Source organism: Variovorax sp. Varisp41 (assembly GCF_047325085.1).
Taxonomy (GTDB): domain Bacteria; phylum Pseudomonadota; class Gammaproteobacteria; order Burkholderiales; family Burkholderiaceae_C; genus Variovorax.
The window spans coordinates 5,186,291-5,241,231 of record NZ_CP168540.1 but is presented as its reverse complement, the minus strand read 5'-3'; the positions used below and the strand labels follow the sequence as shown (position 1 = coordinate 5,241,231).

Below are 54,941 nucleotides of genomic sequence, written 5' to 3'. Positions count from 1 at the left end.
GGCGTACAACGCGGCTTGCCTTCTTTTCCTTTTCAGCGAAAGCCCTCCGATGCCCTCATCCCGCCTGTCCGCGCCCCCGTCCCCCACCGCGCGCCGTGCGCTCTGCACGGCAGCCCTGCTCGGCCTCGCCACCTTGCCGGGCCTGTCCCTCGCACAGCAGGCTTCGGCCACGCAACCGGTGGTGCGGGTGCGCGGCACGCTGGTCTACGCCGACGCGAAGAAGCTCGTCGTCAAGGACCGCGACGGCGAGGTCGTGAGCCTCGCGCGGCCCGCGGACATGCCGCTGTCGGAGGTCTACCGCATCAAGCTGTCCGACATCAGGAAGGGCAGCTTCGTCGGCACCGCCGCGATGCCGCAGCCCGACGGCACCCAGAAGGCGCTCGAGGTGCTGGTGTTCCCCGAGGCCGCGCGCGGCAGCGGCGAGGGCCACTATCCGTGGGACCTGCAGCCGCGGAGCACCATGACCAACGCGACCGTGGCCGACCTCGCGGCCGCGCCGCGCTCGGTGCGCGGCGGACAGCAGCTGCGCCTGACCTACAAGGGCGGCGAGAAGACCGTGATCGTGCCGCGCGACGTGCCGGTCGTGACCTTCCGCCCCGGCACCGAGGCGCTGCTGGTGCCGGGCGCCAGGGTGCTGGTCAATGCGCAGGAGCGCAATGGCACGCCGACCGCGCTGCGCGTGGTGGCCGGGCGCGACGGCTTCACGCCGCCGATGTAAGCCGTTGCCGCTACCCGGCGACACCGCATCGATCGCCGGCGCCGCGGCGCACACCATCCCTTCGGGAAATCCCCCAGGCAAATCCGCGGCCGCGACCGCCGCGGCAGGGTCGCCGCGGCGTATCGTGGCGGCGGACCGCACGCGTGCGCGGCCGGTCCCGCCACCATCTTGTCCAACGTCCTCAGGAGATTCCGCACCATGGCCACTGCCAAGAAAGCCGCCGCCAAGAAGACCACTGCCAGCAGCAGCGGAAGCGCCGCGAAAAAGGCGGCCCCGAGCGCGGCCGACATGCTCAACCCGCTCAAGGGCATGGCCGAGCGGCTGCAGAACCTCAACATGACCGACGGCGCGAGCAAGCTGCTCGACAGCGGCCGCAAGGACCTGCAGGCGCTGATGCAGGCCAACGAGAAATCGTTCCAGGGCCTGCAGACCGTGGTGCAGCGCCAGACCGAGATGATCAAGAGCGCGATCACCGACTGGCAGGCCGCCGCCAAGGACATCCCCGGCAAGGACCCGAAGGAAAGCCTCGCCAAGCTCGACGCGCTCGGCCGCCAGTCGTTCCAGCGCGCGGTCGACGACATCAAGGAACTCGCCAACCTCGCGGCCAAGTCGCAGGCCGATGCCTTCGAGGTGGTGCGCCAGCGCATCCAGTCGAACGTCGACGAGGTCACGAAGATGCTGCAGCGCAAGTAGCGCGCGGCCCAGGCGCCGCGCCGGCGCACGGCGCGGCCTTCCGACGACGAACCTCGGTGTGCGGCCATGACCCAGTCCTCCTCTCCCCTCGACCCCATGGCGATCTGGCGCGAGCTCAGCGCGCAATGGGAAAAGAGCACCAATGCGTTCGCCAACGAGGCCATGGCCTCCGATCCGTTCCGGCAGGGCATGCACGGCGGCATGAATGCCTCGCTGGGCGCGCAGAAGGCGCTGGCCGACCTGATGGCGCGGCTGCTCACGATGCTGAACCTGCCCACGCGCGCCGACCTGCAGGCGCTGTCCGAGCAGCTGCAGCACATCGACGACCATCTGGCGCGGATCGCGCGACAGCTCGAGGAGGGCGGTACGGCGCCGCAACCGCGGCCCGCGGCACCGCGGCGCACGAAACAGCCACCCTCGATGGCGGCCGCGCCGCCAGCACCCGCGAAGAAGGCCCCGGCCCGCACCCGCCGCCCGCGCCCATGAGCACGCCCGCCGCCGAGCTGCCGGTGCTGCCCGACCTGCGCGCCGAGATCGAGCGCACCATCCAGCGCAACATCAAGGGCCTGGAGTTCCTGACCAGCGCCACGCCCGCGGTCGGGCTCACGCCCAAGGACGAGATCCACCGCCGCGGCACGCTGAGCCTCTACCACTACCGGCCGATGGTCGACGAGATCTACCGCGTGCCGGTGCTGATCGTGATGGCCACCACCAACAAGGGCTACATCCTCGACCTCGCGCCGGGCCAGAGCATGGTCGAGCACCTGCTCAAGCAGGGCTACGACGTCTACATGATGGACTGGAACGCGCCGCGGCCGCAGGAGAAGCGGCTGCGCATCGAGGACTACGTGCTCGACTTCATTCCCGACTCGATCCGCCGCGTGCAGCAACGCTCGGGCGAGGAGGACGTGAGCATCGTCGGCTACTGCATGGGCGGCGTACTCTCCACGCTCTATGCCGCGCTGCATCCCGGCGGGCCGCTGAAGAACCTCGCGCTGTTCACCACGCCGATCGACTTCAGCCGCATGACGATGTTCCATGCCTGGTCCGACCAGCGCTACTTCGACGTCGACCGGCTGGTCGACAGCGTGGGAAACGTGCCGCCCGAGATGCTGTTCGCCTCCTTCGACATGCTGCGCCCCGCGGGCCGCGGCGCGGGCCTGGTGCAGCTGTGGGACAACATGGCGAACGACGAGTTCGTCAAGTCCTACCGCATGTTCGACCGCTGGGGCGCCGAGATGCTGCCGCTGGCGGGCGAGTACTTCCGCCAGACCGTGAAGGAACTGATGTGGGGCAACAAGCTGCTGAAAGGCGAGCTCTCGATCGGCGGGCGGCCGGTACGCCTCGCCGACATCGAGGTGCCGGTGCTGCATGCGCTCGCGCAGCACGACCACATCGTTCCCTATGAGGCGGGCGCGCCGCTGATCGCGGGCATCGGATCGGCGGACAAGGAGGAAGTGGTGCTCAAGGGCGGCCATGTGAGCCTGGCCGCGGGACCGAACGCGGTGCGCCGGCTGTGGCCGAAGCTCGACGAATGGCTGGGAGTGCGATCCACATGACGAATACCGCAGACACCCCGACGAACCCGGGTTCGACCCGGCTCTATCCGCGCACGCTGCCGCATGCCGACGGCGAGATCGCGCTGCGCCGCATGGACGCCGCCGATGCCGGCGCGGTGCTGGCCTTCGCGCAGGCGCTGCCCACGCACGACCTGCTGTTCCTGCCGCGCGACATCACGCAGCCCAAGGTGATGGACGCCTGGGTGCGCGCCATCGCGCGCGGCGACATCGACAGCGTGCTCGCGGTGCGCGACGACAAGGTGCTGGGCTGCGCGGCGGTGATCCGCGATCCGCATTCGTGGTCGCGCCATGTGGCCGAGCTGCGCGTGCTGGTCGAGCCTGCCCTGCGCGGCAGCGGCCTGGGCCAGCAGCTCGCGCAGGAGGGCTGCGCGCTCGCGATGGAACAGGGCCACGAGAAGGTGGTGGCGCAGATGACCGTGGACCAGCGCGGCGCGATCGCGGTGTTCCAGGCGCTGGGCTTCCGGCCCGAGGCGCTGCTGAGCAAGCACGTGAAGGATCGCGAGGGCCGCGCGCACGATCTCGTGGTGCTGTGCCAGGACGTCGCGCAGGTCGAGGCGCAGATGCGGGCCTACGGGGTGACCGAGGCGTTCTGAACGGGTGGGTCGAAGCGGCCTCGTGCCGCGAAGGCATCGAGCGCGCGCGCCATGCGTTGCGCCATCGCGGGATGGAAGGGATCGTGGCCCGCGCCGGGCACGGTTTCGAAGCGGCTCGCGGGCAGCAGGCGCTGTACGGCTCGAGCGGCGGCCGGGCGACAGGTCCGGTCGAGTTCACCGTGCAGGAACAGCACCGGGTGGTCGCGCAGCGCGTCGAGCGCGCCCCACCTCACCGCGTCGCCGTCCGCGAGCCAGCAGCGGTGTGCGAGGTAGTGCGCCATCACCATGTAGCGATCGATCGCGCGTTGCAGCGCATCGCCCTGCGGCTCGGGCGCGGCGCCGGACTGGCCGCCCTGCGCATGCTCCCAGGCCAGCCAGGCGAGCGTCGCGCGCGATTGCGTTGCGAGGTCGTCGCCCGCGAACACGCGACACAACGCGGGCAGCAACGGCGCGCCCCCGGCCAGCGAGACCGCGCCGGCCAGCCGCGACCCTGCTTCGGCATGGGTCGCGCGCGCGCCCTCGAAGCTCCAATGCAACTCCGATGCGCTCGGCACGAACAGTCCGCGCAGCAGCAGCCCGTCGACCGCTTCGGGATGGCGCGCCGCATAGGCCAGCGCCAGCGTCGCGCCCCACGAACCGCCGACCACCAGCCAGCGCTCGATGCCCAGGTGGTGCCGCAGTGCCTCGATGTCGGCGATCAGCAACTCGGTGCGGTTGTGGCGCGTCTCGCCGCGCGGCGTGCTGCGTCCCGCGCCGCGCTGGTCGAAGGCGACCACGCGATAGCGCTGTGGATCGAAGCCGCGCGCGAGTGCGGGCGAACCGCCCGAGCCCGGCCCGCCATGCAGCACGAGCGCGGCGCGACCCTCGACGGCACCGGTGGTCTCCCAGTGCAGCCGATGGCCCTCGCCCACGTCGAGCCGGCCCGTGCCATCGCCTGTAGAACCAAGTGCCTCCAGCATGCGGCCGATGCTACGCCGTCGGACCGCGCCCACGCCGCGACGGGTACTGCAACCACGCTGCGCGCCCCCCTCAAACTGGGTATGCTGTCCGCGGAGCGCGCTTTCGCCGCTTCCGAAGGCGCCCATCGGCCTTCGCCTGCGAATGGAATTCCTCAAGGAGACTTCATGACCTGGACCACCCCTCAAGCCACCGACTTCCGCTTCGGCTTCGAGATCACGATGTACGTGGCGGCGCGCTGAGCGCCACGCCCTTTCCGGCACGGCCCGCTTCGGCGGTCCGTGCCGGTTTCGCTTTCCCCTCCCCCTTCTCTCGCGCCGCCGCGCGGCGCCGCACCGCATGCACATCCGCGTCCTGGGCGCCGCCGCCGGTGGCGGCTTTCCGCAGTGGAACTGCAATTGCGCGAACTGCGCCGGCCTGCGCGCGGGCACCGTGCGCGCCCGCGCGCGCACGCAGTCCTCGATCTGCGCCAAGGGCGACACGGGCGACGACTGGGTGCTGGTCAACGCCTCGCCCGACATCCTCGAACAGATCAAGGCCACGCCCGCGCTGCAGCCCGGACGCGGCCCGCGCGACACCGGCATCGCGGGCGTGGTGCTGGTCGACGGGCAGGTCGACCATTCGACCGGCCTCTACATGCTGCGCGAGCGCGGCGCGCCGCTGCCGCTGTGGTGCACCGGGCCGGTGTACGAAGACCTCACGCAGGGCAACCCGATCCTGCGCGTGCTCTCGCATTTCTGCGGCGTCGCGCACCACGAGCTGCCGCTCGACGGCCGCGGCTTCGAGGTGCCGGGCGTGAGCGGCCTGGCGCTGCGCGCGCTCGCGCTGGTCGGCAAGGCCGCGCCCTACTCGCCGCACCGCGAGCATCCCGTGCCCGGCGACAACATCGGCCTCACGCTGACCGACACCGCGAGCGGCCGCAGCGCCTTCTATGCGCCGGGCCTCGGCGCGCACAGCCCCGAGGTCGATGCCGCGATGCGCGCGGCCGACTGCGTGATGGTCGACGGCACCTTCTGGCGCGACGACGAGATGATCGCGCTGGGCTTCAGCCGCAAGACCGGCCGCAGCATCGGCCACCTGCCGCAGTCGGGACCGGGCGGCATGCTCGAATGGCTGGCCGACCTGCCCGCGCGCACGCGCAAGGTGCTGATCCACATCAACAACACCAACCCGATCCTCGACGAGGACTCGCCCGAGCGCGCCGAGCTCGACCGGCGCGGCATCGAGGTCGCCTTCGACGGCATGGAGGTCGTGCTCTGAGCACGCAGCACCCAGGAGCCCATCATCGCCCTCATCGACATCTCCCTCGCGCCGCCGCGCACGCCCAGCGGCGAGCCAGCCTGGAGCCACGCCGAGTTCGAGGCGCAGCTGCGCGCCAGGGGCAAGGCCTATCACATCCACCATCCGTTCAACCGCATGCTCAACGAGGGCCGCGCCACGCCCGCGCAGGTGCGCGGCTGGGCCGCGAACCGCTTCTACTACCAGATCGCGATTCCGGTGAAGGACGCGGCGATCCTCTCCAACTGCCCCGAGCGCGAGGTGCGGCGCGGCTGGGTGCAGCGCATCGTGGACCACGACGGCAGCGGCGACGATCCCGGCGGCATCGAGGCCTGGATCGGCCTCGGCGTCGCGACCGGCCTCGCGCGCGAGGAGATCGTCGACCTGCGCCACGTGACGCCCGCGATGCGCTTCGCGGTCGATGCCTACGTGAACTTCGCACGCCGCGCGCCCTGGCAGGAGGCCGTGTGCTCCTCGCTGACCGAGCTGTTCGCGCCCGAGATCCACAAGCAGCGGCTGGCCGGCTGGCCCGAGCACTATCCGTGGATCGAGCCCGGCGGCCTCGCCTACTTCCGCAACCGCGTGAGCCAGGCGCGGCGCGACGTCGAGCAAGGCCTGGCGCTCACGCTCGAGCACTTCGCCACGCGCGCGCAGCAGGAGCGCGCGCTCGACATCCTGCAGTTCAAGCTCGACATCCTCTGGGCCATGAACGATGCGATGGCGCTGGCCTACGGCGTGACGCCGGCCGCCGAGGGAGGTGCGACATGAGCGCGCCCACGCTCGACAGCCGGCCCGGCATCGCCGAGGGCTTTAGGCTGCAGTGGGAGCCCGCGCAGGACTGCCATGTGCTGCTCTACCCCGAGGGCATGGTCAAGCTCAACCAGAGCGCGGGCGAGATCCTCCAGCGCTGCGACGGCCGAAGCGACGTGCGCGCGATCGTGCTCGAGCTCGAGGAATGCTTCGACACCACCGGCCTCGGCAAGGAGGTGCTGGCCTTCCTCGAGATCGCGCTCGCGCAGCGCTGGGTGGTGCTGAAGTGAGCGCGACGGCGGCACCGCCGGGTCCGCCGCTGTGGCTGCTGGCCGAGCTCACCTACCGCTGCCCGCTGCACTGCGCCTTCTGCTACAACCCGGTCGACTTCGCCGGCCATGCCGACGAGCTGCCCACCGAGGACTGGCTGCGCGTGCTGCGCGAGGCGCGCGAACTGGGCGCGGTGCAGTGCGGCTTCTCGGGCGGCGAGCCGCTGCTGCGCGACGACCTCGAGCTGCTGGTGGCCGAGGCCCGGCGCCTGGGCTACTACACCAACCTGCTGACCTCGGGCGTGGGCCTGAGCGAGGCGCGCGCGGCGGCGCTCAAGGCCGCGGGCCTCGACCACGTGCAGCTCTCGTTCCAGGATTCCACGCGCGAGATGAACGACTTCCTCTCGCACACGAAGACCTTCGATCTCAAGCGCAAGGTGGCCGGCCTGATCAAGGCCAATGGCTGGCCGATGGTGCTCAACGTGGTGATCCACCGCCTCAACATCGACCACATCGACCGCATCGTGGAGATGGCCGAGGCCATGGGCGCCGAGTACCTCGAGCTCGCCAATACCCAGTACTACGCCTGGGCGCGCGAGAACCGCGCCCACCTGCTGCCCACGCGCGAGCAGATGCAAAGGGCCGAGGCCGCCACCGAGGCCTGGCGCCGCAAGCTCGACGGCCGCATGCGGATCTTCTTCGTGGCGCCCGACTACCACGAGGCCGCGCCCAAGAAATGCGTGAACGGCTGGGGCAGCATGTTCATGACGGTCGCGCCCGACGGCACCGCCCTGCCCTGCCACACGGCGCGCATGCTGCCGGGCCTCGCGTTCCCGAACCTGCGCGAGACCAGCGTGCGCAGCGCCTGGCGCGACTCGGAAGGCTTCAACCGCTACCGCGGCACCGGCTGGATGAAGGAGCCCTGCAGCAGCTGCGAGCACAAGGAGCGCGACCTCGGCGGCTGCCGCTGCCAGGCCTACATGCTGGCGCACGACGCCGCGGCGGCCGACCCGGTGTGCGCCAAGAGCCCCGCGCACGGCGAAGTGCTGGAGGCCGTGCGCCGCGCCGACGCGGGCGAGCTGCCGGCGCAGCCGCTGGTGTTTCGCGATCCGAAGGCCTCGCGGCGCTTCGTCGCGGCCGACGACGCGCTGTCGCTGCCCCACGGGCACAACTGAGGGACAGGGGTGCGGTCCGCGGGGTGACCTGCGACAATCGCCGGTTCGCCCGACCGACCCCTTCTACCTGGCCCTACCGTGTCTTTCGCCTCCGAAACCCGCCGCCGCCGCACCTTCGCGATCATTTCCCACCCCGACGCCGGCAAGACCACGCTGACCGAGAAGCTGCTGCTGTTCTCCGGCGCGATCCAGATCGCCGGCTCGGTGAAGGCGCGCAAGGCCTCGCGCCACGCGACCTCCGACTGGATGGAGATCGAGAAGCAGCGCGGCATCTCGGTGGCCTCGTCGGTGATGCAGATGCTGTACCGCGACCACGTGATCAACCTGCTCGACACGCCCGGCCACAAGGACTTCTCGGAAGACACCTACCGCGTGCTCACGGCGGTCGACTCGGCGCTGATGGTGATCGACGCGGCCAACGGCGTGGAAGCGCAGACGCGGCGGCTGATCGAGGTCTGCCGCCAGCGCGACACGCCGATCATCACCTTCGTCAACAAGATGGACCGCGAGGTGCGCGAGCCGCTCGACATCCTCGACGAGGTGGAGCGCGAGCTCGGCATGCCCTGCGTGCCGATGACCTGGCCCGTGGGCCAGGGCAAGAGCTTCCGCGGGATCATGAACCTGCGCACGCAGGCCATGACGGTGTTCGAGTCGGGCAGCGAACGCCTGCCGCAGGACTTCGAGACCATCCCCTTGAGCGAGCGCGACACCCTCGCCAAGCGCTTCGGCGCCGACTTCGAGACCGCGATGGAGAGCATGGAGCTCGCCACCGGCGCCTCGCCCACCTGGGACCGAGAGGCCTTCCTCGCGGGCAAACAGACGCCGGTGTTCTTCGGCTCGGGCGTGAACAACTTCGGCGTGATGGAGGTGCTCGACGCGCTGGTCGACCTCGCGCCCTCGCCGCAGTCGCGCACCAGCACCACGCTGGTCAACCGCCAGCCGGTGACCAAGGAGATCCAGCCCGAGGACAAGGACTTCGCGGGCGTGGTCTTCAAGGTGCAGGCCAACATGGACGCCAACCACCGCGACCGCATCGCCTTCGTGCGCATGGCCTCGGGCAAGTACACGCCGGGCATGAAGCTCAAGGTGCAGCGCACCGCCAAGGAACTGCGCCCCACCAGCGTCGTGACCTTCATGAGCCAGCGCCGCGAGGCGGTCGAGGAAGCCTACGCGGGCGACATCGTGGGCTTCACCACCCATGGCGGCGTGCAGCTCGGCGACACCATCACCGACGGCGCGAGCCTGCAGTTCACCGGCCTGCCCTTCTTCGCGCCCGAGCTGTTCATGACCGTGATCCTCAAGAACCCGCTGCGCACCAAGCAGCTGCAGCAGGGCCTGGCCCAGCTCGGCGAGGAGGGCGCGATCCAGGTGTTCCGTCCCGAGATCGGCGGCCCGATGCTGCTGGGCGCGGTCGGCCAGCTGCAGTTCGAAGTGGTGCAGCACCGGCTGAAGGCCGAGTACGACGCCGACGTGCGGCTCGAGGGCTGCCAGTACACCGGCGCGCGCTGGATCACGGCCGACACGCCGGCCGAGCTGCGCGAGTTCGTCAACGCCTATCCGCAGCGCATGGCCAAGGACGCGGCCGACACGCTGGCCTTCCTGTGCACCTCGCCGTACGACGTGCGGCTGGCGCAGGAGCGCTTCCCGAAGATCCATTTCCACCCGCTGCGCGAACACGCGGGGCTGGCGCTGCAGAGCGCGGGCTGAGCAGGCAGGCTGCCGGGGTTCGCGCGCCAACCAGGAGAACCCGATGGACACCTACATCGAAGTCGCCGGCCAGGGCGACATCGCCGAGACCGTGGTCGAGCAGCGCGCCGCGCTCACGCTCACCGTGAAGGCCTCGAAGGCGGAAGCGGCCTTCGAGGAGGCGACCCGGCTGCGCAACGACACCATCCGCGCGCTCAAGGCCGCGGGCCTCGGCTCCGACGAGATCAGCGAGGGCGGCCGCGACACCTGGCAGCCGTGGTACCGCCGCAAGAGCGCGGGGCAGGAGGTCTCGCACCGCGTGCTGCTGCGCTGCCGCGACACGCAGCGCCTGTACCTCGCGATCGATGCGCTGCAGCCGCTGTTCGAGAACGCGCGCCATTCGCTCTCGGTCGACATGCTGCAGCCGCGCTTCGACGCCTCGGCCGAGGCCGAATCGGCGGCGCGCGCGGCCGCGATCCAGCAGGCGCGCGCCCGGGCGCAGGTGATCGCGCGCGAGGCCGGCGTGTCGCTCGGCTCGGTGGCGCAGGTCGAGGAACTCGGCGCCGACGCCGAACGCACGGGCTCCTATGGCGACTACGGCTTCGCGATGGCCGCGGCCGCGCCGCTGGCCGCCTCCGCGGCCGACGACTTCGAAGCGATCGACGGTGCCTCGCGCGTGCGCCGGCTGCGCTTTCGCGTGCGTTTCCTGATCAGCTAGCTGCCCGTCGAGGCGTAGTGCCTCAAGCCGAGCCCCCAGACGCGGAACGCCAGCGCGAGGAACACGAAGCCCGCCAGCGGCGACACCCAGCCCACCCAGTGCGGAGCACCGAGCGGATCGGGCCGCCCGAGGATCAGCAGCGCGGGGTAATAAGCCACGCAGGCCAGCGGCACCGCGAAGGTAAGCAGGCGCCGGAACCAGCGCGCGTAGAGCGCGAGCGGGTACTGCGCCGCCTGCACGCCGCCGTAGGTCAGCACGTTGGCGATCTCCAGGCTCTCGACGGTCCAGAAGGCCAGCGTGCCCTGCAGCACCAGGATGCCGAGGAACAGCGCCACGCCGCCGGCCAGCGCGAACAGCGCGACGGCCACGGCCTCGGGCGTCCAGGCGATGCCGGCCTGCGCGGTCGCGAAGCCGATCACCGCCAGCCCCTGCAGCAGCCGACCCATGCGGCTGATGCGGAAGTCGTGGCCCATGAGCTGCAGCGCGAGCGGACGCGGGCGCAGCAGCAGGCGGTCGAAGGCGCCGCTGCGCAGGAACTCGGTACCCAGCACGTCGAAGCCGCGGCCCAGGGCATCGGCCAGCGCGAACATGCAGTTGACCAGGCCATAGAACAGCGCGACTTCGCCGAGGGTCCAGCCGCGCACCTCGCCGAAGCGGTGGAACATGGCCCAGACCGCGACCACCTCGATGCCGGTGACGAGGAACTGGCCCACCGTGAGCATCAGCGCCGAGGCCGGGTAGCGCGCCTGCGCGCCGACCGAGGCCTTCACCAGCCGCAGGAACATCGTCATCGAACCCGGGGAACCGCTCATGCCGCGCTCACCCACCTTGCACCTGCAGCCGGCGCATGGTGCGCACCAGCAGCCAGCGCCCGACCGTCATCAGCAGCGCGATCCAGAAGCACTGCAGCGCCAGGCCCAGCAACGCATCGACGCCGCGCAGTTGGCCGAAGTACAGCCGCGCGGGAATGTCCATGAGACCGGCCAACGGCTGCACCAGCAGCGCCGTCTGCCAGGCATCGGGCAGCAGCGCGAGCGGCAGCAGGTTGCCCGACAGCACGATCACCAGCGGCGCCGACAGCGCGTTGATGCCGCGCTCGTTGAGCGCCGACAAGGTCGCGACGTTGAGCAGCATCACCATCGCAGTCGACAGCGCCAGGCCCAGCCCCATCGACAGCGCGAAGGCCAGCGCGGCCGCCACGCCCACCGGCGGCTGCCAGGCCCAGGCGCCGAGCCCCAGCAGCGGCAGCGCGACGGCGGCGAAGCCCAGCATCAGCGCCGCGCGCGGCAGCAGGCGCGCGGCGATCCAGCCCGCGCTGCGCGCATACCAGAGCGCATAGGCGTCGACCGGCCGCAGCCGGTCGTAAGCCACCGAGCCGGTGCGCACCGACTGCGCCACCTCGGGATCGACCAGCCAGGGCATCAGCACCAGCAGGCCCTGCGCGAGCCAGGTGTAGGTGATGGCGTGCTCGAGCGTCATCGGCGCCTGCGCGGCGGCCGAGGCACCGCCGTAGAAGGCCGCGAACACCATCACCTTGATGCCGCCCCACCAGCACTGCGTGCCGAAGCCCGCGAGCGCGGCGGTGCGGTACTGCAGCATCTGCAGGAAGCGCGAGGCGAAGGCCGCGGTGTAGGGGCGCGCGACCTCGCGCCATCCGGCCTTCATGCGTCGGCCGCTCCATGCATCGCATAGAAGCGCGCGATCACGGCCTCGATCGCCAGCCCCTCGAGCCGGATGTCCTCCACCGCATGCTCGGCCGCGATGCGCGCGATCAAGGCCGGCGCGGAGACGGCCGCGGGATCGAAGTCGAGCACCAGCGTGCGGCCGTCGCGCGCGTTCACGCGCACGCCGGGCCAATGGGTGCCGAGGTCGTCGGGCAATTGCGCTTCCTGCGCGAAATCGACCACCAGCCGGCGCTCGGCCAGCACCTGCGCGCGCAGCGCCTCGACCGGGCTGTCGGCCAGCACGCGGCCATGGCCGATCACGATCACGCGCCGCGCGAGCGCCTCGATGTCGTGCGTGGTCAGGAGCACCGTGGTGCCGCGCTCGCGGTTGGCGCGGCGCACGAAGTCGCGCACCGCGAGCTTCGAGGGCGCGTCGAGGCCGATGGTGGGTTCGTCGAGGAACAGGATCTCGGGCTCGTGCAGCAGCGCGGCCGCGATCTCGGCGCGCATGCGCTGGCCCAGCGAGAGCTGGCGCACCGGCTGGTCGAGCACGCGCTCGAGGCTCAGCAGCGCGACCAGCTCGTCGCGCGTGCGGCGGTAGCGTTCGCGGTCGACGCGGTAGATGTCGCGCAGCAGGTCGAAGCCCTCGCCCACCGGCAGGTCCCACCACAGTTGCGTGCGCTGGCCGAACACCACGCCGATGCGGCCCACGTGGTGCTCGCGGTCGGCGAAGGGATCGCGCCCGTCGATGCGCACGCTGCCGCCGTCGGGCCGCAGGATGCCCGAGAGGATCTTGATGGTGGTGGACTTGCCCGCGCCGTTGGGACCGATGAAGCCCAGCAGCTCGCCGCGCTCGAGCGCGAAGGACACGCCCGCGAGCGCCTCGACCGTGCGATGGCGGCGGTGCAGCAGGCCGCGCACGGCACCGAGCACGCCGGGGTCGCGTTCGGCGATGCGGTAGGTCTTGAGGAGGCGGTCGACGACGATCTGGGACATGTGCGGGCCGCGCCGGGGCGGTCTGCGCGACCGGCCGGCGGGGGCGGGATGCTACACGAAAGCGCGGCGCGCGCGGCCACCGGTACGATCCGCGCTCCTGCCGTGCCGTCCGCCATGTCCTCCTTCACCGCGTCTTCTTCCCTCCCCGCCTCGCCCGACCGCCTGCTGCCGCTGGGCCAGTGGCCCGCCACCGCGCGCGCCACGCTCGCGGGCGTGTTCACCGACATCGACGACACGCTGACCACCGAGGGCGCGATCACCGCCGATGCACTCGCCGCGCTCGGCGCGTTGCGCGCGGCGGGGCTGCACGTGGTGGCGATCACCGGCCGGCCCGTGGGCTGGAGCGAACCCTTCGTCAACGCCTGGCCGGTCGATGCGATCGTGGCCGAGAACGGCGCGGTGGCGCTGCTGCCGCTGCCCGGCGGCGGCATCGCCAGGCGCTACCAGCAGGACGCGCCCACGCGTGCCGCCAACTATCAACGCATGCAGGCGGTGCTCGCGCGCATCGAGGCGGAGATTCCAGGCGCCGGCCGCGCCACCGACTCGCCGGGCCGCGAGACCGACATCGCGATCGACCACAGCGAGTTCGTACGGCTCGACGAGGCCACCATCGCGCGCGTGGTGGCGCTGATGCGCGGCGAGGGCATGCATGCCACCGTGAGCAGCATCCACGTCAACGGCTGGTACGGCGGCAACGACAAGCTCGAGGGCGCGCGCTGGATCGTGCGCGAACTCTGGGGCCGCCGGCTCGACGACGAGATGGCGCGCTGGGCCTACGTGGGCGACTCGACCAACGACCAGCTGATGTTCCGCAGCTTCGCGCACAGCATCGGCGTGGCGAACGTCGCGCGCTTCGTGCCGCAGCTCGAGTTCCTGCCGCACTACGTGACGCGCAGCGAGCGTGGCGCGGGTTTCGGCGAGGCGGTGGCAGCGATCCTCGCGGCGCGACCGAACTAGGGCGCGGCACGCCGGCGCAGCGGCGCCCATTGGTTCCAGGTGCCCACGGCCGCGACCAGCAGCAGCACGCCCGCGTAGCCCTCCACCGTCGCCAGCAGGCCCAGCGGCGCGACCAGGAAGCCCGCGAGCATCGCCGGCAGGCTGAAGGCCAGGTAGCTCACCACGAAGATCGCCGCGAACAGCTCGCCGCGCTCGTGCGACTGGGCCAGCGGCGCAAGCGTCTGCACCAGCGCCGAGAAGGCGCCGCCGAAGCCGATGCCGGCCACCGCCGTGCCGACGAAGAACAGCGCCAGCGAACGCGTGGCGAGCGCCGCCAGCAGCAGCACCAGCCCGAGCGCCAGGCTGGCCATGCCGAGGATCGCCGGGCGCGGCGCCGCGAAGCGGCCCAGCAGCGTGGGCGCCGCGGCACCCACGCCCGACAGCACCGCGATCGTGAGGCCGTTGACCACGCCGCTGTCGATGTCGAACACGTGGTGCATCAGCGAAGGCGCGAGCGACAGGAACAAGCCGCCGAGCGCCCACACCGCGACGAACACCGGCAGCCCGCGCGCGAACTCGGCGCGTGCCCGCACCGGTATCGACACCCGCGGCACCAGCGAGGCCAGCGCGCCGGCACGCGGCGTCACCGTCTCGGGCATCCACAGCACCAGCGCCGCGCCGAACGCGAACACCAGCGCCAGCACGCCGAACACCCACGTCACCGGCTGCCCGGTCCAGCGCACCGCCATGCCCGTGAGCAGCGCGCCCAGCGCCAGCCCCGCGAGCGGCGACACGCTGGTGATCAACGCCCCCAGCCGCTTCTTCGCGGCCGGCGCCGCCTCGACCACGGCCGCGCTCAATGCGCCGCTCGCGATGCCGGTTGCCACGCCCTGCACCACGCGCGCGAGGATCAGCCCGCCGATGTCGCCCGCCAGCAGGAACAACCCCATCGCCACCGCCTGCAGCACCAGCGCCGCGAGCACCACCGGGCGGCGGCCGATGTGGTCGGACAGCGAGCCGGCCACCAGCAGCGAGATCAGGAGCGCGATGGCGTAGATCGCGAACGCCACCGTCAGCATCGAGGACGAGAAGCCCCAGGCGTGCTGGAACACCACGAACAGCGGCGAGGGCGCGGCCGCCGCGAAGAAGAAGGCGAACAGCACCGCCGCCAGCAGCGGGAAGGCCAGGGCCGCGGGCATGCGCCGCGGCGCCGCGCGGACAGGGGCGGCGGCGGTACCGGGGCGGCTTGCGAGGTCGGGGCATTGGGACACGGTGAACTCCTTGGCGCGAAACGGCTCTTAACGCACAAATCTTTGCGTTTGCGATTCTAGGCCTCTCCCGCTGTTAAAGCAAATATCTTTGCGTTAAATTCGATTCACCATGAACACCGCCGTCCCGTCCGCCATTCCTTCTTCTTCCGCCAGGCGCCCCGGCGGGCGCAGCGCGCAGGTGCAGGCGCAGGTGCGGGCCGCGCTCGAGGCACTGGTCGCCGAACAGGGCCGGGAGCGCGTCACCGTACCGGCCGTGGCCGAACGCGCGGGCGTCAGCGCCTCCAGCATCTACCGCCGCTGGGGCGATCTTTCCGGCCTGCTGGCCGAGACCGCCACCCACCGCCTCGACCCCGACCGCCCGCTGCCGGACACCGGCACGCTGCGCGCCGACCTCGAGGCCTGGGCGCGCGAACTCATCGAGCACCTGGCCAAGCCGTGCAACACCTCGCTCTTGAAGGCCGCGGCCGCGCTGGCCAACGGCGACGAGGACACCGACTGCCTGCGCAACCGCCGCCGCGAGGCCCTGGCCCTGGTCGAACAGGCCCGCGCGCGCGGCGAGACCACGCCGACGGCCGAACAGGTGATCGATCACCTGATCGCGCCGATCGTGTTCCGGCTGGTGTTCGGGGGGGAGCCGGTGCGCGCGGAGTTGGGGGAGCGGCTGGTGGGGGAGTTGTTCGCGATCAGGCAGTGAGCGCCGTGTCCATGCCGATCATGTTTAAAAATTCATCAAAAATCGACACGGTTTCGCGATATGTCGATGACATCGACATGTCTCACGCCACGAGTTCGTCGAAAAGCGCGTCGTTGACGTAGTACTTCTCGCGGCCGTGGCGGCTTTCGCGCAGCACGCCCAGCTTGGCCAGCACCTGGAGATAGCCCGATGCCGTCTGCCGCTTGGCGATACCGGCGTCGACCACGAACTGGATCTTGGTGTACGGGTGACGGAAGATCACCTCGACCAGATCCTTGCTGTAGACGTTCGGCGCCTCCCGCTGCACCCGCTCCCGGACCCGCTCCATCAGCGCTCGGATGCGCATCACCTGATCGAAGGTCTGCTGGGCCGTGCTCTCCACCGCCCGCAACATGAAGAGCAACCAGTTCTCCCAGTCCCGCGATTCGGTCACCCGGCGCAAGCCATCGTAGTAGCCGACCCGGTTCGCAATGAAGTAGCGCGACAGGAAGAGTACTGGGCTGTCCAGCAATCCCTTGTCGACCAGGAACAGCAGATTCAGGATGCGCCCCGTTCGGCCGTTGCCGTCCGCGAAGGGATGGATGGCCTCGAACTGGTAGTGCATCACCGCCATCTTCAGCAAGGGGTCGAGATCGTCGTCGCCATGGATGAAGCCCTCCAGGTTCGCGAGCTTTTCCCGGATCAAGGCTTCGCCGACCGGCGGCGTGTAGATCACTTCACCCACGTTGTTCTTCAACGCGGTGCCGGAAATGGCGCGCACGCCGAACTCGATCTGCTTGATCCGCTGCGCGATCTCGATGAAGAGATTGGTAGCCAGCGGGCGCGTCTTCAGGGCCTCGAGCCCCAGGTACAGCGCCTCGCGATAGCGCAGGACTTCCTTGGTGTGCGCATCGGCCTTGCCATCGGCATCGGCGTCCGCGCGATACAGCTCATCGTTGGTGGTGACGATGTTCTCGATCTCGGACGAGAGTCGGGCCTCCTGCAGGACGATGCTGCTGATCAGGACGTCCTGGTTCGGAATCTGCGCGGCAAGTCCTCGAAGATTGGCAAGGACCCGGTTGGCGGAGATCGCCTGCTTGAGCACCACCTTGCTTTCGAGCTCGATCGCAGGCGGCAGCAAGGGCAGCGCATTGAAGGGTTGCAGGCGATCGAATTCCATTCGGAAGGCCGGATGTGTACAGGAAACCGCCAATTCTTATGCATGTCCGCCTTGTCATGTTTAAAAATCTCTAGTTTTTAAACATGTTTGGCAAAGAAGCAGGGCGCCCGCCTCACTTCTCCTTCGCCAACCCCAGCTTCTCGATCAGCACCTTCTCCCGCGCCACCGTGTCCTGCGCAAACTTCGTGTACTGCGCCGAGCTCATGTAGTCGGGCAGCATGTCGTAGCGACCCAGCGCGGCGACATAGCTCGGCTCCTCCATCGCCTGCTTGAAGGCGTCGTGCAGCTTCTTCACCACCTCGGGCGGCGTGCCCTTGGGGGCACCGATGCCGAAGGGCGAGTTCTGCACGATGTCGTAGCCCAGCTCCTTGAGCGTGGGCGCGTCGGGGAACTTGGCCAGGCGCTTCTCGCCCCAGGTGTTGAGCACGCGCAGCTTGCCGGCCTCGACCTGCGGCGCGAAGCCGGTGCTGTCGGCCGCCGCCATGAGCTGGCCGCTCACCACGGCGAGCATCAGGTCGGCGCTGCCCTTGTAGGGCACGTGCTGCAGCTCGATGCCGGCCTTCTGCGCGACCAGCTCGGTGGTCAGGTGCGGGCTGGTCAGGGTGCCGGTGGAGCCGTAGGTCAGCTTGCCGGGATTGGCCTTGGCATAGGCGACGAAGTCGGCCCAGGTCTTGAACGGGCTGTTCGCGGGCACGACGATGCCGAAGGCATAGCCGGTCACGTTGATGACGTAGTTGATGTCCTTGAGCGGATCCCAGTTGATCTTGGTGGTGTAGCCGAGGCGGAACACGCCGAGCGGGATCTGGGCGATGGTGTAGCCGTCGGCCTGCGAAGTCTGCAGCGCCTGCGCGGGCAGGGTGCCGCCGGCGCCGGGCTTGTTGTCGACGATCACGGGCTGGCCGAGGATGCGGCTTGCGTTGTCGGCGAGCTGGCGCATGGTGATGTCGGTGGGGCCGCCCGCGGGGAAGGCGATCACCAGCTTGACCGGCTTGGCCGGAAAGGCCTGCTGCGCGAAGGCGGCCAGGGGCGCGGCGAAACCGCAGGCGGCGAGCGCGGCGGCGCGGAGGAAGGTGTGGCGGCGGAGCATGGCGGCGGGGGTCCCGGCTGAATTTGAAAGAGCGCGATTGGGCCCCGCCGATCGGCACGAGACAACCGGGGCAGCCCTGATTTCCTCAAGGCCGCAAGGACATTCAGGCCTGCTCGAAGCCCTCGAGCACGTTCACCGCGTTGACGCCCACCTCGGCCACCGCATAGCCGCCCTCGAACACGAACACCGTCGGCAGGCCCGCGCGCGCGAGGTCCTCGCCCATGCGCAGGTAGTCGTCGCCGCGCAGCCTGAAGCCCGAGATCGGATCGCCCTCGAAGGTGTCGACGCCGAGCGAGACCACGAGCGCGCCGGCCTTCACCTCGGCGATGCGCGCGAGCGCGCTCGTCAGCGCCGCGCGCCAGAGCGCGAAGTCGGTGCCACGCGGCAGCGGCAGGTTGTGGTTGAAGCCCAGCCCCGCGCCGGCGCCGCGCTCGTCGGCATGGCCGAGGTAGTAGGGATAGTCGGTGACGGGATCGGCATGCAGGCTCGCGAAATGCACGTCGTCGCGCGCGTAGAAGATGGCCTGGGTGCCGTTGCCGTGGTGGTAGTCGACGTCGAGCACGGCCACGCGTTCGATGCCCGCGTCGCGCAGCGCCTGCGCGGCCACGGCGGCGTTGTTGAGGAAGCAGTAGCCGCCGAAGAAATCGGCGCCCGCATGATGGCCCGGCGGCCGGGTCAGCGCGAAGGCGGCGCGCTCGCCGCCGATGACGCGCTGCGCGGCCGTGAAGGCGCTGGCCGCGCCATGGCGCGCGGCGGCCCAGCTGCCGGCCGTCAGCGGCGTGCCGGCATCGAAGCCGAACAGTCCCAGGCGCGCTGGGAAGCTCGCGGGCAGCACGTCGGTGCGCATGCCGCGCGTGGGCCAGTACGAGGGCAGCGCGTCGCGCCCGGCATTGGCGGGATCGAGCGCCACCCATTCGTCCCAGGCGCCGGCGATGAAGTCGAGGTAGCGCGGCGCATGCACCTTGGCGAGCAGTGCGTCGGGCAGCGCATCGGGTGCGAGCAGCGGGCCGAGCGCGCGGCGCTCGATCTCGGCCTTCACGTGGTCGGCGCGTGCCGGCACCTCGAAGCACGGCACGAGCTCGCCGCGGAACATCTCGACTTTGCCCTGGTGCAGTGAGTGCCGGTCGTTGTAGATGGTGAGCATGGAACGGGGTCGGCGGCGGGCGCCGTGGCTGGACAGCCGCCCATCATGCCGCACGCCGCAGCACGGCCCGGCGCCGGCCCGCGGCCGTGAGCCCGAACAGGTCCTTGGGATCGTCGAGCTCGGGCACCAGCGCGATCTGCCGGCCCACGCCGCGCTCGATGGCGAGCTGGTGGATGTAGCGCAGCGCGGTGTAGTCCTCGAGCGCGAAGCCGACCGAATCGAACACCGTGACCTGGTCCGGCCGCTCGCGGCCCGGCACCTCGCCGAGCAGCACCTTCCAGAGCTCGTGCACCGGAAAGTCGGCCGCCAGTTGCTGGATCTCGCCCTCGACGCGGGTCTGCGGCTCGTACTCCACGAACACGCGCGCGCCGCGCAGCACGCCGGGGTCGAGCTCGGTCTTGCCGGGCGAATCGCCGCCCACCGCGTTGATGTGCATGCCCGGTTCGATCATCCCGGGCTCGAGCACCGTCGCATGGCCCTGGTAGGCGGTGACGGTGGTCACGATGTCGGCGCCGCGCACCGCCTCGGCCACCGAATGCGCGCGCACGATCGCCATCGGCGAGCAGGCCGAGAGATGGCGCACCAGCTTGTCGGTGGCATGCGGGTCGATGTCGAACACGCGCACCTCCTCGATGCCCAGCAGCGCATGGAAGGCCAGCGCCTGGAACTCGCTCTGCGAGCCGTTGCCGATCAGCGCCAGGCTGCGCGAGCCGGGCCGTGCGAGCGCGCGCGCCGCCATGGCGGAAGTGGCTGCCGTGCGCAATGCGGTGGTGAGGGTGAGCTCGGACAGCAGCACCGGATAGCCGGTGTCGACCTCGGCGAGCACGCCGAAGGCCATGACGGTGGGCAGCCCGACCGCGGTGTTGTGCGGATGGCCATTGACGTACTTGAAGGCATAGGCGCCGTCGTCGGCCACCGGCATCAGCTCGATCACGCCGAGGTGCGAATGGCTGGCCACGCGGGCCTTCTTGTCGAACTCGCGCCAGCGCAGGAAGTCGTCGCGCAGCGCGTCGGCCAGGGCCGTGAGGAACTGCGGCACGCCGGTCTCATCGACCAGGCGGACCAGGCTGTGGACATCGATGAAGCGGGTCATGGCATGGCTCCTTGCGAGCCCCGGCCGGCGCCGCACCCGATCCGTTCCACCATGGCGGGTCCAGGATGAGCGCCTGCGCCAAGGGTTCGAAGCATTCTGCGCCGCGCGCGCGGCCGCGGCGAGGCCCGAGGCCCCGACCGCGTCGAGCGCAGGGGCAAGCTCCCGCGCCGGACGGTTCGGGGCTACCGTCCGGCGTTGGTGCCGGCCGAAGAAAGCCTCAGCGCGCCAGCACCGGCGCCAGCGCCACGCCCGTGTGCGTGCCCAGCCGCACCACTTCCTCGGGCGCAGCAGCCGCCACCACGCGGCCGCCGCCGTTGCCGCCCTCGGGACCGAGGTCGACGATCCAGTCGGCCTCGGCGATCAGGTCGAGGTCGTGCTCGATCACCACCACGCTGTGGCCGCCGTTCACCAGCCGGTGCAGCACGTGGATCAGCTTCTCGACGTCGGCCATGTGCAGGCCCACGGTCGGCTCGTCGAGCACGTAGAGCGTGTGCGGCGCCTTCTGGCCGCGGCGCGTGATGTCGTCGCGCACCTTGCTGAGTTCGGTCACCAGCTTGATGCGCTGCGCCTCGCCCCCCGACAGCGTGGGCGAGGGCTGGCCCAGGGTCAGGTAGCCGAGGCCCACGTCCTTGAGCAGCTGCAGCGGATGGCTGATGTTGGGCATGCTCGCGAAGAACTCGACCGCCTCGTCCACCTCCATCTGCAGCACGTCGCCGATGCTCTTGCCGCGCCAGCTCACGGCCAGCGTCTCGGGGTTGAAGCGCGCGCCGTGGCAGACCTCGCAGGGCACCTTCACGTCGGGCAGGAAGCTCATCTCGATGGTGCGCACGCCCGCGCCGTCGCAGGCCGGGCAGCGGCCCTCGCCGGTGTTGAAGCTGAAGCGCGCCGGGCCGTAGCCGCGCGCCTTGGCTTCGAGCGTGTCGGCGAACAGCTTGCGGATGGTGTCCCAGAAGCCGATGTAGGTCGCGGGGCAGCTGCGCGGGGTCTTGCCGATCGGGGTCTGGTCGACCTCGAGCACGCGGTCCACGCTCTGGTAGCCCTCGACGCCCTTGCAGCCGGCCCAGGCCGGGCGCTTGCCCGCGGCATCGGCGTCGCGGCCGGCCTTGGTGCTGCGTTGCTGCACCACCGCCTGCACGTTGGCCAGCAGCACGTCGCGCGCGAGCGTGGACTTGCCCGAGCCGCTCACGCCCGTGACCACCACCAGCCGCTGCAGCGGCACGGTGACCGTCACGTCCTGCAGGTTGTGCATGTCGGCGCCGCGCACCGTGAGCCACTGGCCGTTGTCGGGCGCCTTCGGGTCGGGCGAGGGAATGAGCCGGCGCGCCTGCAGCGGGTGCTTGATCGCGTCGCGCAGGTAGCGGCCGGTCTGCGACTCGGCCGCCTGCTCGATGTCGGCCACCGCGCCCTGCGCCACCAGGCGGCCGCCGCGCTTGCCGGCGCTCGGGCCGATGTCGATGATGTGGTCGGCGCGGCGGATCGTGTCCTCGTCGTGCTCCACCACCACCAGCGTGTTGCCCTTGTCGCCGAGCTTGTGCAGCGCGTCGAGCAGGATGCGGTTGTCGCGCGCATGCAGGCCGATGGTCGGCTCGTCGAGCACGTAGCACACGCCCTGCAGGTTGCTGCCGAGCTGCGCCGCGAGCCGGATGCGCTGCGCCTCGCCGCCGGACAGCGTGGGCGCGCCGCGGTCGAGCGTGAGGTAGCCCAGGCCCACCTCCTCGAGGAACTCGAGCCGGCTCTTGATCTCGGGCACCAGGTCGCGCGCGATCTCGGCCTCGCGGCCCGAGAGCGAGAGGTTCTCGAACCAGGTGCGGATGTCGGTCACGCTCATGCGCGCGAGCTCGGTGATGCCGATGCCGCCCTCGCCCCAGCCCGGCGTGCCGGCATGCGCATGGACCGCGCCGCCGCCGAACAGCACCGCGCGCGCGGTCGGATTGAGCCGCGTGCCCTTGCAGGTCGGGCAGGCCACGTCGCCCACGTCCTCGGCGTCGGGCTCGGCGAAGGTCTGCTCGCGCCCCTTCTGGTCGTCGGCCATCACCGAGTCGTCGAAAATCTTGCGCTGCTCCTTGCTGAGCTTGACGCCGGTGCCCACGCAGTCGGGGCACCAGCCGTGCTTGCTGTTGTAGCTGAACAGGCGCGGATCGAGCTCGGCGTAGCTGGTGCTGCAGACCGGGCAGGCGCGCAGGGTCGAGAACACGCTGACGCGGCCGATGCCCGCGGCCGTCACGCCGGCCATCATGGCGGCGCGCAGGCCGTCCATCTCGCTGAGCACGTGCACCACGCCCTTGCCGTGCTCGAGCGCCTTCGTGAGCGCCTCGCGCAGCTGGTTCTCGTTCGTGGGCAGCACGTCGAGGCTGGCCACCGGCAGCTCGATGCTGTGTTCCTTGAAGCGGTCGATGCGCGGGAAGCCCGCGGTCGGCAGGAAGTCGCCATCGACGCGCAGATGCGTGAAGCCGCGCGGCCGCGCCCAGTCGGCCAGCTCGGTGTAGACGCCCTTGCGGTTGCTCACCAGCGGCGCGAGCAAGCCGATGTGCTGGCCCTTGAAGTTGCGCATCAGCTGCGCCGCGATGCTGTCGGGCGTCTGCGGCTGCACGGCCGCGCCGTCCTTCACGCAGTGCTGCACGCCGAGCTTCACGAACAGGAGGCGCAGGAAGTGCCAGACCTCGGTGGTGGTGCCCACGGTGCTCTTGCGGCCGCCGCGCGACAGGCGCTGCTCGATCGCCACCGTGGGCGGAATGCCGTAGACGGCATCGACCTCGGGCCGGCCCGCGGGCTGCACGATGCTGCGCGCATAGGCGTTGAGCGATTCGAGATAGCGGCGCTGGCCCTCGTTGAACAGGATGTCGAAGGCCAGCGTGGACTTGCCCGAACCGCTCACGCCCGTGACCACGCTGAACTTGCCGCGCGGGATGTCGACGCTGAGGTTCTTGAGGTTGTGCTCGCGCGCGTTCACGATCTCGACCGCGTCGGCGCCCGGCGCCTTCTTGGCCTGCGCGATGTAGCGGCGCGCCGCGCGCTCGGCCACCTTGTAGGCACCCGGGCCGATCGCGAGCTCGTAGTCGGCCAGCGCGGCGCCCGTGAGCGAGGCGCGGTTCTCGCGCAGCTGCTCGGGCGTGCCCTCGGCCACCACCTGGCCGCCGCCCTCACCGCCTTCGGGGCCGAGGTCGATGCACCAGTCGCTGGCGCGGATCACGTCGAGGTTGTGCTCGATCACGATCAGCGAATGGCCGGCGTCGAGCAGCTTGCGCAGCGCGCGCATGAGCCGCGCGATGTCGTCGAAGTGCAGGCCGGTGGTGGGCTCGTCGAACAGGAACAGCGTGCCCTTGCGCGCCACCGCCTGCTTGCTCGAGGTCGCGCCCTTGGCGGCCTCGGCCAGGAAGCCCGCGAGCTTGAGGCGCTGCGCCTCGCCGCCCGACAGCGTGGGCACGGGCTGGCCCAGCTTCACGTAGTCGAGGCCCACGTCGGAGATCGGCTGCAGCACGCGGAGCACATCGCGGTCCGCGTCGAACAATGCGGCCGCCTCGGCCACCGTGAGCTCGAGGATGTCGGCCACGTTGTAGCTCCTGCCGTGGCGCTCGATGCGCACCTCGAGGATCTCGGGCCGATAGCGCTTGCCGTCGCAGTCGGGGCAGCGCAGGTAGACGTCGGAGAGGAACTGCATCTCGACGTGCTCGAAGCCCGAGCCGCCGCAGGTGGGGCAGCGGCCGTCGCCCGAGTTGAAGCTGAACTTGCTCGCGGTGTAGCCGCGCTGGCGCGAGATCGGCGCGGTGGCGAAGATCTCGCGGATCGCGTCCCAGGCGCCGACGTAGCTCGCGGGGTTGGAACGCGCGGTCTTGCCGATCGGCGACTGGTCGACGAACACCACGTCGCCGAGGTGGTCGGCGCCGAGCAGGCGGTCGTGCGCGCCGGGCGTCTCGGTGGCCTTGCCGAAGTGGCGCATCAGCGCGGGCGCAAGCACGTCCTGCACCAGCGTCGACTTGCCCGAGCCGCTGACGCCGGTCACGCAGACCAGGCGCGCGAGCGGGAACTCCACGCTGATGTCCTTGAGGTTGTGCTCGCGCACGCCCTCGAGGATGAGCCGGTGCGTGTTCTCGCTGACCAGCCGCTTGAAGCCCATGCCGATCTTCTTGCGCCCGCCCAGGTACTGGCCGGTCAGCGTGTCGGCGTCGCGCAGCGCGTCGGTGCTGCCGTCGAACACGATCTGGCCGCCGCGCGCGCCGGGGCCCGGGCCCATGTCGATCACGCGGTCGGCCGCCAGCATCACGGCCGGGTCGTGCTCGACCACCACCAGCGTGTTGCCCGCGTCGCGCAGCCGCAGCATGGCCTCGGTGATGCGGTTCATGTCGCGCGGATGCAGCCCGATGCTGGGCTCGTCGAGCACGAACAGCGTGTTGACCAGCGAAGTGCCGAGCGCGGTCGTGAGGTTGATGCGCTGCACCTCGCCGCCGCTGAGCGTGCGGCTCTGGCGGTCGAGCGTGAGGTAGCCGATGCCGACGTCGTGCAGGTAGCGCAGCCGGGTCGTGATCTCCTCGAACAGCAGCTTGAGCGCCTGGGCCTCGCCGGCCGCGCTCGGACGCTGCGTCTCGCCGGCCGCGGCGGCGCCGCCGGTCGTCATGCGGTCGAACAGCTGGCGCAGCCGCTCGATCGGCAGCAGCATCAGGTCATGCAGGCACAGGCCCGGCAGCGCCTCGAGCTGCGCGCGCGTCCACTTCACGCCGACCGGCATGAAGCGCTTTTCGGGCGGCAGCACCGCGTCGGCGTCTTCCTTGCTGCCGATGCGCCACAGCAGGCTTTCGAGCTTGAGCCGCGCGCCCGCGCAGGTGGGGCACGGCGTGTAGCTGCGGTACTTCGACAAGAGCACGCGGATGTGCATCTTGTAGGCCTTGCTCTCGAGGTAGCCGAAGAAGCGGCGGATGCCGTACCACTGCTTGTTCCAGTTGCCCTCCTTGTAGTTGGGTGTGCCCTCGATCACCCAGTGCTTCTGCTCGGCGGTCAGCTTGTTCCACGGCGTGTCGCGCGGAATGCCGGCGGCCTCGGCGTGGCGCATGAGGTCGTCCTGCGCCTCCTTCCAGGCCGGGGTCTGGATGGTCTTGATCGCGCCCGCGCGCAGGGTGAGCTTGTCGTTCGGGATCACGAGGCCGAGGTCGACGCCGATCACGCGGCCGAAGCCGCGGCAGGTGTCGCAGGCGCCGACGGCCGAGTTGAACGAGAACATCGACGGGATCGGGTCGCCGTAGCGGATGTCGCTCTCGGGGCAATGCAGGCCGGTCGAGAACTTCCATACATCGGTCGGCGCGTTCTCCTCGGCGCCCGTCGCATGCACCGTCACGCGCCCGCTGCCGCGCTTGAGCGCGACCTCGATCGCCTCCACCACGCGCGAGCGCTCGGCGCTCGAGGCGCGGAAGCGGTCGGCCACCACGTCGAGCACCTTGCGCGGCCCGGTGGGCGTGGCCACCTCGCGCTCGGACTGAACGCGCGTGAAGCCGCTGGCCGACAGCCACTGCGTGACCTCGTCGGCCGTGGTGCTCGCGGGCAGCTCGACCGGGAAGGTCACGACCAGCCGCGGATCGCCCGCGGCCGCCGCGCGCTCGACGATCTGCGCATAGATGCTGTCGGGCGAGTCGTGGCGCACCGGCAGCGCGGTCTCGCGGTCGAACAGGTCGGCCGCGCGTGCGTAGAGCAGCTTCAGGTGGTCGTTGAGCTCGGTCATCGTGCCGACCGTGGAGCGCGAGGAGCGCACCGGGTTGGTCTGGTCGATGGCGATCGCGGGCGGCACGCCCTCGACCTTGTCGACCGCCGGCTTGTCCATGCGGTCGAGGAACTGGCGGGCGTAGGCGGAGAAGGTCTCGACGTAGCGCCGCTGGCCCTCGGCGTACAGGGTGTCGAACACGAGGCTCGACTTGCCCGAGCCGCTGGGCCCGGTGACCACGGTCATCTCGCCGGTGCGGATGTCGAGGTCGAGATTCTGGAGGTTGTGCTGGCGTGCGCCACGGATGCGGATGGAGCCCTGTGTCATGAGTGCCTTGGGGGTGGGGCAAACATTCTAGGGAGTGGTCCATGACGCTCCCGTGCACTGCGTCACAAGGTCGGTGCGGTCGCAGGGGTTTGTCCGAATGGCCTTCGGAATACTTTTGGAAACAAATAAGGCGTTGGTTTGCAACGGTGGCGACGCCATCGACAACGGGGGACGACCACATGACGAAGAAGCACGGCCGCCTGCGCGCGGTCCTGATCGCGCTCGGTGCGCTGCTGTTGCTGCCCGCGCAGGCGCAGCTCCTGATCGGCCAGACCGCCGGCATGACCGGCCCGGTGGCCGCCAGCGTCAACGAGACCATCGGCGGCGCTCAGCTCGTGATCGATGCCGCCAACGCGCAGGGCGGCGTGCACGGCGAGAAGATCGAGGTGATCCGGCTCGACGACGGCTTCGACGTGAAGCGCGCGGGCGAGAACGGCCGCGCGCTGATCGAGGACAGGAAGGTGCTCGCGCTCTTCATGAGCCGCGGCACGCCGCATTCGCAGGCCATCATTCCCTGGCTCGACAAGCACGGCGTGGCGCTGATCGGGCCTTCCACCGGCGCGATGGTGCTGCACAAGCCGGTGCAGCGGAACGTGTTCAACGTGCGCGCCACCTACCAGCGCGAGGCCGAGAAGGCGGTACAGCACCTGTTGACCATCGGCATGGTGCGCATCGCGGTCGTGCACGTGACCGACTCCTTCGGCGCCGACGCGCTCGAGGGCGCGATGACCGGCTTCGGCAAGGCCAAGGCCCAGCCCGCGGCCACCGTGCCGGCCGACCGCGACAAGCCCGACTACGCGGCCATCGTGCCCGCCATCGTCCAGGCCAAGGCGCAGGCGGTGCTGTGGATCGGCTCGGGCAGCGCGGTGGTCGACGGCATCAAGGCGCTGCGCGCGGCCGGCTCGGCGGCGCAGGTGGTCACGCTGTCGAACAACGCTTCCTCGGGCTTCATCAAGCAGCTGGGCGACGCCAGCCGCGGCGTGGTGGTCACGCAGGTGTTCCCGAGCGAGCGCTCGATCAGCTACCCGATGGTGAAGGAGGCGATCGCGCTCGCGAAGGCCAAGGGCCAGAACGAGCTCTCGCCCGCGGCGCTCGAGGGCTTCGCCTCGGCCAAGGTGCTGGTGGAGGCGCTGCGCCGCGCCGGCCCCAAGCCCACACGCGCCCGCGTGGTGGCCGCGCTCGACGGCCTGCGCGACTACGACCTCGGCGGCCTCGAGGTCAGCTACTCGCCGCAGGACCACAGCGGCATCGATTTCGCCGACCTCGCGATCATCAGCGAGGGCCGCTTCAAGCGCTGAAGCGCCGCCCTTCCCCCTTGACCAAGCCGGGCCGCGTGCCCGGCTTTTTGCTTTTGCAAACAACGGTTTGACAGGGTTTGCACGAGGAATTGCATGTCACGTCTGGCTACACATAATTGCATTTGCTGACATGGACACGAATCCCGACGGGAAAGGTTTTGTCGATGAAGAAGAAGAAAAGCAACCCGCGCCTGCGCGCCGCCGCCTTGCTGCTCGCACTCGCGGCGACCGGCGCCTCGGCCCAGATCGTGATCGGCCAGTCGGCCGACCTGTCGGGACCGGTGGCGGCCAGCGTGAAGGAGACGATCATGGGCTCGCAGCTGGTCATCGACCAGGTGAATGCCCAGGGCGGCATCAACGGCGAGCAGATCGAGGTCATCCGCATGGACGACGGCCTCGACGCCAAGCGCTCGCTCGAGAACTCGCGCATCCTGATCGAGGACAGGAAGGTGGTCGCGCTGCTGCTCAACCGCGGCACGCCCAACACGCTCGCGGTGATCCCGCTGCTCGACAAGCACGGCGTGCCGCTGGTCGGCCCCTCGACCGGCGCGATGGCGCTGCACAAGCCGGTGCAGAAGAACATCTTCAACGTGCGTTCCACCTACCAGCGCGAGGCCGAGAAGGCGGTGGTGCACCTGCAGACCACGGGCATCCAGCGCATCGCGGTGGTGCAGGCCGACGACTCCTTCGGCAAGGACGGGCTCGAGGGCGCGAACCGCGGCTTCGAGAAGGCCAACCTCAAGCCGGTGGTGATCGCGCTGGCCGACCGCAACAAGCCCGACTTCGCGGCCATCGTGCCGAAGCTGGTCGAGGCCAATGCGCAGGCCGTGCTGTGGATCGGCTCGGGCACCTCGGTGTCCGATGGCGTGAAGGCGCTGCGCGCCGCGGGCTCGGCCGCGCAGGTGGTCACGCTGTCGAACAACGCGGCCTCGGGCTTCATCAAGGACCTCGGCAGCGCGAGCCGCGGCGTGATCGTCACGCAGGTGTTCCCCTACGAGCGCTCGTTCGGCAACCCGCTGATCAAGGAGGCCCTGGCGCTCGCCAAGGCCAAGGGGCAGGAGGAGCTGTCGCCCGCGCTGCTCGAAGGCTTCGTCGCGACCAAGGTGCTGGTGGAGGCGCTGCGCCGCACCGGGCCCAAGCCCACGCGCGCGCGGCTGCTGGCCACGCTCAATGCCTTCCAGTACGACCCGGGCGGCGGGCTCGATATCTCGTATTCGCCGACCGATCACACCGGCATCGAATACGTCGACCTCTCGATCGTGAGCGACGGCCGCTTCAAGCGCTAGGCAGCGCTTCGGAGATTTACTTCGGCGCGCTCGCCGCAGCCGCGGGCGCCGCAGGCGCCGTTTCGTGCGTCACGCCGTGCTTCTCGCCCGACATGTCGACCTTGTCGCCGGCCTTCGAGATCACGTACAGCGCGATGGCCGCGAAGATGGCGAAGCCGACTGCGATTTTCCACATGGGTTCTGTCTCCTGAGATGGGTAATGCGGGGTTCAAGAAAAAGGCCTCATGCCGAGGGTCGGCATGAAGCCTCTTTGTTGAACGGAGGGCGCGCGGCGCCCTCCTCTCTGTTCGATGGCGCCGCGGCGCTCAGTCGTGGGCGTAGATGTCCACGTCCTTGGTCTCGCGGATGAACAGCGTGCCGATCACCAGCGTGATGCCCGCGATGATGATCGGGTACCAGAGGCCGTTGTACATGTTGCCGGTGGAGGCCACGATGGCGAAGGCGGTGGTCGGCAGCAGGCCGCCGAACCAGCCGTTGCCGATGTGGTACGGCAGGCTCATCGAGGTGTAGCGGATGCGCGTGGGGAACAGCTCGACCAGCATCGCGGCGATGGGCCCGTAGACCATGGTCACCAGCAGCACCAGCCAGAACAGCAGCAGCACCGTCAGCACCTTGTTCATCTTCGCGGGGTCGGCCTTGGCCGGGTAGCCCGCGATCTTCAGGTCCTCGGCCACGCCCTTCTTGAAGGCGGCGATCTCCTTGGCCGAGGCCTCGTCGAACTTGAGGTTCACGACGTTGCCGATCGGTGCTTCCACCGTCTTGTCGCCGATCTTCACGACGGCCTTCGAGCCCGGCGCGCCGGCCACGTTCTCGTAGCTCACGGAGTTCTGCACCAGGTAGCGCTTGGCGATGTCGCAGGAGCTGCGGAAGTCGATCTCGCGCGCCACCGGGTTGCCCTGGAACGAGCAGGTCGCGGGGTCGGCGGTCACGGTCACGCCGGCGGTGGCCTGGGCCTTGGCGAGGTCGGGGTTGGCGGCCTCGGTCAGCATCTTGAAGACCGGGAAGTAGGTCACCACGGCCAGCAGGCAGCCGGCCATGATGATCGGCTTGCGGCCGATCTTGTCCGACAGCGTGCCGAAGACCACGAAGAACGGGGTGCCCAGCAGCAGCGCGGCGGCGATCATCAGGTTGGCGGTGGTCGCATCGACCTTGAGCTGCGCGGTCAGGAAGAAGAGCGCGTAGAACTGGCCCGAGTACCAGACCACGGCCTGGCCGGCCGTCAGGCCCACCAGCGCCAGGATCACGATCTTCAGGTTCTTCCACTGGCCGAAGGATTCGGCCAGCGGCGCCTTCGAGGTCTTGCCCTCGGCCTTCATGCGCTGGAACGCCGGCGATTCCGACAGCGACAGGCGAATCCACACCGAGATGCCCAGCAGCAGGATCGAGACCAGGAACGGAATGCGCCAGCCCCAGTCGTTGAACACCGCTTCGCCCAGGCCTTCGCGCACGCCCAGGATCACGATCAGGCTCAGGAACAGGCCGAGCGTGGCCGTGGTCTGGATCCACGAGGTGTAGGCACCGCGCTTGCCGTGCGGCGCGTGCTCGGCCACGTAGGTGGCGGCACCGCCGTACTCGCCGCCGAGCGCGAGGCCCTGCAGCATGCGCAGCGCGATCAGGATCACCGGCGCCGCGACGCCGATGGTCGCGTAGCTGGGCAGCAGGCCGACGATGAAGGTCGACAGGCCCATGATCAGGATCGTGACCAGGAAGGTGTACTTGCGCCCGATCATGTCGCCGAGCCGGCCGAACACGATGGCGCCGAACGGACGCACCAGGAAGCCGGCCGCGAAGGCCAGCAGCGCGAAGATGAAGGCCGCGCCCGCATCGAGGCCGCTGAAGAACTGCTTCGCGATGATCGCCGCGAGCGAACCGTAGAGGTAGAAGTCGTACCACTCGAACACGGTTCCCAGCGAAGAAGCGAAGATGACCTTCTTCTCCTCCGCCGACATGGGCCGGGGGGCCGGATGCGGCACTCCCCGTGAATCTAGTGTGGCTGCCATTGATCGTCTCCTGTGTATGCGTTCATGCGGCGCCCGAATTCGGGACCGTGGGGCATTCTTGGAGGCGCGACTGACCCGAGCCTTTCGCGAAACTGAACGGGCGCTTACGGATTAAGGTGAAACCCTCGACGCCCGTTTCAGCCTGTAAGAAATGCAGCGTCGGTGCTGCGGATGCTCAGTTTTTGCTGCTGCGCAGCAGGGCCGGACGCTGGTCGGCCTCGGCCCATTGCGGGCCATCGAACCAGGCATCGCCCGTGAGGTAGGCGCGCAGCATCGCGAGGCCGTCGAAGCCCCAGAACAGCCGGCCGTCGACCGCATAGGCGGGCGTGCCGAACACGCCGAGCGCGATCGCGTCCGCGGTGTTGCGCTGGAGCAGGGCCTTGCTCCCGTCGCTGCCGGCATCGCGACGCGGTTGCAGTTGCGCGGTGAGCGCGGCCAGCCGCGCGGGATCGGCCGCCTCGAGGCCGCCGCGCCAGACATGGCGGAACACGGTCTCGGCCACCAGCCGGCTCACGCGGCCGTCGTCGGAGGTGGAGAGCGCGAGCCGCAGGTGCGCGAGCGGGTTGTAGGGATGCGAGGCCGGCATCGCGATCTCGATGCCGTGCTGGTGGCCCAGCCACAGCACGTGGCGGTAGGTCCAGCCGCGCTTGGCGGGAATCTCGGCCGGCCCGAGCTGGCCGTGCGCCTTGAGCACCGCGCCCAGCAGCACCGGGCGGTAGTCCACGCTGCAGCTCAGGCCCTCGAGCGCCTGCGGCAGTTGCTCGAATGCGAGGTAGGCATAGGGCGAGATGAAGTCCAGGTAGAAGTCGATGTGCTTCATGCGTCGATGTCTCCGATGGCCGGCGCCCGCCAGATGCCGGCCCGGGCCCGCCACTCTATCGCGCGCCAGACCTGCCGCCGCTCGCCGTCCTCCATGCGGCTCCAGCCCGCGATCTCGGGGATGGTGCGCAGGCAGCCCTCGCAGAAGCCGCTGAGCCGGTCCATGCGGCACACCGAGCTGCAGGGCGAGGGCACCGGCTCGGCCCGCTCGCGCAGGTCGGCGGCGCGGTCGGCCAGGGCCTGCGCTTCGGCGACGTTCACGCCGCGGCCACCACCACGTCGGCCACCGGTGCGCCCGTGAGCGTCTCGAGGTCGTGCGGGCGCAGCTGGAACACCGCGTGCGGATGGCCCGCGGCGGCCCAGATCTCCTCGAAGCGGAACAGCTCGCGGTCGATCAGTACCACCGGCTTGGTCACATGGCCCACGGGCGACACGCCGCCGATGGTGAAGCCGGTGCGCGCCTTCACGAAGTCGGCGTCGGCGCGGCCGGTCTTGCCGACGATCGCATCGACCTTCTTCTCGTCGACGCGCCGGTCGCCCGAGGTGATGACCAGCACCGCGACCTCGTCGCTCTTGCGCCGGAAGATGATGCTCTTGGCGATCTGGCCGACCGCGATGCCGAGCGCGTCGGCCGCCTGCTGCGCGGTGCGGCAGGCGTCGTCGAGCATGCGCGGCGCATGCGGATGGCCGGCGTCCTGGAGCACGCGCGCGACGCGCTGGACACCGTCGGGAAGGGAATGGAGTTCGGAGCCGCACATGGCTTGGGTCTTCGGAGGTTCGTGGGGGCGCGTGCCCCGCGTTGCAGGCTCCCGAGCATACGAAAAAGCCTGCGGCACCGCACCAATGCGGAGAACGCGGCACCGCCGCCGCGCCGATTCAGGTGCGATTCCGGTGCACGCGCGGGCCGCGGCCGGTCTTTTGGGGCGGCATGGATATTGCTGAACCTCGTCGCGGACCTCCCGGCCTGGGTGGGTCCGCAGTGCCTCCGCTAACGACGGCGGGGTTCGAACGACCCGATGGCGATGAGCCGCCGGATTCGTTTGTCCATCCGATTATTCGCATCCGTTCCGTCGCGGAGGCCTCCTGCCGCTGTCGCCCGACAGCCTTGGTGGCCCGCCCTCGAGGACCGGCTGCCCCCGCAGGACCTCAGCATGAAAATCGCAGTCATCGGCCACGGCATGGTCGGCCACAAGTTCCTCGAGCAGCTCCATGCGCTCGGCATTCCCGGCGCGGAGGTCACCGTCCTGTGCGAGGAACCCCGGCCGGCCTACGACCGGGTGCACCTGTCCGAATTCTTCGCGGGCAAGACGGCCGAAGACCTCTCGCTGGTCGAGCCCGGCTTCTTCGAGCGCAGCGGCTTCACGCTGCGCCTCGCGGCGCGCGCGGTGACGGTCGAGCGCCGCAACAACACCGTCACCACGGCCGACGGCGAGGTCGTGGCCTACGACAAGCTGGTGCTGGCCACCGGCTCCTTCCCCTTCGTGCCCGCGGTGCCGGGCCGCGACCGGCCCCACTGCTTCGTCTACCGCACCATCGAGGACCTCGAGGCGATGAAGGAATGCGGCGCGCGCTCGCGCAGCGGCGTGGTGGTGGGCGGCGGCCTGCTCGGCCTCGAATGCGCGAAGGCGCTGCGCGACATGGGCCTCGAGACCCACGTGGTGGAGTTCGCGCCGCGGCTGATGGCGGTGCAGGTCGACGAGGGCGGCGGCCGCGCGCTGCGCGAGAGCATCGAGGCGCTGGGCCTGCACGTGCACACCGGCCGCAACACGGTGGAGATCGTCGACGGCGCCGCCGCGCGCCACCGCATGGTGTTCGCCGACGGCAGCTACCTCGAGACCGACATGATCGTGTTCTCGGCCGGCATCCGCCCGCGCGACGAGCTCGCGCGCCAGTGCCTGCTGGCCGTGGGTCCGCGCGGCGGCGTGGCGGTCGACGACCACTGCCGCACCAGCGACCGCAACGTCTACGCGATCGGCGAATGCGCCTCGTGGAACGAGCAGACCTTCGGCCTGGTCGCGCCCGGCTACGACATGGCGCGCGTGGCGGCGCGCCACATCGCGGGCGAGCACGAGGCCGCCTTCACCGGCGCCGACATGAGCACCAAGCTCAAGCTGATGGGCGTGGACGTGGCGAGCATCGGCGACGCGCACGGCAGGACGCCGAAGTCGCGCGCCTACCAGTTCATCGACGAGCGCAAGAAGGTCTACAAGAAGATCGTCGTCAGCGAGGACGGCAAGCTGCTGCTCGGCGCGGTGCTGGTGGGCGATGCCGCCGAATACGGCACCCTGCTGCAGATGGCGCTCAACGGCATCGCGCTGCCCGAGGATCCCGAATTCCTGATCCTGCCCTCGAGCGACGGCAAGGCCAAGCCGGGCCTGGGTGTCGAGGCCCTGCCCGACAGCGCGCAGATCTGCTCGTGCAACGACGTCAGCAAGGGCCGGATCTGCGAGGCCGTGGGCCAGGGCGCCTGCACCCCGGCCGCGATGAAGGCTTGCACCAAGGCCGGCGCCACCTGCGGCGGCTGCGTGCCGCTGGTCACGCAGGTCATGAAGATGGAGATGGCCAGGCGCGGCATGGCGGTCGACAACCACCTCTGCGAGCACTTCCCCTATTCGCGCCAGGAGCTCTACCACCTGATCCGCGTGGGCGAGATCCGCAGCTTCGCCGACCTGCTCGCCAGGCACGGCAAGGGCCTGGGCTGCGACATCTGCAAGCCCGTGGCCGCGAGCATCTTCGCCTCGTGCTGGAACGAGTTCGTGCTCAAGAAGGACCTGGCCGCGCTGCAGGACAGCAACGACTACTTCCTCGGCAACATCCAGAAGGACGGCACCTATTCGGTGGTGCCGCGCATGCCGGGCGGCGAGGTCACGCCCGACGGGCTGATCGCGGTCGGCCAGGTGGCGAAGAAGTACGGCCTCTACACCAAGATCACCGGCGGCGCGCGCGTGGACATGTTCGGCGCGCGCGTCGAGCAGCTGCCCGCGATCTGGGAGGAACTGATCGCGGCTGGCTTCGAGTCGGGCCATGCCTACGGCAAGTCGCTGCGCACGGTGAAGAGCTGCGTCGGATCGACCTGGTGCCGCTACGGCGTGGACGACAGCGTGGGCCTCGCGGTCGAACTCGAGAACCGCTACAAGGGCCTGCGCGCGCCGCACAAGATCAAGTTCGGCGTCTCGGGCTGCACGCGCGAATGCGCCGAGGCGCAGGGCAAGGACGTGGGCGTGATCGCCACCGACAAGGGCTGGAACCTCTACGTCTGCGGCAACGGCGGCATGAAGCCGCGCCATGCCGAGCTGCTCGCGAGCGACCTGTCGAAGGCCGAGCTGATCCGCCTGATCGACCGCTTCCTGATGTTCTACGTGCGCACCGCCGACCGGCTGCAGCGCACCAGCACCTGGCGCGAGAGTCTCGAGGGCGGCCTCGAGTACCTCAAGGGCGTGCTGCTGCAGGACACGCTGGGCCTCCACGCCGAGCTCGAGACCCAGATGCAGGCCGTGGTCGACACCTACCAGTGCGAGTGGAAGACCGCCGTCAACGACCCGGCCACGCGCCAGCGCTTCCGCTCCTTCGTCAACAGCGACAAGCCCGACGAGCACATCGTGTTCGTGAGCGAGCGCGGCCAGAAGCGGCCGGCACGCGCCGAGGAGCGCACCGAGGCGGCCGACGTCTCGATGGCCTGAAGCACAACGAAAGAGGAAGCCCCATGACCCAGCAAGACCTGCACTGGACCGCCGTGTGCGCGGCCACCGACATCCTGCCCGACACCGGCGTGTGCGCGCTGGTCGAGGGCGTGCACGTGGCGATCTTCCGCGTCGGCCGGGAGGCCACGCTCTACGCCATCGACAACGTCGACCCGAAGGCCGGCGCCAGCGTGCTCTCGCGCGGGCTGGTCGGCAGCCTCGGCGACCGCGTCGTGGTCGCCTCGCCGCTCTACAAGAACCACTTCGACCTGCGCAGCGGCGAATGCCTCGAGGCGCCCGAGCACTCGGTGCGCGCGCATGCGGTGCGCGAGCACGAGGGCCGCGTGCTGGTCGCGCTGGCCTGAGCCTCATCCCCCTTCTTCCCCGGCATTTCATTTCTCCCCAAGGATCCCCATGGCCTATCTAGCCCCCGCCGAGTTCGTCACCAAGATGGTCGATGCCGGCGAATCCAAGCTGCTCATGTCCACGCGCGACACGCTGATCCGTTCGTTCATGGCCGGCGCCATCCTGGCGCTGGCCGCGGCCTTCGCGGTCAGCATCACGGTCAACACCGGCAATGCGCTGGTCGGCGCGATGCTGTTCCCGGTCGGCTTCATCATGCTGTACCTGCTGGGCTTCGACCTGCTGACCGGCGTCTTCACGCTGGCGCCGCTCGCCGTGCTCGACAAGCGCCCCGGCGCCACCTGGGGCGGCGTGATGCGCAACTGGGGCCTGGTGTTCGTCGGCAACTTCGCGGGCGCGCTCACGGTCGCGGTGTTCATGGCGATCATCTTCACCTTCGGTTTCAGCGAGGCGCCCAACGCCATCGGCGAGCGGCTCGGCCACATCGGCGAGGGCCGCACGGTCGGCTACTCCGCGCACGGCGCGGCCGGCATGCTGACGCTGTTCATCCGCGGCGTGATGTGCAACTGGATGGTGTCGACCGGCGTGGTCGCGGCCATGATGTCGACCACCGTCTCGGGCAAGGCGATCGGCATGTGGATGCCGGTGATGATCTTCTTCTACATGGGCTTCGAGCATTCGATCGTCAACATGTTCCTGTTCCCCACCGGCCTGATGCTCGGCGGCAAGTTCACGCTGATGGACTACCTGATCTGGAACGAGCTGCCCACGGTGATCGGCAACCTGGTCGGCGGCCTGAGCTTCGTCGGCCTCACGCTCTACGCCACGCACTACAAGACGGCGCCCAAGCGCGTCGCAGGCTGATCGCGCCTCCATGGCCGCCGGGCGCCAGGCGCCGCGCGTCACGCTGGGCCAGCACTCGCTGGCCGGCGTCGGGTCGGCGGTCAACCAGGACTTCCATGGCGCGATGCTGCCCGAGGGGTCGCTGCGCGCCGCCAAGGGCATCGCGCTCGCGCTGGCCGACGGCATCGGCTCGAGCCGCGTGAGCCAGGTCGCGAGTGCGGCGGCCGTGCGCGGCTTCCTCGAGGACTACTACGCCACCTCCGACGCCTGGTCGGTGCGCCGCGCGGCGCAGCGCGTGCTGGGCGCCACCAATTCCTGGCTGCATGCGCAGACCATGCGCAGCGACGCGCGCTTCGACAAGGACAGCGGCTACGTCTGCACCTTCAGCGCGCTGATCCTCAAGGGCCGCGAGCTGCACCTGCTGCACGTGGGCGATGCGCGCATCTACCGCGTGCACGCGAGCGCGCTCGAGCAGCTCACCGACGACCACCGCGTGCATGTCTCGTCGGTGGAGTCGTACCTGGGCCGCGCGCTGGGCGCGGGCCCCAACGTCGAGATCGACTACCGCTGCTGGGAGGCCGAGGCCGGCGAGGTCTACCTGCTGGCCACCGACGGCGCGCATGCGCACCTCGATGCCGCCGCCGTCAACGACGCACTGGCGCGCTGCGCCGGCGACCTCGACGCGGCCGCACTGCGCCTGGTGCAGATCGCCCGCGCGCGCGGCGGCCAGGACGATGCCACCGTGCAGTTGCTGCGCATCGACGAGCTGCCCGCGCCCGATGCGCCGGCGCTGCCGCTCGAGCGCGAAGGGCTCGCGCTGCCGCCGGCGCTGGCGCCGCGCGACCGCTTCGAGGGCTTCACGCTGGTGCGCGAGATCCACCTGAGTTCGCGCAGCCACGTCTACCTCGCCACCGACGACGCCAGCGGCCGCCCCGCGGTGCTGAAGCTGCCCTCGGTGGACCTGCGCGAGGATGCCGCCTACCTCGACCGCTTCGTGCTCGAGGAATGGGTGGCGCGGCGCATCGACAGCCCGCACGTGCTCAAGGCCTGGCCGCTGGAACGCACGCGCGGCCACCTGTTCGTGGCGATGGAATACGTGGAGGGCCAGACGCTCGCGCAGTGGATGGTCGACCATCCGCGGCCCTCGCTCGACAGCGTGCGCGCCATCGTCGCGCAGCTCGCGCGCGGCCTGCAGGCGATGCACGGCAAGGAGATGCTGCACCAGGACCTGCGGCCCGAGAACGCGATGATCGACCGCGCGGGCACGGTCAAGCTGATCGACCTGGGCGCCACCCACGTGGCCGGGCTCGACGACGGCGGCGGCGAGCCGCGCGCGCTCGCGATCGAGGGCACGCCGCAGTACACCGCGCCCGAGTACTTCACGGGCCAGGGCGGCACGGCGCGCTCCGACCTGTTCTCGCTGGCCGTGATCGCCTACCGCATGCTGAGCGGGCAGCTGCCCTACGGGCTGCAGGCTTCGCGCATCCGCGGCACGGCCGATGCCCATCGCCTGCGCTATGTGCCGCTGCGCCAGTTCCGGCCCGAGCTGCCGGCCTGGGTCGACGCGGTGCTGCAGAAGGCGCTGCATCCGCAGCCCGCGAAGCGGCAGCAGGCGGTGTCGGAGTTCGCGCACGACCTGCAGTCACCGGGCGCCGAGTTCCTGCGCGCGCGAGCGCCGGCGCTGATCGAGCGCCGGCCGGTGCTGTTCTGGCAATGCACCACGGTGCTGCTGGCCGTGGCGGTGGTGGTGCTGCTCGGTCTGCGCGCCTTCGGGCGCTGACGGCGCTCAGCCCGCGCGCTTGGTGCGGATCGCCTTCGAGGCGCGCGAGTTCGGCTCGCGGCCCAGCGCCTCGCTGATGTAGACGCCGGCGTCGATCAGCTTGTCGAGGTCGATGCCGGTCTCGATGCCCATGCCGTGCAGCATGTAGACCACGTCCTCGGTCGCCACGTTGCCGGTCGCGCCCTTGGCATAGGGGCAGCCGCCGAGGCCGGCCGAGGAGGACTGGAAATTCCACACGCCCAGCTCGAGCGCCGCCAGCGTGTTGACCAGCGCCTGCCCGTAGGTGTCGTGGAAGTGGCCGGAGATCGCGTCGACGCCGAAGTGGGCCAGCGTGGCCTCCATCGCCGCCTGCACCTTGCGCGGCGTGCCCACGCCGATGGTGTCGGCCACGTCGACGCGCTGCACGCCGATGCCCTTCATCAGCTGCGCGAGGTAGCCGACCTTGGCCGGGGCGATCTCGCCTTCGTAGGGGCAGCCGACCGTGCACGACATCGCGCCGCGCACGCGGATGCCCTTGTCGAGCGCCGCGGCCACCACGGGCGCGAAGCGCTCGATGCTCTCGGCGATCGAGCAGTTGATGTTCTTCTGGCTGAAGGCCTCGCTCGCGGCGCCGAACACCACGATCTCGTCGGGCCATTCCTCGCGCGGCGCGGCGATGGCGGCCTCGAAGCCCTTCAGGTTGGGCGTGAGCACCGAATAGCGCACGCCGGCCTTGCGCTGGATGCCGTGCATCACCTCGGCGTTGTCGGCCATCTGCGGCACCCACTTCGGGCTCACGAAGCTGGTGACCTCGATCTCCTCGAGGCCGGCGTCCTGCAGCCGGTGCACCAGGCCGATCTTGGTCTCGGCCGAAACCGGCTGCTTCTCGTTCTGCAGCCCGTCGCGCGGGCCGACGTCGACGATCTGGACGCGGGTGGGGAGTTTCATGGCTTGTCTCTGGTGTCGCGGGAGGATGGAACAGCGGGATCCATTGTCCGGCAGATGGGCACGGCCTGCCTGGTACACAAGGCGCGGAAGGTAGCAATGCGCGCCACAGCGGTTGCAAATGGTGCCAGTCGTTGGCTAGCCGTCGCTGCGCTCGAGCATGCTGGTGCGGAACGCCATCTTGCGCACGATGGCCGCGAAGGCGCGCGTGGGCGCCGCCTCGCGCGCCTTCGGTGCCCACAGCATGCCGGGCGTGCGCACCGGCGTCGGGCTCTCGAGCCGCACGGTCGCGAGCCCCGAGTTCGGCAGCACCGCGTTGGCCGAGACGATGGCCGCGAGCCGCGTCTTCGCCACCAGGCCCATGATCGGCGCCAGCGTGTTGATCTCGGCCACCACCTGCGGCTCGGCGCCGCAGGAGCGGAAGCACTCGTCGAGCATCTGCCGCGTGGCGAAGCTCGCGGGCAAGAGCGCCATCGGCAGCCGGTGCAGCTCGACCATGCGCAGCCGCTTGCGCCGCGCCAGCGGATGGTCGTGCGCCACCACCAGCACCATCTCCTCGTTGTAGAGCGGCTCGAACTGCAGCGGCCCGGGCTGGGCCGGCCGGTAGGCGATGCCGAGGTCGAGCGTGCCCTGCTGCAGCCGCTGGCCGATCAGGTCGGCCGCGAGTTCGTCGACCCTCACGCGCACGCGCGGATAGCGCTGCTGGAAGCCCGCGATGCAGTCGGGAATGAAGCCGAGGTTGAAGGTGTGGGTCGAGCCGATGCGCAGTTCGCCGGCCGCCTCCTGCGGGTCCTCGCGCAGCGCGCCGAGGCCGCGGTCGATCTCCTGCAGCGCGCGCGTGGCGTGGTGCAGGAAGGCCTCGCCGGCCTCGGTCAGCGCCACGCGCTTGCCGATGCGGTCGAACAGCGGCCGGCCCAGCTCCTCCTCGAGCTGCTTGATCTGGTGCGACAGCGTCGACTGCGTGACGTGCAGCCGCTCGGCCGCGCGCGTGAAGTTGAGCGAGCCGGCCAGGGCGCTGAAGTAGCGCAGGTGCCGCAGTTCCATGGAGGCCTTCCGTTGCATCGAACGATCGATGCCGTCGATGGTATCCATGCAAAACCATCATTGTTAAAAACCGGACCGCCTGCATAGAGTTCGCTCCCATCCCGCGAGGGCATGACACGACAGCAGGAGACACACGAGTGCACAAGGTCCTCAGCGGCATCAAGGTGCTGGAGCAAGGCACGTTCATCACGGGGCCGGCCGCCGGCATGTTCCTGGCCGACCTCGGCGCCGAGGTGGTCAAGGTGGAACAGCCCGGCAGCGGCGATCCGTTCCGTTCGTTCCGCGGCGGGCTCTACAGCCCGCACTTCCAGACCTACAACCGCAACAAGCGCAGCGTCACGCTCAACCCCAAGCTGGCCGAGGACGCGGCGGTGTTCGACGAGCTGGTGAAGGACTCGGACGTCTACATCCAGAACTTCCGCCCCGGCGCGGCCGAGCGGCTGGGCGCGGGCGAGACGCGGCTGCGCGAACTCAATCCGCGGCTGATCTACTGCGCCATCAGCGGCTTCGGCCAGACCGGCCCGGCCGCGGCGCGCCCGGCCTACGACACGGTGGCGCAGGCGGCCAGCGCCTTCCTCAAGCTGCTGGTGAACCCGGCCAATCCGCGCGTGGTGGGCCCGGCCGTGGCCGACGCGATGACCGGCTTCTACGCGGCCTACGGCGTGCTCGGCGCGCTGGTCGAGCGCGGGCGCACCGGCCAGGGCCGCAAGGTCGAGGTCTCGATGCTCGAGGCCATGTGCCACTTCAACCTCGACGCCTTCACGCACTACTTCTCCGAGAACGAGATCATGGGTCCGTTCAGCCGGCCCAGCGTCTCGCAGTCGTACGTGCTCGAGTGCGCCGACGGCCTGTGGATCGCGCTGCACATGTCCTCGCCCGAGAAGTTCTGGCAGGGCCTGGCCAACGCGATCGAGCGGCCCGAGCTGTTCCAGGACGCGCGCTTCGCCACGCGCGAGGGCCGCATCGCGCACCAGAACGACCTGATCGCGCTGCTCGACGGCCTGTTCCGCGCACGCACGCGCGCCGACTGGTGCGCGCGGCTCGAGGCCGAGGACGTGCCGCATGCGCCCATGTACGACACGCGCGAGGCCATGGAGGACCCGCAGGCGCGCCACCTGCAGCTCGAGGTCAGCGCGCCCCATCCCGAGGGCGGCGACTGGCGCACCATCCGCTCGCCCGTGAGCTTCGACGGCGCGCGCGCGCTCGAGGTCACGGCGCCGCCGGTGCTGGGCGCCGACAACGCGGCGATCGTCGAACCCATACGCCGGCGCCTGCAACAGCGCTGACGCATTCCCACCCCAGAAGAAAAGAACGGAGACAAGCCCCATGACCCCATCGAACGCCGACGAACTGACCCGGGCCGCGCTGCAGCGCCTGGACGGCGCGGCCGACCCGCGCTTCGCGCGCATCATGCAGTCGCTGATCGAGCACCTGCACGCCTTCATCCGCGAGGTCGACCTGCAGCCCGACGAATGGATGGCCGGCATCGAGTTCCTGACCGCCGTCGGCCAGGCCTGCGACGACAAGCGCCAGGAGTTCATCCTGCTGTCGGACACGCTGGGCGCCTCGATGATGGTGGTGATGCTCGATCAACTGCGCGCCGCCGCGCGCGCCGGCAGGAACGGCGAGGCGCTGCCCGCGACCGAGACCACCGAGGCCACCGTGCAGGGCCCCTACTACTGGGACGGCGCGCCCGAGCTGCCGCTGGGCGCCGACATCGCGCCGGGCGTGCGCGGCGAGCCGGCCTTCTACAGCGGCCGCGTGAGCGACACGCGCGGCGAGCCGCTCGCGAACGCGCTGCTCGACATCTGGTCGGGCGACGGCGAGGGCGTCTACGACATGCAGGTCGAGGGCGCGGGCATGGCGGCGCGCGCGCGCATCCGCACCGACGCCGAGGGCCGCTACTGGTTCTGGTCGATCAAGCCCTCGTACTACCCGGTGCCGGTCGACGGCCCGGTCGGCCGCATGCTCGACGGCATGGGCCGCCATCCAAACCGGCCCGGCCACATCCACATGAAGGTGGCGGCCGAGGGCCACGTGCCGGTGACCACGCACCTGTTCGTCGCGGGCAGCCCCTACATCGACTCCGACGCGGTGTTCGGCGTGCGGCCCAGCCTCGTCGTCGACTTCGAGGCCCATGCGCCGGGCCGCGCGCCCGACGGCCGCGCGCTCGAGCAGCCGTACTGGTCCGCGCACTACGACTTCCATCTGCAACCCGCCACCGCGAACGCCCTCCCATGAAAATCGGCAAATCCACCGTCCCGCGCACCGCCATCTGCACCTCGGACGAACACACCATCGTCGTGCGCGGCCAGGACCTCTGCCGCGACCTGATCGGCCGCGTCTCGTTCTCGGACTACTTCTTCCTGCTGCTCACCGGCCGTCGTCCCGATGCCGCCTGCAGCGCGGTGCTCGACGCCACGCTGGTGGCGATCGCCGAGCACGGCCTGGTGCCCAGCGTGCAGGCCAGCCGCATGACCTTCGCGGCCGCGCCCGATGCGCTGCAGGGCGCGGTGGCCGCGGGCATCCTGGGCTGCGGCTCGGTGATCCTCGGCGCCTCGGAGACCGCGGGCCGGCTGTTCGCCGGCGTGGCGGCGCGCATCGACGCGGGCGAGTCGCTCGACGCCGTGGCCGCCGACACCATCCGCGCGCTGAAGGAAGGCCGCCAGGCCATCCCCGGCTACGGCCATCCGCTGCACAAGGCCAACGATCCGCGCGTGGACCGGCTGATCGAGGTCGCGACCGAGGCCGGCGCCGACCTGCGCTACGTGCAGATCGCGCAGGCGCTCGAACGCGCCATCCCCGCCATCGTGGGCCGCGAGCTGCGCATGAACGTCTCGGCCGCGATCCCGGCCGTGCTGCTGGGCGTGGGCTTCCCGGTGGCCTCGCTGCGCGGCGTGCCGATCCTCGCGCGCACCGCGGGACTGATCGCGCACCTGGCCGAGGAGGCCGAGACGCCGAGCGGCTTCGCGCTGTCCTACCAGGCCACGCGCGAGCTGCAGTACGAGGGCGAGCTGCCCGCCGGCTTCGGGAGCGCGGCATGAAGCGCCGCCTGCTGCTGGCCGGCGCGCTGCTGGCCACGGGCGCGGCGCTCGCGCAGGCGCCGGGCGCCGCGCGGCCGCTGAAGATCGTCGTGCCCTTCGGTGCCGGCACCTCGACCGACATCGTCGGCCGCATCCTGGCCGATGCGCTGGGCCGCCAGCTCGGCACCGGCGCGATCGTCGAGAACAAGCCCGGCGCGGGCGGCTCCATCGGCAGCGAGCAGGTCGCGCGCGCCGGCGCCGACGGCCAGGCCCTGCTGCTGGGCACGGTCGGCACGCACGCCATCAACCCCTCGCTCTACAAGCGGCTGAGCTACCAGCCGCTGCGCGACTTCGTGCCGCTGGGCTTCATCGGCGCCACGCCCACGCTGCTGGTGGTGCCCGCCGGCTCGCCGTGGAAGCGCGTGGCCGACCTGGGCAACGCGAGCGGCAACGTGAACTTCGCCTCGGCCGGCAACGGCACCTCGGGCCACCTGGCCGGCGAGCTGCTCAACGTGCGGCTCGGCAAGAGCTTCATGCACGTGCCCTACCGCGACGGCGCGCAGGCCATGACCGAGCTGATGGCCGGCAACGTGCAGTTCATGTTCTATCACCCGGCCGCGGTGCTGCCGCAGGTGCGCGCGGGCAAGCTGCGCGCGATCGGCGCCTCGGGCGCGAAGCGCAGCGCCGCCGCGCCCGAGGTGCCCACGCTGATGGAACAGGGCGTGAAGGACTTCGACCTCGTCGCCTGGTTCATGTTGTACGCGCCCGCCGGCATGCCCGCCGCGCAGCGCGACCGGCTGCGCGAGGCCACGCGCCAGGTGCTGGCCCAGCCCGAGGTGCGCGAGAAGCTCGCGCAGCAGGGCATCGAGCAGGCCGAGATGAATGCCGACCAGCTCGACGCCTTCGCGCGCACCGAGATCGCCAAGTGGGGCGAGGCGGTGCAGCGCTCGGGCGCTCAGGTCGATTGATCGGTCCGACAGGAAGTTCGATAAAAAAAGCGGGACCTCCCGCGACAGGAGACAGACATGCGTACCCGATTCCAATGGCTGGCCGGCCTTTTCCTTGCCCTGGCCTGCAGCCTCGCACTGGCCCAGGGCGCGGCCTGGCCCGGCAAGCCGATCCGCATCGTGGTGGGCTTCGCGCCCGGCACGCCGCCGGACATCTTCGCGCGGCTCTACGGCGACTACATGGGCAAGCAGCTCGGCGTGCCGGTGGTCATCGACAACAAGCCGGGCACGGCCGGCAACCTCGCCTCCGACACCGTGGCCAAGGCGCCGCCCGACGGCTACACCTTCCTCTACAACCTCTCGACCGCGTTCACGATCAATCCCTACATCTACGCCAGGCTGCCCTTCGATCCGCAGAAGGACCTGGTGCCGGTCGCCACCACGATGCGGCAGGGGCTGGTGCTGATCGCGAGCCCGAAGCTGCCCGCGAAGTCGATCAAGGAACTGCTGGCCGCCGCGAAGGCGAAGCCGGGCTCGATCTCGCATGCCTCCTACGGCGCGGGCAGTCCCTCGCACCTGATCGTGGAATGGCTCAAGGACGAGACCGGCACCGACATGCTGCACGTGCCCTACCGAGCGAGCCCGGTGGCCGACGTGATCGGCGGCCAGGTCGACACGGTGATGGAGCCGATCGCCACCGGCTATCCGCTGATCAGCAGCGGCCGCGTGCAGGCGCTGGCCTATTCGGGCCCGAGCCGGCATCCGGCCATGCCCGAGGTGCCCACGCTCGCCGAGGTGGTGCCGGGCCTCACGATGACCTCGTGGCACGGCCTGTGGGCGCCGGCCGCGACGCCGGCGGCGATCCAGCAGCGCTTCAACGCCGTGATGATCGAGGCCAGCAAGGACCCCGATCTGGCGAAGCGCATCCGCGAGCTCAACAGCGAGCCGCTGGGCCTCACGCAGGCCGAGATGGCCGCGGCGCTGCGGCGCGACGCGGAGATCTACAGCCGCATCGTGAAGGCGAAGAACATCCGCGTCGACTGAGCTCAGTAGGACTTCGGCAGCCCGAGCGCCTTCTCGGCGATGAAGTTCAGGATCATCTGCGGGCTCACGGGCGCGATGCGCGGGATGTAGCTCTCGCGCAGCAGCCGCTCGACGTGGTATTCCTTCGCGTAGCCCATGCCGCCGAGCGTGAGCACCGCGTTCTGGCAGGCGTCGTGCGCGGCCTCGGCCGCGAGGTACTTGGCGGCATTGGCCTCGATGCCGCAGGGCTCGCCCGCGTCGTAGAGCGTGGCGGCCTTGAGCATCATCAGGTCGGCCGCCTCGAGGTTGGCCCAGGCGCGCGCGAGCGGATGCGCCACGCCCTGGTTCTGGCCGATCGGCCGGCCGAACACCACGCGCTCCTGCGCGTACTGCGAGGCGATGCGCAATGCCGCGCGGCCGATGCCGATGGCTTCCGCCGCGATCAGGATGCGCTCGGGGTTGAGCCCGTGCAGGATGTACTCGAAGCCGCGGCCCTCCTCGCCGATGCGGTCCTCCTGCGGCACCTCGAGCCCGTCGATGAACAGCATGTTCGAGTCGACCGCCGCGCGGCCCAGCTTGTGGATCTCGCGCACCTCGACCTTGCCGCGGTCGAGCGCGGTGTAGAACAGCGTGAGGCCCTGCGTGGGCTTCTTCACCTGCTCGAGCTTGTGGATCTCGCGCACCTCGACCTTGCCGCGGTCGAGCGCGGTGTAGAACAGCGTGAGGCCCTGCGTGGGCTTCTTCACCTGCTCGAGCGGCGTGGTGCGCGCGAGGATCAGCATGCGGTCGGCCACCTGCGCGGTCGAGATCCAGATCTTGCGGCCGTGCAGCCGGTAGCCGCCGTCGGGCTGGCGCAGCGCCTGCGTCTTCAGCCGCGTGGTGTCGAGCCCCGCGTCGGGCTCGGTCACGGCGAAGCAGGCCTTCTCGCGGCCCGCGATCAGCGGCGGCAGGAAGCGCTGGCGCTGCGCCTCGCTGCCGAACACCACCACCGGATTGAGGCCGAAGATGTTCATGTGCACCGACGACGCGCCCGACATGCCCGCGCCCGAGGCACTGATGGCGCGCATCATCAGCGCCGCCTCGGTGATGCCCAGGCCCGCGCCGCCCTGCGCCTCGGGCATGGCGATGCCGAGCCAACCACTGTCGGCCACGGCGCGGTGGAATTCGTGCGGAAACTCGGCGCGGTCGTCGTGCTCGCGCCAGTACTCGGCGGGGAAGTCTTCGCACAGCCGTTCGATGGCCGCGACCAGCGAGCGCTGGTCGTCATTGAGGGAGAAGTTCATTCGCTGTCCTTCGCGGGATCCGGTTGCAGGGTGACGCCGCGCGCGAGCAGCCCGGCGATCGCGTCCTCGGCATAGCCGGCCTCGCGCAGCAGCTCCACGCTCTGCTCGCCGATGCGCGGCGCCGGGCGGCGGATCGAGGCCGGCGTGGCGCCGTAGCGGCCGACCGGCGCGAGCGTGCGGATGCGGCCCTCGCTCGGATGGTCGAGTTCGGGGAAGAAGCCGACGGCGCGCAGGTGCGGATCGTCGAGCAGGCTCTCGGTGCTGTGCAGCCGCGCGACCGGGATGTCGGCCGCCTCGAGCAGCGCGATCCATTCCTCGCTGCCGCGCGTGGCCATCACCTCGGCCACGAACGCATAGACCGCGCCGATGTTCGCGGCGCGCGCGGTGTGGGTGCCGAACATCGGCGAGTCGCGCAGCTCGGGCCGGCCGATCAGCGCGAAGAAGGCCTGCCAGTGCTTGTCGTTGTAGATCAGCACGCCGAGGTGGCCGTCGGCCGTGGCGTAGGGCTTGCGGTGCGCGGCCAGCAGACGCGCGTAGCCGGTGGGGCCCAGCGGCGGCTCGAAGCTGTGGCCGCCGAGGTGGTCGCCCATCACGAACTGCGACAGCGCCTCGAACATCGGCACCTCGACCGCCTGGCCGCGCCCCGTGCGCTGCGCATGCAGCACCGCCGCGAGCAACGCGATCGCGGCCTGCAGGCCCACCGCGCGGTCGGCCAGGGTCACGGGCGCGTAGCGCGGCTCGCCGCCGCTTTGCTGCGCGAACAGCGAGGCCACGCCGGCCGCGCCCTGGATCAGGTCGTCGTAGGCGGGCTTGCCGGCATAGGGGCCGTCTTCTCCATAGCCGAAGGCGCCGAGGTAGACGATCTTCGGGTTGACCGCGGCCACCGCCTCGTAGCCCAGGCCGAGCCGCGCCATCGCCTGCGGCCGCGTGTTGTAGATCAGCGCGTCGCAGCCGGCCGCGAGCCGCAGGCAGGCCTCGCGGCCCTCGGGCTGCTTGAGGTCGAGCACGATCGAGCGCTTGTTGCGGTTGAGGTGCAGCGCCATCGCGCCCATGCCCGCATGGCGCATCGGGCCGACGGCGCGCAGGTTGTCGCCGCCGGGCGGCTCGACCTTGATCACGTCGGCGCCGAGGTCGCCGAGGGTCTGCGTGGCGTAGGGCCCCATCACCACGGCCGTGAGGTCGAGGATGCGGATGCCCTGCAGCGGGCCGGTGGCGGCGGACGCTTCGCTCATTCGGGCTGGATCCCCGCGGCCTGGATCAGCTTCTTCCACTTCGCGAGCTCCGCCACCGTGAACGCGCCCAGTTCCTCGGGCGTGCTGCCGAAGGCATCGAAGCCCAGCTTGCTCACGCGCTCGCGGAAGGCCGCGCCGTTGGCCATCGCCGCGAGCACCTTGTTGAGCTTCTGCACCACGTCGCGCGGCGTGCCGGCCGGCGCGAACACGCCGTTCCAAGAGGTGATGTCGAAGCCCTTGAGCTCGGGCGTGTCGGCCAGCGGCGGCAGCTCGGGAAAGAGCTGGGTGCGCTCCTGCGTGGTGACCGCGATCGCGCGCATCTTGCCGGCCTTCACCGTCGCCAGGCCGGCCGCGAGGTCGACCACCATCATCGACACCTGCCCGCCGATCAGGTCGGCGATGGCCGGCGGCGTGCTCTTGTAGGGCACGTGCAGCATCGGCACGCCGCTCATGCGCGAGAGCGTGGCGCCGCTCACGATGCCGGTGCTGTTGCCGCTCGCGTAGCTGAGCTTGCCCGGATGCGCGCGGCCCCAGGCCAGCAGCTCGGCCACGTTCTTCACGGGCAGCTCGTTGTTGACCACCAGCATGAACGGCAGGTTGCCCATGCGGCTCACGGGCGCGAAGTCCTTCACCGGGTCGTAGGGCAGCGACTTCATCAGGCTCGGGTTGGCCGAGTGCGTGGTGTTGGTGGTCATGAACAGCGTGTAGCCGTCGGGCGGCGCCTTGGCCACGAGCTCGGCCGCGATCACGCCGTTGGCGCCCGCGCGGTTGTCGACGATCACCGAGCCCTTGAGCGCCTCGCCGAGCATCTGCGCCGTGATGCGTGCCACCGCGTCGGTGCCGCTGCCGGCCGCGAAGGGCACGATCATCTTGATCGGCTGCTTCGGATAGCCGTCCTGCGCGAAGGCCCAGGGCGCGGCGCCCACGAGGCCGGCGGCGGCGCCGATGGCAATGAAACGGCGGCGCTGCGCCACCGCGACCGGTTCTGTCGCGTTCTTCGTCTGCATGGTGGTTGTCTCCGGGTGGTTGTGGTCAGGGCCGGATCACGCGCTCCGGCGATTCCTCGTAGGGCGGGCTGTAGATCACCAGCACGCGCACCGGCTCGTCGCTCACCACCGTGAAGGTGTGCATCGCGTCGGCCGGAAAGAAACAGCTGTCGCCCGGGTGCAGCTCCTGCCGCTGGCCGCCGACCTCGGCCACCGCGCGGCCTTCGAGCAGGTAGCAGACCTGCTCGATGCCCGGGTGCGCATGCGGCAGCGCGCCCTTGCCCTTCTGGATGCGGCCCACCAGCACCTCGAGCTGCTTCGCGCCCACGGTCTCGGGGCCGATCAGCCGCTTGTTGAGCGTGCCCGTGTGGTTGGCGGGGTGGTAGCCCTCGATCTCGGCTTCGCGCACGAAATAGCGGGGGGCGGCGGCGGTCGTCATCGGGGGTTCTCCGTCTTGGGTTCGATCGCGAGGCAGGCCGAGCGCAGCATCGCGGCGATCTCCTCGATGCGCGCCTCCATGCGGTAGCGCGGGCCGGCGACCGAGATCGCATAGGCCTCGCCGCCGATGCGCAGCGGCCAGGCCAGGCCGATCAGGTCGGGAATGCTCTCGCCGAGGTTGCCGTACCAGCCGCGCGTGGCCGAGCGCTGCAGCTCGGCCTCGATCGCCTCGACCGTGGTCAGCGTGGCCTCGGTCAGCGGTACCAGCGCCATGCCCTCGAGCAGCAGGCGGCGCGCGTCGGGCGCCAGCGTGGACAGCAGCGCGCGGCCGATGGAGTTGGCGTAGGCCGGGCGCGTCTCGCCCGACTCGGCCGTGTAGCGGATGCTCTGCGGCGCGCTCAGCACCTCGAGGTAGACCACCTGGCCCGCGTCGCGGAACTTGCCGAACACCACCGTCTCGCGCGCCGCGTCGCGCAGTTCCTCGAGCGTGGCCTTCACGCGGTCGAGCACCGGATCGTGCGCCGCGATGACCTGCGCCATCGCGAGCAGCCGGCCGGTCGGGTAGTAGCCCTGGCGCCGGCCGGTCTCGTACATGTAGCCCTGCTCCTCGAGCGTGCGGATCAGGCCCAGGCAGCTCGACACCGGCATGTCGAGCAGGCGCGCCATCTCCGAGAGCGCGAGCGGCTGCTTCTCGCGGGCGAAGAGCTCGACGATCTCGATCACCCGGAAGGCAGTTTTCACAGTCATGAAAATATTTTCATGCTTGTGAAAAATTATTGCCCCAGGGTTTCCCCTGCCCGCGGTGCATTCCGGCGGGCGACGGAAGGATGCGTTGGCTCAGTAGCCGCGCACCGGGTCGACCACGCCCGCGATCGGCAGCCCCTGCTCCATCGCGCGGATCTTCCCGGCGATCTGCGCGATCGACTCCTCGCGCAGCGTGCGCGCCGAGCCGTGCGGCGTCACGACGATTCTTGGATGACGCCAGAAGGCATGGTCGGCCGGCAGCGGCTCGACCTGGAACACGTCGAGCGTGGCGCCCGCGAGCTGGCCGCCGTCGATCAATGGAATGAGGTCGTCCTCGACCAGGTGCGCGCCGCGCGCGATGCTGATCAGGTAACCCTCGGGCCGCAGCTTGCCGAGCGTCTCGCGGTTGAGGATGCCGCGCGTGGCCTCGGTCAGCGGCAGCAGGTTGACCAGCACGCGCGTGGACGACAGGAACTCGTCGAACTGCGCCTCGCCGCTGAACACGCGCACGCCCTCGATCTGCTTGGGCGAGCGGCTCCAGCCCAGCACCGGGAACTCGAACTGCGCGACCGCCTTCGCGACCCGTTCGCCGAGCACGCCCAGGCCCATGATGCCGACCGGGAAGTCGCTGCGCGCCTTGGGCCGGCGGTAGCTCCACTTGCCTTCGCGCGCATCGGCCTCGTAGGCATCGAACTCGCGGAAGTGGCGGATCAGCGTGTGGCACACGTACTCGGCCATCTGCACAGACATGCCCGCGTCGTCGAGCCGCACGATGCGCGTGCTGGTTGGAATGCGGAGCTTGAGCAGCGCGTCGACGCCGGCACCGATGTTGAAGATGCCGCGCAGCGCGGGCTGCTCGTCGATGAACTGCTGCGGCGGCGCCCACACGACCGCATGGTCGGCCTGCGGCGCGCCGGGGCGCCAGGCTTCGATCTCGGCGTCGGGCAGTTCGGCCTTCAGGCCTTCGATCCAGGGGTCGGGACGGTTGTCGGTGAGGTAGACGGTGATTCGCATGGAACGAATCTTAGGCGCGCACGGCGAACGTCGCCGTCGCCGAGGCGGCCCGCGTCACCACTCGCGCCATTCCTCGGTGATGTCCTCGCCCTCGGTCTCCAGGCCCGCATGGCTCGCGGCCGCGATGATCAGCTCGCACAGGTCCTCGCGCTGGTCAGTCTCGATCAGGCTGCCCTCGCTGTCCTCGTTGAGGCGGTTGAGCTGCAGCACCACGCGCTCGACGGCCGCGAGGATCGCGGCGTCGCGCTTCGCCTCCGAGGCCTCGTCGATCGCCGTCAGCGTCGCGAGGTACTCGTCGACGATCTCGGCGCAGCGGTCGACCTCGGCCTGCGTGTAGCCGGGATCGAATTCGGGATCGTGGTCCGGGTCCTCCTCGTCGTTGCGCATGTAGTCGACCATGCTCGCGAGGGTCTTGTCCTTCAGGGCTTGCAGTTCGGGTGTCATGGTTGCGTCACTCGGTGGGTCCAGGGGTCGTACCGATGGCGACAGCCCACGCCTTGTGTGCCCATGCGCCATCTCCTATGCTCGATCGTTCAATCCGGAGACCCTACCCATGATCAAAGTCAGTGTGATGTACCCCTACACCGAAGGCGCCCGCTTCGACCACGACTACTACCGCGACAAGCACATGCCCCTGCTGAAGGCGCGCATGGGCGATGCCTGCAAGTCCTACACCATCGACAAGGGCCTGGCCGGCGGCGCGCCCGGCGCCAAGCCCACCTACGTCGGCATGTGCCACGTGTTCTGCGATTCCGTCGAGGCCTTCCAGGGTGCCTTCGGCCCGCATGCCAAGGAGATCCTCGGCGATGTGAGGAACTACACCGACATCGCGCCGGTGATGCAGATCAGCGAGGTCGTGGTCGGCTGAACGGCCACCCACGCACCCTCGCTTCCCTCGTGCCGGTGCCGCCGCCTCAGGCGGCCCTGGCCTGGCGCCGGCGCAGCCACAGCCGGCGCACGCCCCACAGCACGGGCACCAGCAACAGCAGCCACGGCAGCACCGCCGCCACGAAAGTGATCAGGCTGCCCACGCTCTCGGCCAGCACGCGGCCCGCGTTGCGCAGGGCCTGCGTCATCGGGTTGTAGCTCTCGCCGCCGCCGACCAGCGCGCGCACTGTCGTGAACTGGATCTGGATGTGCTGCTTGCTGGTCTGCTGCTGCAGCACCTTGCGCTGCGTCGCCGAGGCATCGAGCTCGGCCTGGGTGTCGGCCAGCGTGCGCTGGATCTGCAGCAGGTCGGCCATGGTGCGCTTGGTGGTGGTGTCGCGCAGCATGACGCGCAGGCTGTCGCGGAACTCGGTGCGGTTCTTGATGCGCGCCTCGACGTCGATCACCTCGGCGGTCTTGTCCTCGCTGGTGGTGTTGTGCGCCACCACCTTCGCCACGCCCGCGAGGCCGGCCAGCAGCTTCTCGACGTCGGCCGGCTCCACGCGCATCTCGAGCGTGGCATTGCCGGCCTGCTGCGGCGTCTCGCGCAGCAGCGAGGACGACAGCAGCTCGCAGCGCAGGGTGCCGCAGAGGTCGCGCACCTTGCCCCAGGATTCGGCGAGCTGGTCGGGCGCGACCTCGACGTTGAGGTCCTGGCGGATCGCGAGGTAGCGCTGCAGCGGCGCGCTCTCGCCCACCTGCTTCCCGGCCTGCTGGTCGAGCGACATCGCGGCGGGCGCGGGCGGTGCCGGCTCGGCCATGCGCATGCGCCTGGACTCCATCGCGCCGCCGGCCGCGTAGTTGCCCGTGGGCCGGGCCACGGCGGCATCGACTTCCGCGGCCGCGTCGCGCCGCTCGCAGGCGCTGAGCGTCAGGGCCGCGGCCAGCGCGAGCAGCAGCATGCGGGGGCGGGCGCCGAGGCGCTGGAAGGGAGAGAACGAGGAAGGCTGCGGCTGGCGATGCGTCATGAAGAATCCTTCAAGAGAAGTGGGCATCGCGGTGATACGGCCTGTGGGCGGCGCCGGGGTTAAAACCGGCGCCGCCATCTGGTAACAGCTTGCAAGCCCCGTGACCGGGGCCGCGGATTCAGGCCGTCTTGGCCATGCGCAGCAGCTCGTCCCCCTCGGCCACCTGCTCGCCCGGCGCGAACAGCAGCTCCTCGACCGTGCCGTCGGCCGGCGCGGCGATGGTGTGCTCCATCTTCATCGCCTCCATCACCGCCAGCGGCTGGCCGCGACTGACCTTGTCGCCGGCCTTGACCGCGAAGGACACGACCTTGCCCGGCATCGGTGCCGTGAGGCGACCGCCCTCGGCCTGCGTGTCGCCGGCATGGGCGAGGCGGTCGATGGCGGTGATCCGGGTCGCGCCGGCCGCGGCGAAGACATGGGCCGTGGCATCGTCGAGATAGACGTCGAGCGTCTGGCGCTGGCCCGCGAACTCGAGCTCGATCTGGCCCGTGGGCAGGCGGCCGACGACCAGCGGACCGGCCACGCCGCCGGCCTCGAGCCACAGGCTGCCGTCGCGCTTGTAGGTCAGCAGCGCGCTCTGCTCGGCGCCGCGGAATTCGAAGTCGAAGCGGCGCGTGTACTCGCCGAGCGCGCGCCAGCCGTCGCGGCGCGCGAAGGGATCGATGCTGCCGGCCGGCGCCGCCGCGAGCGCGGTACGCGCCACGGCCGCGGCCGCCGCCAGCGGCAGGCCCAGGGTCTCGCGGTCGAACAGCACGGCGCGCTCGCGCTCGATCAGCGCGGTGTCGAGGTTGGCCTTCGAGAACGACTCGGTCGCCAGCACGCCGCGCAGGAACTGCACGTTGGTCGCCACGCCCACGATGTGGGTCTGCGCCAGTGCCGCGTCGAGCCGCGCGAGCGCCTCGTCGCGCGTGGCGCCGTGCACGATCAGCTTGGCGATCATCGAGTCGTAGAAGGGCGAGATCTCGCCGCCCTCGCGCACGCCGTCGTCGATGCGCGCGCGGCTGCGCTGGAAGGCCGTGGCCTGCGGCTTGCGGTAGATGCGCAGGGTGCCGGTGGCCGGCAGGAAGTTGTTGTCGGGGTTCTCGGCGCAGATGCGCGCCTCGATCGCATGGCCGTGGATCCGCAGATCGGACTGCTGCGCGGGCAGCGTGCCGCCCGCGGCGACGCGCAGTTGCCATTCGACGAGGTCGAGGCCGGTGATGGCTTCGGTCACCGGGTGTTCGACCTGCAGGCGGGTGTTCATCTCCATGAAGAAGAAGTTCATCTCCCCGCCGTCGCGCTGCTCCACGATGAACTCCACCGTGCCCGCGCCCACGTAGTCCACGGCGCGCGCCGCGGCCACCGCGGCCTCGCCCATCTGCTGGCGCATCGCCTCGGTCATGCCGGGCGCGGGCGCTTCCTCGAGCACCTTCTGGTGGCGCCGCTGCACCGAGCAGTCGCGCTCGAACAGGTAGACGTAGTTGCCGTGGCTGTCGCCGAAGACCTGGATCTCGATGTGGCGCGGGCGCTGCACGTACTTCTCGATCAGCACCGCGTCGTCGCCGAAGCTGTTGATGGCCTCGCGCTTGCACGAGGCCAGCGCGGCCTCGAAGTCGGCCGCCTTGTCGACCGCGCGCATGCCCTTGCCGCCACCGCCCGCGCTGGCCTTGATCAGCACCGGGTAGCCGATGCGGTCGGCCTCGCGCTGCAGCAGCGCCGGGTCCTGGTCGTGGCCGTGGTAGCCGGGCACCAGCGGCACGCCGGCCTTCTCCATCAGCTGCTTCGACTCGGCCTTCAGGCCCATGGCCTTGATCGCCGAGGGCGGCGGGCCGATGAAGACCAGGCCGGCGTCGGCGCAGGCCTGCG

General features: G+C 70.4%; 52 protein-coding genes (1 of these 52 cut by a window edge). 26 read left to right on the top strand and 26 right to left on the bottom strand.

Going from position 1 to position 54,941, the window contains the following annotated elements:
* Nucleotides 1-49 precede the first annotated feature (49 nt).
* The 5 genes from ACEN9J_RS24195 to ACEN9J_RS24175 all read left to right on the top strand — a co-directional run bounded on the left by ACEN9J_RS24195 (nt 50) and on the right by ACEN9J_RS24175 (nt 3,584).
* Nucleotides 50-718 carry a hypothetical protein gene (locus tag ACEN9J_RS24195; RefSeq protein WP_413762267.1) on the top strand — a complete coding sequence of 223 codons (669 nt, stop codon included), beginning with the start codon at nt 50-52 and terminating at the stop codon, nt 716-718.
* Nucleotides 719-916: 198 nt separating this feature from the next.
* Nucleotides 917-1,411 (top strand): TIGR01841 family phasin, encoded by a 495-nt coding sequence (phaP, locus tag ACEN9J_RS24190; protein WP_261211592.1) that lies wholly within the window; start codon nt 917-919, stop codon nt 1,409-1,411.
* A 66-nt stretch (nt 1,412-1,477) separates the two neighbouring features.
* Nucleotides 1,478-1,897: a hypothetical protein gene (locus ACEN9J_RS24185; protein WP_057590751.1), complete on the top strand. Its 420-nt coding sequence runs from the start codon at nt 1,478-1,480 to the stop codon at nt 1,895-1,897.
* On the top strand, nt 1,894-2,970 hold the full coding sequence (locus tag ACEN9J_RS24180; protein WP_261211595.1) for an alpha/beta fold hydrolase: 1,077 nt from the start codon (nt 1,894-1,896) through the stop codon (nt 2,968-2,970). The genes ACEN9J_RS24185 and ACEN9J_RS24180 overlap by 4 nt, the downstream gene beginning before the upstream one ends.
* A complete protein-coding gene (locus tag ACEN9J_RS24175) occupies nt 2,967-3,584 on the top strand; it encodes an N-acetyltransferase family protein (RefSeq protein WP_413762266.1) in 618 nt (205 codons plus the stop codon). Before ACEN9J_RS24180 ends, ACEN9J_RS24175 begins: the two co-directional genes overlap by 4 nt.
* On the opposite strand, the gene ACEN9J_RS24170 is transcribed toward ACEN9J_RS24175, so the two are convergent.
* Entirely contained in the window at nt 3,560-4,543 is a 984-nt protein-coding gene (locus ACEN9J_RS24170; protein ID WP_413762265.1) for an alpha/beta fold hydrolase, read from the bottom strand. The genes ACEN9J_RS24175 and ACEN9J_RS24170 overlap by 25 nt on opposite strands.
* On the opposite strand from ACEN9J_RS24170, the gene pqqA reads away from it, so the two are divergent.
* From pqqA to ACEN9J_RS24135, 7 genes are all read left to right on the top strand, one after another.
* Nucleotides 4,424-4,783, top strand: a complete 360-nt coding sequence (pqqA, locus tag ACEN9J_RS24165) for a pyrroloquinoline quinone precursor peptide PqqA (RefSeq protein ID WP_413762264.1) — start codon at nt 4,424-4,426, stop codon at nt 4,781-4,783. The genes ACEN9J_RS24170 and pqqA overlap by 120 nt on opposite strands.
* A 97-nt stretch (nt 4,784-4,880) precedes the next feature.
* On the top strand, nt 4,881-5,801 hold the full coding sequence (gene pqqB, locus ACEN9J_RS24160; protein WP_261211601.1) for a pyrroloquinoline quinone biosynthesis protein PqqB: 921 nt from the start codon (nt 4,881-4,883) through the stop codon (nt 5,799-5,801).
* 39 nt (nt 5,802-5,840) lie between these two features.
* On the top strand, nt 5,841-6,587 hold the full coding sequence (gene pqqC / locus ACEN9J_RS24155) for a pyrroloquinoline-quinone synthase PqqC (protein WP_413764612.1): 747 nt from the start codon (nt 5,841-5,843) through the stop codon (nt 6,585-6,587).
* Nucleotides 6,584-6,859 (top strand): pyrroloquinoline quinone biosynthesis peptide chaperone PqqD, encoded by a 276-nt coding sequence (pqqD, locus tag ACEN9J_RS24150; protein WP_413762263.1) that lies wholly within the window; start codon nt 6,584-6,586, stop codon nt 6,857-6,859. Before pqqC ends, pqqD begins: the two co-directional genes overlap by 4 nt.
* Entirely contained in the window at nt 6,856-8,013 is a 1,158-nt protein-coding gene (gene pqqE, locus ACEN9J_RS24145; RefSeq protein WP_413762262.1) for a pyrroloquinoline quinone biosynthesis protein PqqE, read from the top strand. Before pqqD ends, pqqE begins: the two co-directional genes overlap by 4 nt.
* Nucleotides 8,014-8,091: 78 nt before the next feature.
* Nucleotides 8,092-9,720, top strand: a complete 1,629-nt coding sequence (locus ACEN9J_RS24140; RefSeq protein WP_261211605.1) for a peptide chain release factor 3 — start codon at nt 8,092-8,094, stop codon at nt 9,718-9,720.
* A gap of 43 nt (nt 9,721-9,763) precedes the next feature.
* The gene (locus tag ACEN9J_RS24135) at nt 9,764-10,417 is read left to right on the top strand and encodes an SIMPL domain-containing protein (RefSeq protein ID WP_057590742.1); all 654 of its coding nucleotides are present in this window, start codon (nt 9,764-9,766) and stop codon (nt 10,415-10,417) included.
* On the opposite strand, the gene ACEN9J_RS24130 is transcribed toward ACEN9J_RS24135, so the two are convergent.
* From ACEN9J_RS24130 to ACEN9J_RS24120, 3 genes are read right to left on the bottom strand one after another with little or no spacing between them, the layout of a single operon-like run.
* Nucleotides 10,414-11,229, bottom strand: a complete 816-nt coding sequence (locus ACEN9J_RS24130) for an ABC transporter permease (RefSeq protein ID WP_413762261.1) — start codon at nt 11,227-11,229, stop codon at nt 10,414-10,416. The genes ACEN9J_RS24135 and ACEN9J_RS24130 overlap by 4 nt on opposite strands.
* A gap of 7 nt (nt 11,230-11,236) precedes the next feature.
* Nucleotides 11,237-12,082, bottom strand: coding sequence for an ABC transporter permease (locus ACEN9J_RS24125; protein WP_296727561.1), 846 nt, complete (start codon nt 12,080-12,082; stop codon nt 11,237-11,239).
* Nucleotides 12,079-13,077, bottom strand: coding sequence for an ATP-binding cassette domain-containing protein (locus ACEN9J_RS24120; RefSeq protein WP_413762260.1), 999 nt, complete (start codon nt 13,075-13,077; stop codon nt 12,079-12,081). The genes ACEN9J_RS24125 and ACEN9J_RS24120 overlap by 4 nt, the downstream gene beginning before the upstream one ends.
* 114 nt (nt 13,078-13,191) lie before the next feature.
* Here ACEN9J_RS24120 and ACEN9J_RS24115 point away from each other — a divergent pair, with 114 nt between their 5' ends.
* The gene (locus ACEN9J_RS24115; protein WP_413762259.1) at nt 13,192-14,034 is read left to right on the top strand and encodes an HAD-IIB family hydrolase; all 843 of its coding nucleotides are present in this window, start codon (nt 13,192-13,194) and stop codon (nt 14,032-14,034) included.
* Here ACEN9J_RS24115 and ACEN9J_RS24110 read toward each other — a convergent pair.
* A complete protein-coding gene (locus tag ACEN9J_RS24110; RefSeq protein WP_413762258.1) occupies nt 14,031-15,284 on the bottom strand; it encodes an MFS transporter in 1,254 nt (417 codons plus the stop codon). The genes ACEN9J_RS24115 and ACEN9J_RS24110 overlap by 4 nt on opposite strands.
* Before the next feature lie 109 nt (nt 15,285-15,393).
* On the opposite strand from ACEN9J_RS24110, the gene ACEN9J_RS24105 reads away from it, so the two are divergent.
* On the top strand, nt 15,394-15,978 hold the full coding sequence (locus tag ACEN9J_RS24105) for a TetR/AcrR family transcriptional regulator (RefSeq protein ID WP_413762257.1): 585 nt from the start codon (nt 15,394-15,396) through the stop codon (nt 15,976-15,978).
* An 82-nt stretch (nt 15,979-16,060) separates the two neighbouring features.
* On the opposite strand, the gene ACEN9J_RS24100 is transcribed toward ACEN9J_RS24105, so the two are convergent.
* The 5 genes from ACEN9J_RS24100 to uvrA all read right to left on the bottom strand — a co-directional run bounded on the left by ACEN9J_RS24100 (nt 16,061) and on the right by uvrA (nt 26,474).
* Nucleotides 16,061-17,137 (bottom strand): Fic family protein, encoded by a 1,077-nt coding sequence (locus ACEN9J_RS24100; protein WP_413762256.1) that lies wholly within the window; start codon nt 17,135-17,137, stop codon nt 16,061-16,063.
* A gap of 112 nt (nt 17,138-17,249) precedes the next feature.
* A complete protein-coding gene (locus ACEN9J_RS24095; protein WP_057590734.1) occupies nt 17,250-18,224 on the bottom strand; it encodes a tripartite tricarboxylate transporter substrate binding protein in 975 nt (324 codons plus the stop codon).
* A 103-nt stretch (nt 18,225-18,327) separates the two neighbouring features.
* Nucleotides 18,328-19,368: a histone deacetylase family protein gene (locus tag ACEN9J_RS24090; protein ID WP_413762255.1), complete on the bottom strand. Its 1,041-nt coding sequence runs from the start codon at nt 19,366-19,368 to the stop codon at nt 18,328-18,330.
* 43 nt (nt 19,369-19,411) lie between these two features.
* On the bottom strand, nt 19,412-20,461 hold the full coding sequence (locus ACEN9J_RS24085; RefSeq protein ID WP_413762254.1) for an ornithine cyclodeaminase: 1,050 nt from the start codon (nt 20,459-20,461) through the stop codon (nt 19,412-19,414).
* 217 nt (nt 20,462-20,678) lie between these two features.
* The gene (gene uvrA, locus ACEN9J_RS24080; protein WP_413762253.1) at nt 20,679-26,474 is read right to left on the bottom strand and encodes an excinuclease ABC subunit UvrA; all 5,796 of its coding nucleotides are present in this window, start codon (nt 26,472-26,474) and stop codon (nt 20,679-20,681) included.
* 179 nt (nt 26,475-26,653) lie between these two features.
* Between uvrA and ACEN9J_RS24075 the strand changes: the two genes are divergently transcribed.
* Nucleotides 26,654-27,772 carry an ABC transporter substrate-binding protein gene (locus tag ACEN9J_RS24075; RefSeq protein ID WP_413762252.1) on the top strand — a complete coding sequence of 373 codons (1,119 nt, stop codon included), beginning with the start codon at nt 26,654-26,656 and terminating at the stop codon, nt 27,770-27,772.
* Between the two features lie 164 nt (nt 27,773-27,936).
* The gene (locus ACEN9J_RS24070; RefSeq protein ID WP_413762251.1) at nt 27,937-29,058 is read left to right on the top strand and encodes an ABC transporter substrate-binding protein; all 1,122 of its coding nucleotides are present in this window, start codon (nt 27,937-27,939) and stop codon (nt 29,056-29,058) included.
* A gap of 16 nt (nt 29,059-29,074) precedes the next feature.
* Here ACEN9J_RS24070 and ACEN9J_RS24065 read toward each other — a convergent pair whose 3' ends face one another.
* From ACEN9J_RS24065 to ACEN9J_RS24045, 5 genes are all read right to left on the bottom strand, one after another.
* On the bottom strand, nt 29,075-29,233 hold the full coding sequence (locus ACEN9J_RS24065) for a hypothetical protein (RefSeq protein WP_296727529.1): 159 nt from the start codon (nt 29,231-29,233) through the stop codon (nt 29,075-29,077).
* A 130-nt stretch (nt 29,234-29,363) separates the two neighbouring features.
* Nucleotides 29,364-31,058 carry an MFS transporter gene (locus tag ACEN9J_RS24060; RefSeq protein WP_057590726.1) on the bottom strand — a complete coding sequence of 565 codons (1,695 nt, stop codon included), beginning with the start codon at nt 31,056-31,058 and terminating at the stop codon, nt 29,364-29,366.
* A 175-nt stretch (nt 31,059-31,233) separates the two neighbouring features.
* The gene (locus ACEN9J_RS24055) at nt 31,234-31,878 is read right to left on the bottom strand and encodes a 2-hydroxychromene-2-carboxylate isomerase (protein WP_413762250.1); all 645 of its coding nucleotides are present in this window, start codon (nt 31,876-31,878) and stop codon (nt 31,234-31,236) included.
* On the bottom strand, nt 31,875-32,138 hold the full coding sequence (locus ACEN9J_RS24050) for a DUF1289 domain-containing protein (protein ID WP_409976537.1): 264 nt from the start codon (nt 32,136-32,138) through the stop codon (nt 31,875-31,877). The genes ACEN9J_RS24055 and ACEN9J_RS24050 overlap by 4 nt, the downstream gene beginning before the upstream one ends.
* Nucleotides 32,135-32,635 carry a YbaK/EbsC family protein gene (locus tag ACEN9J_RS24045; protein ID WP_057590723.1) on the bottom strand — a complete coding sequence of 167 codons (501 nt, stop codon included), beginning with the start codon at nt 32,633-32,635 and terminating at the stop codon, nt 32,135-32,137. The genes ACEN9J_RS24050 and ACEN9J_RS24045 overlap by 4 nt, the downstream gene beginning before the upstream one ends.
* Nucleotides 32,636-33,028: 393 nt before the next feature.
* On the opposite strand from ACEN9J_RS24045, the gene nirB reads away from it, so the two are divergent.
* Genes nirB through ACEN9J_RS24025 form a run of 4 tightly spaced genes read left to right on the top strand, consistent with a single transcriptional unit; the run spans nt 33,029 to nt 38,543 of the window.
* Nucleotides 33,029-35,557, top strand: a complete 2,529-nt coding sequence (gene nirB, locus ACEN9J_RS24040) for a nitrite reductase large subunit NirB (protein ID WP_413762249.1) — start codon at nt 33,029-33,031, stop codon at nt 35,555-35,557.
* 23 nt (nt 35,558-35,580) lie between these two features.
* Complete coding sequence (gene nirD, locus ACEN9J_RS24035) at nt 35,581-35,922, top strand: nitrite reductase small subunit NirD (RefSeq protein WP_057590721.1); 342 nt, start codon at nt 35,581-35,583, stop codon at nt 35,920-35,922.
* 49 nt (nt 35,923-35,971) lie between these two features.
* Nucleotides 35,972-36,784 (top strand): formate/nitrite transporter family protein, encoded by an 813-nt coding sequence (locus ACEN9J_RS24030; RefSeq protein ID WP_057590720.1) that lies wholly within the window; start codon nt 35,972-35,974, stop codon nt 36,782-36,784.
* A 10-nt stretch (nt 36,785-36,794) separates the two neighbouring features.
* A complete protein-coding gene (locus tag ACEN9J_RS24025) occupies nt 36,795-38,543 on the top strand; it encodes a protein kinase domain-containing protein (protein ID WP_413762248.1) in 1,749 nt (582 codons plus the stop codon).
* Between the two features lie 6 nt (nt 38,544-38,549).
* Here the strand turns inward: ACEN9J_RS24025 and ACEN9J_RS24020 are convergent, their stop codons facing one another.
* Nucleotides 38,550-39,470, bottom strand: coding sequence for a hydroxymethylglutaryl-CoA lyase (locus ACEN9J_RS24020; RefSeq protein ID WP_208508655.1), 921 nt, complete (start codon nt 39,468-39,470; stop codon nt 38,550-38,552).
* 135 nt (nt 39,471-39,605) lie between these two features.
* Nucleotides 39,606-40,511 carry a LysR substrate-binding domain-containing protein gene (locus tag ACEN9J_RS24015; RefSeq protein ID WP_093348407.1) on the bottom strand — a complete coding sequence of 302 codons (906 nt, stop codon included), beginning with the start codon at nt 40,509-40,511 and terminating at the stop codon, nt 39,606-39,608.
* A gap of 137 nt (nt 40,512-40,648) precedes the next feature.
* Between ACEN9J_RS24015 and ACEN9J_RS24010 the strand changes: the two genes are divergently transcribed.
* The 5 genes from ACEN9J_RS24010 to ACEN9J_RS23990 are packed head-to-tail and all read left to right on the top strand — an operon-like array spanning nt 40,649 to nt 45,525.
* Nucleotides 40,649-41,797: a CaiB/BaiF CoA transferase family protein gene (locus ACEN9J_RS24010; RefSeq protein WP_413762247.1), complete on the top strand. Its 1,149-nt coding sequence runs from the start codon at nt 40,649-40,651 to the stop codon at nt 41,795-41,797.
* Nucleotides 41,798-41,837: 40 nt separating this feature from the next.
* A complete protein-coding gene (locus ACEN9J_RS24005) occupies nt 41,838-42,752 on the top strand; it encodes a dioxygenase (protein ID WP_413762246.1) in 915 nt (304 codons plus the stop codon).
* The gene (locus ACEN9J_RS24000) at nt 42,749-43,555 is read left to right on the top strand and encodes a citryl-CoA lyase (protein WP_413762245.1); all 807 of its coding nucleotides are present in this window, start codon (nt 42,749-42,751) and stop codon (nt 43,553-43,555) included. Before ACEN9J_RS24005 ends, ACEN9J_RS24000 begins: the two co-directional genes overlap by 4 nt.
* Nucleotides 43,552-44,502 (top strand): Bug family tripartite tricarboxylate transporter substrate binding protein, encoded by a 951-nt coding sequence (locus tag ACEN9J_RS23995; RefSeq protein WP_413762244.1) that lies wholly within the window; start codon nt 43,552-43,554, stop codon nt 44,500-44,502. The genes ACEN9J_RS24000 and ACEN9J_RS23995 overlap by 4 nt, the downstream gene beginning before the upstream one ends.
* A gap of 57 nt (nt 44,503-44,559) precedes the next feature.
* The gene (locus tag ACEN9J_RS23990; protein WP_413762243.1) at nt 44,560-45,525 is read left to right on the top strand and encodes a Bug family tripartite tricarboxylate transporter substrate binding protein; all 966 of its coding nucleotides are present in this window, start codon (nt 44,560-44,562) and stop codon (nt 45,523-45,525) included.
* Between the two features lie 2 nt (nt 45,526-45,527).
* Here the strand turns inward: ACEN9J_RS23990 and ACEN9J_RS23985 are convergent, their stop codons facing one another.
* The 7 genes from ACEN9J_RS23985 to ACEN9J_RS23955 form a co-directional block, all read right to left on the bottom strand.
* The gene (locus tag ACEN9J_RS23985) at nt 45,528-46,787 is read right to left on the bottom strand and encodes an acyl-CoA dehydrogenase family protein (RefSeq protein WP_413762242.1); all 1,260 of its coding nucleotides are present in this window, start codon (nt 46,785-46,787) and stop codon (nt 45,528-45,530) included.
* On the bottom strand, nt 46,784-48,019 hold the full coding sequence (locus tag ACEN9J_RS23980) for a CaiB/BaiF CoA transferase family protein (RefSeq protein ID WP_261211634.1): 1,236 nt from the start codon (nt 48,017-48,019) through the stop codon (nt 46,784-46,786). Before ACEN9J_RS23980 ends, ACEN9J_RS23985 begins: the two co-directional genes overlap by 4 nt.
* On the bottom strand, nt 48,016-49,026 hold the full coding sequence (locus tag ACEN9J_RS23975) for a Bug family tripartite tricarboxylate transporter substrate binding protein (protein WP_057590711.1): 1,011 nt from the start codon (nt 49,024-49,026) through the stop codon (nt 48,016-48,018). Before ACEN9J_RS23975 ends, ACEN9J_RS23980 begins: the two co-directional genes overlap by 4 nt.
* A 25-nt stretch (nt 49,027-49,051) precedes the next feature.
* Entirely contained in the window at nt 49,052-49,444 is a 393-nt protein-coding gene (locus ACEN9J_RS23970; RefSeq protein ID WP_413762241.1) for a cupin domain-containing protein, read from the bottom strand.
* The gene (locus tag ACEN9J_RS23965; protein WP_261211638.1) at nt 49,441-50,190 is read right to left on the bottom strand and encodes an IclR family transcriptional regulator; all 750 of its coding nucleotides are present in this window, start codon (nt 50,188-50,190) and stop codon (nt 49,441-49,443) included. Before ACEN9J_RS23965 ends, ACEN9J_RS23970 begins: the two co-directional genes overlap by 4 nt.
* 90 nt (nt 50,191-50,280) lie before the next feature.
* Nucleotides 50,281-51,201: a 2-hydroxyacid dehydrogenase gene (locus ACEN9J_RS23960; protein WP_413762240.1), complete on the bottom strand. Its 921-nt coding sequence runs from the start codon at nt 51,199-51,201 to the stop codon at nt 50,281-50,283.
* Nucleotides 51,202-51,255: 54 nt separating this feature from the next.
* A complete protein-coding gene (locus ACEN9J_RS23955; RefSeq protein ID WP_057590707.1) occupies nt 51,256-51,645 on the bottom strand; it encodes a hypothetical protein in 390 nt (129 codons plus the stop codon).
* Nucleotides 51,646-51,754: 109 nt separating this feature from the next.
* Here ACEN9J_RS23955 and ACEN9J_RS23950 point away from each other — a divergent pair, with 109 nt between their 5' ends.
* Nucleotides 51,755-52,069: an EthD family reductase gene (locus ACEN9J_RS23950; RefSeq protein WP_057590706.1), complete on the top strand. Its 315-nt coding sequence runs from the start codon at nt 51,755-51,757 to the stop codon at nt 52,067-52,069.
* A gap of 46 nt (nt 52,070-52,115) precedes the next feature.
* Here ACEN9J_RS23950 and ACEN9J_RS23945 read toward each other — a convergent pair whose 3' ends face one another.
* Nucleotides 52,116-53,096: a DUF4349 domain-containing protein gene (locus tag ACEN9J_RS23945; protein ID WP_413762239.1), complete on the bottom strand. Its 981-nt coding sequence runs from the start codon at nt 53,094-53,096 to the stop codon at nt 52,116-52,118.
* A 118-nt stretch (nt 53,097-53,214) separates the two neighbouring features.
* Nucleotides 53,215-54,941: the 3' portion of an acetyl/propionyl/methylcrotonyl-CoA carboxylase subunit alpha gene (locus ACEN9J_RS23940; protein WP_413762238.1), read on the bottom strand. 274 nt of this gene lie beyond the right edge of the window; only the last 1,727 of its 2,001 coding nucleotides appear in the window; its start codon lies off the right edge, out of view — the gene reads right to left on this strand; its stop codon occupies nt 53,215-53,217.

Bases quoted from the DNA above. Each gene is read 5' to 3' on its own strand.
- ACEN9J_RS24195 (WP_413762267.1), top strand. From the start codon at position 50: ATGCCCTCATCCCGCCTGTCCGCGCCCCCGTCCCCCACCGCGCGCCGT.
- phaP (WP_261211592.1), top strand. From the start codon at position 917: ATGGCCACTGCCAAGAAAGCCGCCGCCAAGAAGACCACTGCCAGCAGC.
- ACEN9J_RS24185 (WP_057590751.1), top strand. From the start codon at position 1,478: ATGACCCAGTCCTCCTCTCCCCTCGACCCCATGGCGATCTGGCGCGAG.
- ACEN9J_RS24180 (WP_261211595.1), top strand. From the start codon at position 1,894: ATGAGCACGCCCGCCGCCGAGCTGCCGGTGCTGCCCGACCTGCGCGCC.
- ACEN9J_RS24175 (WP_413762266.1), top strand. From the start codon at position 2,967: ATGACGAATACCGCAGACACCCCGACGAACCCGGGTTCGACCCGGCTC.
- pqqA (WP_413762264.1), top strand. From the start codon at position 4,424: ATGCAGCACGAGCGCGGCGCGACCCTCGACGGCACCGGTGGTCTCCCA.
- ACEN9J_RS24170 (WP_413762265.1), bottom strand. From the start codon at position 4,543: ATGCTGGAGGCACTTGGTTCTACAGGCGATGGCACGGGCCGGCTCGAC.
- pqqB (WP_261211601.1), top strand. From the start codon at position 4,881: ATGCACATCCGCGTCCTGGGCGCCGCCGCCGGTGGCGGCTTTCCGCAG.
- pqqD (WP_413762263.1), top strand. From the start codon at position 6,584: ATGAGCGCGCCCACGCTCGACAGCCGGCCCGGCATCGCCGAGGGCTTT.
- ACEN9J_RS24135 (WP_057590742.1), top strand. From the start codon at position 9,764: ATGGACACCTACATCGAAGTCGCCGGCCAGGGCGACATCGCCGAGACC.
- ACEN9J_RS24130 (WP_413762261.1), bottom strand. From the start codon at position 11,229: ATGAGCGGTTCCCCGGGTTCGATGACGATGTTCCTGCGGCTGGTGAAG.
- ACEN9J_RS24125 (WP_296727561.1), bottom strand. From the start codon at position 12,082: ATGAAGGCCGGATGGCGCGAGGTCGCGCGCCCCTACACCGCGGCCTTC.
- ACEN9J_RS24120 (WP_413762260.1), bottom strand. From the start codon at position 13,077: ATGTCCCAGATCGTCGTCGACCGCCTCCTCAAGACCTACCGCATCGCC.
- ACEN9J_RS24115 (WP_413762259.1), top strand. From the start codon at position 13,192: ATGTCCTCCTTCACCGCGTCTTCTTCCCTCCCCGCCTCGCCCGACCGC.
- ACEN9J_RS24105 (WP_413762257.1), top strand. From the start codon at position 15,394: ATGAACACCGCCGTCCCGTCCGCCATTCCTTCTTCTTCCGCCAGGCGC.
- ACEN9J_RS24100 (WP_413762256.1), bottom strand. From the start codon at position 17,137: ATGGAATTCGATCGCCTGCAACCCTTCAATGCGCTGCCCTTGCTGCCG.
- ACEN9J_RS24095 (WP_057590734.1), bottom strand. From the start codon at position 18,224: ATGCTCCGCCGCCACACCTTCCTCCGCGCCGCCGCGCTCGCCGCCTGC.
- ACEN9J_RS24090 (WP_413762255.1), bottom strand. From the start codon at position 19,368: ATGCTCACCATCTACAACGACCGGCACTCACTGCACCAGGGCAAAGTC.
- ACEN9J_RS24085 (WP_413762254.1), bottom strand. From the start codon at position 20,461: ATGACCCGCTTCATCGATGTCCACAGCCTGGTCCGCCTGGTCGATGAG.
- uvrA (WP_413762253.1), bottom strand. From the start codon at position 26,474: ATGACACAGGGCTCCATCCGCATCCGTGGCGCACGCCAGCACAACCTC.
- ACEN9J_RS24075 (WP_413762252.1), top strand. From the start codon at position 26,654: ATGACGAAGAAGCACGGCCGCCTGCGCGCGGTCCTGATCGCGCTCGGT.
- ACEN9J_RS24070 (WP_413762251.1), top strand. From the start codon at position 27,937: ATGAAGAAGAAGAAAAGCAACCCGCGCCTGCGCGCCGCCGCCTTGCTG.
- ACEN9J_RS24065 (WP_296727529.1), bottom strand. From the start codon at position 29,233: ATGTGGAAAATCGCAGTCGGCTTCGCCATCTTCGCGGCCATCGCGCTG.
- ACEN9J_RS24060 (WP_057590726.1), bottom strand. From the start codon at position 31,058: ATGGCAGCCACACTAGATTCACGGGGAGTGCCGCATCCGGCCCCCCGG.
- ACEN9J_RS24055 (WP_413762250.1), bottom strand. From the start codon at position 31,878: ATGAAGCACATCGACTTCTACCTGGACTTCATCTCGCCCTATGCCTAC.
- ACEN9J_RS24045 (WP_057590723.1), bottom strand. From the start codon at position 32,635: ATGTGCGGCTCCGAACTCCATTCCCTTCCCGACGGTGTCCAGCGCGTC.
- nirB (WP_413762249.1), top strand. From the start codon at position 33,029: ATGAAAATCGCAGTCATCGGCCACGGCATGGTCGGCCACAAGTTCCTC.
- nirD (WP_057590721.1), top strand. From the start codon at position 35,581: ATGACCCAGCAAGACCTGCACTGGACCGCCGTGTGCGCGGCCACCGAC.
- ACEN9J_RS24030 (WP_057590720.1), top strand. From the start codon at position 35,972: ATGGCCTATCTAGCCCCCGCCGAGTTCGTCACCAAGATGGTCGATGCC.
- ACEN9J_RS24025 (WP_413762248.1), top strand. From the start codon at position 36,795: ATGGCCGCCGGGCGCCAGGCGCCGCGCGTCACGCTGGGCCAGCACTCG.
- ACEN9J_RS24020 (WP_208508655.1), bottom strand. From the start codon at position 39,470: ATGAAACTCCCCACCCGCGTCCAGATCGTCGACGTCGGCCCGCGCGAC.
- ACEN9J_RS24015 (WP_093348407.1), bottom strand. From the start codon at position 40,511: ATGGAACTGCGGCACCTGCGCTACTTCAGCGCCCTGGCCGGCTCGCTC.
- ACEN9J_RS24005 (WP_413762246.1), top strand. From the start codon at position 41,838: ATGACCCCATCGAACGCCGACGAACTGACCCGGGCCGCGCTGCAGCGC.
- ACEN9J_RS24000 (WP_413762245.1), top strand. From the start codon at position 42,749: ATGAAAATCGGCAAATCCACCGTCCCGCGCACCGCCATCTGCACCTCG.
- ACEN9J_RS23995 (WP_413762244.1), top strand. From the start codon at position 43,552: ATGAAGCGCCGCCTGCTGCTGGCCGGCGCGCTGCTGGCCACGGGCGCG.
- ACEN9J_RS23990 (WP_413762243.1), top strand. From the start codon at position 44,560: ATGCGTACCCGATTCCAATGGCTGGCCGGCCTTTTCCTTGCCCTGGCC.
- ACEN9J_RS23985 (WP_413762242.1), bottom strand. From the start codon at position 46,787: ATGAACTTCTCCCTCAATGACGACCAGCGCTCGCTGGTCGCGGCCATC.
- ACEN9J_RS23980 (WP_261211634.1), bottom strand. From the start codon at position 48,019: ATGAGCGAAGCGTCCGCCGCCACCGGCCCGCTGCAGGGCATCCGCATC.
- ACEN9J_RS23975 (WP_057590711.1), bottom strand. From the start codon at position 49,026: ATGCAGACGAAGAACGCGACAGAACCGGTCGCGGTGGCGCAGCGCCGC.
- ACEN9J_RS23970 (WP_413762241.1), bottom strand. From the start codon at position 49,444: ATGACGACCGCCGCCGCCCCCCGCTATTTCGTGCGCGAAGCCGAGATC.
- ACEN9J_RS23965 (WP_261211638.1), bottom strand. From the start codon at position 50,190: ATGACTGTGAAAACTGCCTTCCGGGTGATCGAGATCGTCGAGCTCTTC.
- ACEN9J_RS23960 (WP_413762240.1), bottom strand. From the start codon at position 51,201: ATGCGAATCACCGTCTACCTCACCGACAACCGTCCCGACCCCTGGATC.
- ACEN9J_RS23955 (WP_057590707.1), bottom strand. From the start codon at position 51,645: ATGACACCCGAACTGCAAGCCCTGAAGGACAAGACCCTCGCGAGCATG.
- ACEN9J_RS23950 (WP_057590706.1), top strand. From the start codon at position 51,755: ATGATCAAAGTCAGTGTGATGTACCCCTACACCGAAGGCGCCCGCTTC.
- ACEN9J_RS23945 (WP_413762239.1), bottom strand. From the start codon at position 53,096: ATGACGCATCGCCAGCCGCAGCCTTCCTCGTTCTCTCCCTTCCAGCGC.